Origin of the sequence: Mycobacterium sp., assembly GCF_032159765.1 — a bacterium.
Lineage (GTDB): Bacteria > Actinomycetota > Actinomycetes > Mycobacteriales > Mycobacteriaceae > Mycobacterium.
In genome coordinates this window covers 1-56,679 of record NZ_JAVHWM010000140.1, presented here as the reverse complement: position 1 = coordinate 56,679, position 56,679 = coordinate 1, and the positions used below count along the sequence as shown (strand labels likewise).

The window sequence follows — 56,679 nt, the reverse complement described above, 5'->3', positions numbered from 1 at the left end:
TCCGCCTTTCTCCGCAACGGCCGGAGTCCATTTCGCACACACGACCAATGTGTTGACCGGTTGCACGTCGGCATCGGGGAAGGCGGCAACTGGCAGGGTCTCGACGACCGGCGTGGCACCGACGGCGTCGGCAGTGACTGTGACGACGTCGCGCGTTCCGAGCGAGTTGCTGAACCGGATGATGTCGGCGGCCACCGGCCCGACCCGCTGCACACCCTCGACGAGTATCACGAACAGCTCGTCAGCGCCCGCGCGCGCGACCCGTACCACCGATCCGACGGGCATGCCGAGCGTGTCAGGGCCACGCGTCCCCGCGCCCGGAATGTCCGGAGCGGTGATCGGTGGCACTTCAGGGATCGCGTTGAGCAGAGCCGACGACAACTCTTGCGGCTCAATCGCATCGAGATGCAGCGCACGCGACACCGCTGGCTCGGCGAGGCTCACCCTAGCCCGGACGCCGGCGTAGAGCAGGTAGGTCATCGACTCGCCGCGTGGGCGCGCCAGCACCGTTCGTCCGCCGGTCAGTGGCGTCGCAGTGGAGCTGACAGAACCTGACCCCGCGGTCACGGTCGTCCCGGTGGCGTCGTCGCACACTGTCCATTGCGACTCGCCAGCAGGGATCGGCTCCGGAAGCACATCGGGAGCCCCCGGAATACCCAGCTGCGCACCACGTTTCGCCTTACCAAGCTCGGACTGTTTGACCACATCTGGCGACGCGGGACTGCCGACGATGAGACGGGCCGACGCGAGGTTCAGCGCGGGGTGCACAGTGTCGCCGATCCGAACGTACAGCGCACCGGACTCCTTGACCATGACAAGCGGGGAATCCCCGAGTGCGTCCCGAGGGCGCATGAAGCCAAGGATCGCGCAACCCACGACAGCGATCGCAGCGAGCGCGCAGCCTGCCAATAAGGACCGCGACTTCGCGCGCATCGGTTCGTCGGTCATGTGGACATCCCTGCGCAGGAGCGCATGCTCCATGCGTCGCACAAGAAAGCGATGCCCGCTCACCACAAGTCGAGTCGTCGGTTGCCGAGCCACTGATCCCCCCGAGGTCGCTCATCTCCACCGTAAACCCGGCTGGCAAGCGTGCATGTCACAAACTTCGGGGCCGGTCAGCCTGGCTGACGCTATAATTCTTCGAACACCGAAGGCGTCGTATGGGGGAAGTTCGTGAGTTCTGGCCAGCCTCCGCCGAGTCCGGACGCTGAGCAGCCTTCCGACGACGCGACTCCAAAGCTGCCACCGTCGCGTTTCCAGCGCGGCTACGTGCGCGCCGACTCGAAGAAGCGGCAAGACGCACCCGCCAGCCAGCCCCCGCAGGGAGCGCCATCCACCGCACCACAGTCCCCGCAGTCTCGGTTTCAGGCAGGCCATGTGCGCGCCGAGCCGTGGACGACACCGCCCGCACCCCAGCCACCGCCTGCCGCGGCACCAGTACCGTCTTCGTATGCGGCACCGACATACCCGGCCCCACAGCCACCGATCCCGGTTACCCGGTCCCAGCCGCATCTCGCCGGGCCCGGAAATGCTGCGCAGCAGCCTGTTCCGCCCGTGCAGCCGTCACCACCCAGCCGCGCCCTGGTCGAAGCTCGACACCTTGCAGCAACGCTGGGCTCGGCAGCGGTGCGGTACGCCAATCCGATTCGAGCCGCGTTCGCGGCGCTGACGATCGCCGGGTTGGTTCTGTTCTTCCCGAACTTCCTGGGCATCCGGTTGGATGATCGCTGGCCGTGGGAAGGCTGGCTGTGCCGCGGTGGTTGGCCGGTGGTGTGGTTGCTCGCCGGGGTGGTCCTCGTCGCAATCGGCGCGTTGGGTATCCGCATCTGGACGTACGACAAGTGGCAGAACTGGCGACAACAGCGCCGCGCGAAGAACTTCCAGCCGCCGGCGCCGCCACGCCAGCCCGCACAAGTCGGCTAGCGCCTCTTGCGCGAAGCCAGCATTCCCGCGGCACCGAACGCCGCGGCCGCCACACCGACCACGAGAAGCACAACCGCAATCAGGTAGTACCGCGGCACTACCCATATCGTGTTGGTTTCTCTGTGCAGGCGGCCATTTGGGTCGAACCCAATCGTGACCACCTCGTGGCTGCCGAGGGGTGTATCCGTCGGAAGCGCGACAGTTGCGTCGATATTGCCGCTGGCGTCTGCCGTCGCCGAGCCGAGAATGCGCGGCGTCGAGTGCACCCTCATCACGACGTTCGTGCCGGGTGCATAACCGCCCGCCGTGACACGGGTGACTCCGCCAGTGGGAGTGACAGGTCCCACCGAAGGAGCCAGCGCCGAGTTGGCCGACGGCCTGATGATTCGGCCTGACCACGTTGGCAGCTCTGGGTTCTCGACTTCACTTTGGTCTCTCGACCAGGCGGAAATCGCCCGCGCCATCGCTGCGTAACCCTCCTTGTTGGGATGCGCGTTCTCATGGATCCAGTCAGCCGGTGCCGTACCTCCGCCGCGCCAGCTCAGAGTATTCGCATAGCTCCGGTTGCCGTCGCAGATGGTGTGATCGGGTTGGAAAGCCTTGATCACGTCCTCGGCGTAGTACACAGGCGCGCCTTGTGACCTCAACACCCCGGCGGCCAACTTGATCTGCAAATTCAGCACGTCGAGGAACTTGTTCAGGAATTTGGCTTCGTCTGAGCTGATCCCGAAGAGACAGCCGTCTCGCATACTGGAGGCGTCGTTTTGCGGAAGAATCCGCGGGTACGGCACCACGACGATCGGTGCTACTTTGCCCCCGCGGAGGTCGCGTGCCTTCTGGTCGTTGACCGCCTCATTGACGTGCTTGTACGCCGCACGAAGGTCGTCTGCCAGCGAAAACACCTGCTCGTAGACCATCACGTCGTAGAAGTTGACCGTCCAGTCCTTGACCACGATGTCGTAGTTGCACCCCTGCGCCAAGACACAGTTCATGACCACGTCAACAAATTGGGCGTCGTTGCCGCCGATGCTGAGCAGCACCGCGTCGGGGGCGTTGCCCCTGTCCACCATTTGGCGCAGCGAAAACAGTTGCGGCGGCACGAGCTTCTTGTCTGAGGTCTGATATCCAGTGAAGTCCGAGGTCTTCGCATTCGAGCAGGCCAGATTGGTCGCTGAAGGGAAAAGCTTGGGCCCGTACGCGTCTGGCGACCGATGACACATGTTCCCGTCGCCGCCATCGGTACCTTTGTTGTAGTTATGAGTGCCTTCACCAGACGAGTAGGAATCGCCGAGGATCACGACATTCTTCTTGTCGCGAAGCAGTCCTGTCGCCTGGTCGAACGGCTCAACGACCCGCGTCTGCCCTGACTTCGTCACCGGCTCTGCGTTGTTCGCCGTTGCGGCTGCGATCCATGTAAAGTCCTCTAGCCGTTCAGAACTCGGTCTTACAACAAACTCTACCGAGAGCTTCTGCCCCGGGCTGATATTGCCCAAGAACCGGACCGGACGCGGTACGAGGATCGCACCCGGGATCTTGTTCTTATCGCGAAAATCCAGAGTGACACGCACATCCTTGGCGTCGCTATGGCCGGAATTTGTCACCGCGAAAACGACTTTGGAGCCCCCTGCGCCGGTTCCACTCACCGCGGCGATCGTCGGTGGCACACCGCCGTCGAGGGTAAGCCTCGCGCCCGTCAGGTCTTGCAACGAAAGTTTCAGATCGGTCGCGTTGCCCGCGTCGGCGTAACGCCCGCCCGTCGCGTTCGCGATGCATTGGAGTTCTTGCGCGCCCTTCGGGCTGATCTGCAGGCCGACGGTGTTGACCCTGACCCCGACGCCCTGGGCGGTCAGTTGCTTGGCGACCTCGCAAGGATTTGAGCCGCAGTTCGATTCGCCGTCACTAACCAGCATGATGCTGCCCCGCTGTCGCGGGCTCGACTTGATGATTTGCGCGGCATGCTTCAACGCGGGGCCGGTTGGCGTGTCGCCGTCGGGATTGAGCCGGCGCACCGCGGCCGACGCCGTGCTCTGGTCGAGTGGACCCAGCTTGATTTCCTCGTCGCCACCGGAGCAACCGTCAATGGTGGGGCCGTTGTGGCCCGGATAAGCGATCAATCCGAATTGCGAGTTCGGGCTCAACGCGTTCACGAGGTCGATGACGGAAGCCCTGGCAGCATCTATTTTTGTCTTGCTACCCGATGCCTCACTCATCGAGCTGGAGGTATCCAGCACCACGATCACCGGGTAGTAATCCTCCTGTGGCCCAGCGGGTTTCGGCGGATCGGCATACCCGCGCGGCACCGAGATCACGGTGAAAATCACCAGCGCGATGGCTGTCAGCAGGCAGAGCGCCTTCCGCGTCACTTGCCGCTCGCGATCGCGTCGAGCCCCTCTTTGAGACCGAGCAGTCGCGCGTCGCCGAGCACCACGTCCGGTGCGTGATCGGCATCGCCGGTTGTCGTCTCGATGCGCAATCGCAGCACGTCGCGCAGATCGACGCGAATCGGCTCCGAATGACCAAGTCCCACATTGACGGTCGCGAGCGGCCGGCCGTCACCGAACACGGTGACCGTCGCGCCGGCCGTGCCGCCGCGGTCGTTGGTGCCGACGATTGCCTCCAGAGCGGCCGCATTCCGCGAGACCGCGTACTCGACGAAGGCGGGATTCCTGCCCGGGGTACATTGCACGCTCTGGCCAACAGTCTTGCCATTCACCAACTCTCCGGCGTTGACATCACTGCAGTAGTCATCGTCCACGGACCGGACGGTTGCCAGCGTGAGCGCGTCGCCGGGGTCGGAGACGGCCAGCTGCACCACCGCCGGCATCACGTCACCGGGGGCCGGGGTGGAGTCCAGAACCTGCCCGTTGGGAACCGCGGGATCGAGGCGGCGGTCGACCTCGACGACCGCACCGAGCTGCTCGAGCGCCTTGCGGGCGTCGACGACGCTCTTTCCTTTCACGTCGGGCATCGGGGCGGGAGTGGACACCGCCAGCTGAATCTCTTTCACATCTCCGGTTCCCGGAGACGGCTTCTGCCCCAGCACAAGCCCCACCGGGCCGGCGGCCGATTGTTCGGTGAAGCTGAGCTTGACGCCGTCGAGGCCGGCGTCGGCGAGGACAGTCTGGGCGACGTCGCGGTTGAGTCCGAGAAGCGACGGCATCGGCTGCGCTGTGCGCTGCTGGGCCGCGATCAGATCGGCGGGATCGACCTTGATCGCAGTGTCACCGACGATCGTCGGCGGGATCAAGAGGTAGGTCAGGCTCGCGCCGACCAACAGCAGCCCAAGGACGAGGCTCGGCCACCGGCAACGCTTGGCGACGCGCCACTTGTCACGCGGTGGCGCAACGGCGGGCGCGGTTGGCGGCGGTGCGGGCGCGGTTGGCGGCGGTGCGGGCGCGCTGGCGCCGCCGGAAGATGAAGGGTCGGCCCCCCCGCCCGGCTGGGACATCAGCCCTCCTCGAGGCTTGCTCAGCAAAACAAGTTTGTACAGTCTGCAATATCACCTCGGCGGTGCGCCGGGCTTATCGAGGAATGCTTCTCAGGCGGTTCGCGTCACCCAATGCGCTGGAACGGATCCTCCGATGTGCCATCCAGCCCCACGTTGACGATGTCGGAATCGTCAACCCATCTGATGTTGAAATATATAGGCGCCGTCCGATACAGCAGGGTGTCCTGGATGGCGAGTATTCCGCCGACAGAGGCGCAAGCTTATTTGTCGCTGCGAACCGTTACACCCCTTCACAGCAACTCTCAGCGATGGCGCTTGCGGTATGCAGCGACGTGCTGCCGGTTGCCACAGTTGCGTGTGTCGCAGAAGATTCGGGACCGGTTGCGCGACAAATCCATCACCACCGCGGTGCAGTCCGGGGCCGCGCAGAGTTTCAGCCGTCGCAGTTCGCCGACACGGATGAGGTCGGCAAGCGCCATTGCCATTTCCGCACCCATCCGCTGGGCCAACGGATCGCGCACCGACGCCAGGTGCAGATGCCATTCCGGCATCTCGGGATGACGGGTCAGCCAGGGCGATGCCCCGGTATCGGCCAGCAATGCGTTCACCTGCTCGACGGCGCGCTCCTCATCGTCGGCGCATTCCCAGATCCGGCCCAGTCGCGTCCGCAACGCGTGCACCGCCACCAGCTCTGCGTCGTCGTGGTCGCGGCGCCCTGTCCATCCGTACCCGCCCAAGTACGTGTCCAGCGCCGCCTGATCACCCAGCTGTTCGCCGTCGATGCGGTCGCTGTTGATCAGCGCACCCGCGGCGCGCAACGTGAGCTCGGTGTCATGACTGAAAAGCATTTGACTCCTGACGAGGCCGACTTGTAGCGTCAGCACCAAAGCAGATTTTACTCATTACTGAAGGGGTAGACGTGGAGGCGACGGGCACTTTCCGGCTCGGCCTCGCGTTCGCGGTCGCGTCGGCATTGTCGTTCGGGATGTCCGGACCCCTCGGCAAGGCGCTGATGCACGCGGGATGGACGCCGACCGCCGCGGTGACGGCCCGCCTGGTCGGTGGAGCGCTCGTGCTCGCGATTGTCGCGACGGTGGTCCACCGCAACTGGCTGCGGGAGGCCTTCACATACCGCAGGACAGTGCTCTTCTACGGCGTGATTCCGATCGCCGGTGCACAGCTCTGCTATTACAACGCGGTCGCTCACATGTCGGTCGGCGTGGCGCTGCTCCTGGAGTACCTGTCGCCAGTGCTGGTGGTCGGTTGGCTGTGGGCGACGACCCGGCACCGTCCCGGCAACCTCACGCTCGCCGGCGTGGCCATGGCTATCGGCGGAATCATGTTGGTGCTCAACGTATTCGCGGGTTCTCACGTAGACGTGGTTGGCGTCTTCTGGGCCTTGGCGGCCGCCGTCTGCGCGGCCTGCTACTTCGTCGTGTCGGACCGGGCGGCAGCCGACGGGACCGGGCTGCACTCGATCACGCTCGCAGCGGGCGGGCTGGTGGTCGGCGCCATCGCAATCAGCATGCTGGGCGTGTCGGGGGTGTTGCCGCTGGCCTTCACCACGCATGACACCGTCGTCGCGGGGGCAACCACGTCGTGGCTGGTGCCGGCAATCGCGCTGGCCGTCGTGCCCACTGCCCTCGCCTACACGCTGGGCATCATGGGCATCGCGAGGCTGCGACCCCGGTTCGCGTCGCTCGTCGGCCTCACGGAGGTCATGGCCGCGGTGCTGTGGGCGTGGCTCCTGGTGGGTGAAGCCATCACGGCTTCCCAGGGGATCGGCGGCATGGTGGTGCTCCTCGGCCTTGCATTGGCGCGTCATGGCGACCGCACGCAAATACTCGATGAGCTGCCGGCGCTGCCGGTGCACCCCGAGCAAACGACGGCCGCTGACCGTTCTGTGTGAAGATGGGGTGCGTGACGTTCTCCAGGATCTCGGCGGCGGTCGCGACAGCCCTCGTATCTGCCGCGTCGCTACTGGTCGCCGGGCAGCTTCCGTCGGCGTCTGCTGCCGAATGCCCCAACGTCGAGGTCGTGTTCGCACGCGGCACCGGCGAGCCTGCCGGCATTGGTCGAGTGGGCCAGGCGTTCGTCGACGCACTTCAGGGACTGGTTCCCAGCAAAACCGTCACCAGCTTTGCGGTGGACTATCCCGCTGACTATGACTTCCTCAACGCTGCTTCTGGTGCACAAGCCGCTGAAGCGCACATCCGGGCGACGTCGCAACAATGCCCGTCGACGAAGTTCGTCCTCGGCGGGTATTCGCAGGGCGCGGCGGTGATGGACATGCTCATCGGGATCCCGCCGTTGGGCAGGAAGATCGGCGCCGTCGGGGACAAATTCGGCGACATCGGCTCGGCGGCCCCGCTGTCCCCCGACTTGGCCGGATCGATCGCGGCGATTGCGGTATTCGGCAATCCGTCGACCAAGTTCAGCATTCCGGCGACCGCGGCACCCGCACCTTACGGCGGCCGCGCCATCGACTCGTGCAAGGACGGCGATCCGATCTGCTCGCGCGGTCGCAACCCGTTCGCACACAGCGGTTACGAGAGCTCAGAGTTCATTCAGCAGTCCGCAGCGTTTGTCGCTAACTTCGTTTGACCGTTCCGCGGGTTATGATTCGGCGTGACTTTTGATCTTGTACGCCGCTCGACGGTAGCGGCCGGTGCGGTCGCCGTGATGGCCTCTGCGGTAGTTGTGATTCCCGGACTCGCTCCGCTGGCGAAGGCTGATTGTCCAGACATCGAGGTGGTGTTCGCCCGTGGCACTGGAGAACCGGGCGGCATCGGGAGGGTCGGTGCCGCGTTCGCCGACTCGCTGCGCGGCAAGGTCGGTGGCCGCTCGGTGGGCACCTACGGGGTGGTTTACCCCGCGGACTTCGACTTTCTCACCGCCGCCGCCGGAGCCAACGACGCCAGCGGACACATCCAATACATGATCGGCGCCTGCCCCGGCACGCGGCTGGTGCTCGGCGGCTTCTCGCAGGGCGCGGCCGTGATTGATGTCATCAGCGCGGTGCCGTTCCCCGTACTCGGATTCAACAACCCACTGCCGCCCGATGCGCCCGACCATGTCGCGGCGGTCGCCGTCTTCGGCAACCCGTCGGCAAAAGCGGGGTTCCCGTTGACCGTCAGCCCGGTCTGGGGCGCCCGGTCTATCGACCTGTGCAACGGCGGCGACCCAATCTGCCAGACAGACGGCCAGAACATGGCCGCGCACAGCGCGTACCCGGGCGGCCGGACCAATCAGGCAGCGGGGTTCGCGGCCGGCTTGCTGTAAGGGGAACTCAGCGAGCCGCCAGCCTGCACACTTTTGGATGGCTACCATCGAAGCTGTGAGTCTTTTACCTGCCCGTCAAAGGGTGCGCTTCGGCCTCGTCGCGGTCATTGCGGCTGCGACGTTGACCGTGGCACCTGCTGCGCTGCCGTCGGGGACATTAGGGTCGGCGCCGCTGGCTGCCGCTGCGAACTGTCCGGCCGTGGAAGTCGTGTTCGCACGCGGGCGCACCGAACCACCGGGGATGGGCAAGCTCGGCAATGCATTCGTCAGCGCGCTGCGCAGCAAGACCGGAAAGAACATCGGCACCTACGCGGTCAACTACCCCGCCGACACACAGGTGGACATCGGCGCCAACGATATGAGCGGGCACATCCAGTACATGGCGGCCAACTGCCCGAACACCCGGCTGGTCCTGGGCGGATACTCGCTCGGCGCGGCCGTCACCGACGTCGTGCTGGCCGCGCCGATCGCGGCGTTCGGCTTCAAGAATCCGTTGCCGGCGGATATGGATCAGCACATCGCCGCCGTCGCACTGTTCGGCAACGGGTCTCAATGGGCGGGTCCCCTCTCTATGCTCAGCCCGGCCTACGGTGAACGCACGATCGAGCTGTGCCATGGCGCCGACCCCATCTGCAACCCGGCCGATCCCAAGACCTGGGAGAACAACTGGTCCGATCATCTCGCGAACGCGTATATCAGCGCGGGCATGCCCAACCAGGCGGCCGACTTCGTCGCGGGCCGGATTTAGGTCAGCGCCAACGCGCCCACACATAGGGCACAAGCGACCGCAGGAAGTCGAGGTCCGGCCCTGGCGAAGCGTCAGCGAACGCTTGCTCGAAGTACTCCTCGGCGACCAGCAGAATCCCTTCGGCGAAATCCGTTGTGAACGAGATGCTTCCGTAGTCGTCCATCAACCTTCTCACGGTGTGGACAAGTTCGGGCGAGCGCTCTGCGCGGGTTCGCGTCAGATAATCGCTCACCAGCGCGCGGTCGGCATCCTTCGCGGTCGACAGGAGATGGACGAGGGGCAGTGTGCGCTTGCCCTCGTAAAGATCTCCCAGGATCTCCTTGCCGTAGAGCTTCTCCTCACCAACCAGGTTGAGGAGATCGTCACGGATTTGGAATGCGGCACCGAAGTGAAATCCGAAGCGCACCAGAGGCGTCAGCTCCGCCGTGCCGCGCGAACCGACGATCGCCCCCACTCGCAGCGGATGGATGGTGGTGTACCAACAGGTCTTGTGCATGATCAGGTCGAGGTAGTCCTCGGGCCCGATGTCCTCGATATTGTCTGTCTGCCAACCGACTTCGGTCGCCTGACCTTCGAGTGTGCGCAGAGCCATGGTGTCGAATTCGCCCCAGACCAGATCGGCGAGATCGCGGTCGAGCGGCCGGGTGGCCCGGCGAAGCACCTGGCTTGCCACGATGGCGACCGCGTCGCCGGCATTGAGGGCGGCCGCCATCCCATAGGTGGCCGCCAGCGTCGGCCGGCCGCGGCGCATCTCGCTGCCGTCGGCGATGTCGTCATGGACAAGAAAGGCGTTGTGCAGCAATTCAATTGCTACGGCAATGCCTAACAGATCGTTTCCCCTCGCGCCGAACGCCCTGCCGGCCGACAGGCACAGCGCCGGCCTCAGCGCCTTGCCGGGTCGCGACGGGTACTCGCGCATCGGTCCATAAAGCCACTGGACCGGCTCACCGTCGGGCATCGCGTCGAGCATCGAGTTCCGAACCACTCTGCCGACCTCGCGCAGGCGGTCTTCGACGGCCGAAATCAGTTCTGCCTCAACGCTTGTATCGCTCACAAGTCAGCGGGTAGCACGTTAAGAACGACCGGAAGCCACGCGTCGGGATGGCGTTCCGCGAGCATCGTCGCACGGTACTTGCCGGGCCGGGCAGCCTGTGTCACGTCGACACGTACGGTGACGCCGCGACTGCATCGAGCCGGCATCGGCATTGTCTGCGGATCCAGGCTGACCGCGCTCGCCTTGATCACCTCGCCGTCGTGCCCGAGCAGGTCGCTGCAGCGCAATGAGATCTCGCCCAGTTCGTCGGGGCCGCCATTATGCAACCAGAACTCCGTCGAAGCAGCCTCACCCGGCACGGCCTCGAGAAAGAGAAGGACACGCGAGTTCTCTTGGTGAAGATCAAGTTTCACCGCGCCGGCGGACGGCGTTGGGATGCCGCGAAGCGACTCTACGAGCTGTGTGGCAACCGATTGCCACGCGGAAACAGCGCGTCCTACCCCCAGCGGTGCCGGTTCGCCGTTGGTCTGCGGCTCCGGTATCTCCGGGTCCGCGTGGTCCACGCCAGCACCGTTCTGTCCGAGCAGTCCGATCAGGCGCTCGACGACATCGGTCGCCGCACGGAATCCGCGTGCCTGGATCGTGTTGAAGGCGCGGATGTTATGAGCCGGGTCGTAGACCGCCGCCCACGGAATGTCGGCGATACTGCCGTCGTCGGTCGCGCGATCGGTCACGTCCCTCCCTCACGATTCCGTTCCGCCCGCAGCGGCCGCTGGGTATGCTGAGGTCGCAAATTATATGCGCGAGGGGGACTCGATGTCCGAGATCGCTGAGATAATGGCCTTGTTCGGCCACATCGATGAAATTGTGGGTGAACATCCCGATGACCCGAGCGTGGTTGAGACGGTCGAGCGCATGCTGCCCGGCACAACCGGCGACCAGCAAGGGTGGTACTCCCAAATCCAACGACTGTTCAGGGAGATATCCGGCAGCGAGTCGTCGGGTTTACCTGAATATGACGCCGCGGTGAACCGTCTCGCGACGCGCACCGAATCGCCTTTGCCTATCACACAACAGGCAAAGGCGAGGTATGCCGGGGTGATCCTCGTCCAGCTGCCCGGCGCCGACGATTACCGTGAACAGTTGATCAACGTCCTCGGCCTCACGGGCGAGAACCAGACGATGATCAGCGCAGCCACCGGTACCCGCATGCTCGAGCTCATCCAGGAAAGGCCGCCCAGTCACAGCACCTGGACCGAGTTCCTGCAAGAGGCGAACACGAGAGGCCTCGTCACGGACGACGAGGTCCAGATCACGGCTCCGGCCAAAGGCGAGATCCGCGTCGTCGGGGACAAGATCGCTACCCAGCTGGACGTGACTTACCTGTCGGGAAAGGATCCTCTCGGCAAGGTCAAAGAGGTCCTAGACCCGCACAACTGGCCGCACTGTTGCGACGCCTGGCAGCAAGTCACGGACGCTACCCCGAAGACGAACCTCGACGGGTGGACACGCATCTACGAGGTAATTGGGCCCGATAAGTCGCTGGTCAACCTCCATCTCACGACCCCGCTGATCTTCCACAAAGACCGAGTCGCCGGCGGCTACCTGGTCAACTACGACCTCGACACCGACCACAGGGGCACCAATTTCGACAACTTCGTGCAGGTCGACAGCGGCTTTATCTGGGCGAGGCCCCTGCCGACGACCACGATCACCGGCTCTATAGTCCAGACCAGGAAGGTGGTAGCTATCCAGGGCCTTGGCGCCTCAGCGCTGGCGATGTTCGCCTACACCATGGGGTGGTCGACCTACGGCGAGGATCTGATCCTGGGATGTTCACGGCGCCTGCCGCCTGGCGGCAGTCCATACCCCTGGGATCCTGCGGCCGACGCCGAGGTGCTCGCCGATGAGGACACGCCGACACCAATCCCGAAGATCGATGGCGAGAACCGCAAGAAGATGATCAAGAAGGCGGTCGAGGTAGCCACCAAACAGGTCGACGAGCGGGCGGCGAGGACAACCAACATTCTCACGCGGTGGCTGTCGGGCGAGCTGAAACCAGATGACCTCATAGAGATCAGCCAGGACGCCGGACGCGCCGTGGCTGCTTCGCAGATCGACCTGCACAAAGCATTTGTCGAGACGCTCGTGTCGGCGGCCGATACTGAGCCGAATACCGTTGCAGCTCGCGGGGAAGGCGAGAAATGAGCGACGGCCCGGTCAAAGTTGACCCCACGAGATACATCGAGCAGTTCTCGGCGACCCTGAAGCGGATGATCGCGCAGTCTGGTGAAGTCGCCAAACAGGCCGCGCCCGCAATTTCGGAGGGCAAATACACGGCCGAGGCATGGATCAAATCGGCAACCCAGCTGATGGACATCACAGTGATCGGCGTGCTGGAGATCACCGAGAATCTGTTGGCCGGGCCGGCGGCGCCGGCGGCGCCCACCTTCGCGGTGTCGGAGGCTTTTCGGGTTCTGAACGGCGAGGGCAAGGACCGCAGAGTCGATATCCAGCTGTCGCGCCCCGGCACGCACAACTACATCGCGCAGAGTCGTATCACCGTCGTTTCGCCGGAGGGCGCGGAGCCGACGTCAGTCGCGCAGAACACGCTCCCGGCTTCGGCAACCCATCTCACGTTCAAGGTTGATTCTTCTAATTTGCCGGGCGGCGTATACACCGGTCAGGCTGTGGTCTCTCTGCTGACGGGTGGGGTCGTCGGAGACCCGGTGGACGTCTTCATCGCCCTGTGAAACGTCCCGGCGGGAAAGTCGCCATCCTCGGCGGCGGCATGGCTGGGTTGACTGCCGCCTGGAGGCTGAGCGAGCCGGGTTGGCGCGACCGTTTCGACTCCATCACCGTCTACCAGCGCGGTTGGCGCCTCGGCGGCAAGGGAGCGTCGAGCCGAGGGCAGAACGGGCGGATCGAGGAACACGGCCTGCACATCTGGTTCGGCTACTACGAGAACGCATTCGCTCTGCTGCGCGAAAGCTACGCTGAGCTGGACAGGGCCACCACCGATCCGCAAGCACCGATCCACACCTGGGATCAGGCGATGGTTCCCGCCGACGACCTGGGTCTGGCAGAGTCGTGGGGGCCGGACTGGCTCACCTGGCTGGGCACCTTCGCCCGTAAGGAGGGCCTGCCCGGCGACCCGCGCGGCAACGGCCGCGAGATGAGCGTCGTCACCTTCATCGAACGCGCGATACAGCTGGTCTTCGATTTCGCCGAGACGCAGCGCGGCACGAGTGCCACCGGGCTTACGATGTCGACCTCCACCGACGCGCCACAGGCGCCGTCGCAGACGATGGAGGTGGTGCAGCGCGCGTTGATCGCCGCGCTGGTGGCTGCTGCGAATCCTGATGTACCACAATCTAATCCGGTGGCACTCCTGGATGCTGCGCTCGAGGCAGCTCGCAGGACAATTGATTACGACCACCACCCGGGTCACAAGCGGTCGTGGTTGCTGATCTCGTTCGTGACCGCCTCGATACGCGGCATCCTCGCCGACAATCTGGTGACGGATCCGCGGGGAATGCGGGCCATCAACGAGGAGGACTTCGCGCAGTGGATCATGCGCCACGGCGGTCATTCCGACATCCCCGAGTTCCCGTTGGTCAAGGGCCTGTACGACCTGATGTTCGGCTACGAGGACGGCGATCCCGACCGGCCCGGCGTGGCGGCAGGCACGATGCTCTTCCTGATCGGGACCGTCCTGTTCGAGTACAAGGGCGCGATCTTCTGGAAGATGACCGCAGGCATGGGCGACATCGTCATCGCTCCGCTGTATCAAGCGCTCAAGCGGCGCGGCGTGGAGTTCGAGTTCTTCCACCGCGTCGACTCCCTGCACGTCGATAGTCGTGATCAGCACATCGAGGCCATCACGATGGGACGGCAAGTGCGCCTCGCCGAAGGGCTCACGCACTACGAGCCCCTGACGAAGGTGAGAGGTCTTCCCGTCTTCCCGGTCGAGCCTATGAGTGAGCAACTCGCCGAACAAGATCGGGACTGGAAGGCGATGGAGACGTATTGGAACGACGGTGACCCCGCGGAGACGCGCATGCTGCGCCGCGGTGCCGACTTCGACCACGTGGTGCTCGCGATCTCGGTGGGGATGCTGCCCCTGGTCGCCAAGGAGTTGATCGAGAACCGGGTCGAATGGCGCGAGATGACCACGCGAGTGAGGACGGTTGCCACCCAGGCGTTTCAGCTCTGGCTCGGTCCTAACGAACCGGAACTCGGATGGCCGCAGCCCGGCGTGACGATCACCGGGTACGAGCGCCCGTTCGAGACGTGGGCCTCGATGCCCCAGACGCTGTGGGCCGAGGACTGGCCGGCACACGACCGGCCCGGCACGGTCGCGTATTACTGCGGCAGCCTCAGCGCCGCCTGGCCAACGGACGAGCGCGGCAAGGAATACGCGCTTCGGCACGAAAACCTGGTCCGCACAACGGCTACCGACTATATCGATCGATATCTCGACCTCTACTTCCCAAAAGCGTTCACCGAAAACGGCTTCGATTGGCGTCTTCTGACCGGCGCCAATGGCTGCCAGGGGGTCGATGCACTCTCCACCCAGCACGTCAGCGTGAACGTCGATCCGTCGGACCGCTACGTCCAATCGATCCCGGGAACCGATCGATTTCGCCTGCGCCCGGACGAAAGTGGCTACGACAATATGGTCCTGGCCGGCGACTGGACGGACTCGGGAATGAACGCGGGCTGCATCGAATCGGCGGTGCTGTCGGGCCTCGTGGCGGCGAACGCGGTGCTCGGCAGAAGCCGTTTTCACCGCGTGCGGGGTTTCTACCTGCCTTAGCATCGAAGACACGATGAATTCGCAGTCGCATCCAGGCAAGGCCGTAGCGCCGCACACCCCCGTCGGCTCCAGTCAGCGGCGTGCGCTCGACGAATTGCTCGACGCCGCTGTCCTTGCCATGAATCGGGGCGACCGTGCCACTGCAGACGCACTAGCAGGCCGTGTGCTGGAGGTCGACAGCGGAAACACCGAGGCCGAGGAGTTGCTGGCTGCACCGGTCGGCGGCGGTGAGATCCGGCGGATGACAATCATGTTCGCCGACATGGTCGACTCGACGGAGTTGTCCACCCGAGTCGAACCGGAGGTCTATCGCACGGTCGTCGGCCGATACCGCGATCAGGTGCGCGAGATCGTCGAACGCTACGGCGGCCATATCCCCTCCACGAAGGGAGACGGGCTGCTGGCGCTGTTCGGCTATCCCAGCGCCCACGAAGACGACGTGATTCGTGCGGTACACACCGGCCTCGAGATCACCAGTGCGGTGTCCGAGCTCAGCGAACGCGTGCGGCGCCGCTTCGGGTTCGGCATCAGCGTGCGAGTGGGAATCCACCGCGGGGTGACGTATGTCGATACCCAGCAGAACGACGTCTACGGGGTGGGGGCGAACCTCGCGGCACGAATATGCAGTCTTGCCGAACCCGACACACTCGTCGTCTCCGAGGCCGTCGAACAACTCGTCGGGAGCGGTTTCGAACTCGTGGCCAGGGCCCCGAAACCAGTGAAAGGGATTGACGAGCCCGTGGTTCACTTCCGCGTCGTCGGGGAGCGCGACGCGAGCTGGGCCCCGCGCGGGCCTCTGGTCGGCCGGGAAGCTGAGGTCGCGTACATCAAAGAGAGCTGGGAACAGGCAAGGGCTGGAACACTTCTCGTACCGGGAGTAGCGTTCCAAGGTGACGCAGGTCTCGGCAAGAGCCGACTTGCGTGGGCGGCGATCGACGTGGCCGGCGATGCCGCTGTGCTCAATCTCAATGGAACACCACTTCACGCCGACGCCGGCCTGCACCCGATACGGCGCCTGATCGAGCGCCAAAGCGGCATCTCCCGCGACACTGACAACGCTGAACGGCTGCAACAGCTCAAGCGCGAAATAGCTCGGCGCGCACTCGACGAGCCGACGATGCTGCCGTTGCTCGCGCCGGTCCTGGGTATCGCGCCCGAGAGCGGCTACGAGGGGGTGCAGGCCGAAGGGCGCAAGCTGCACGGCCAGATCGCCGACGCAGTGCACAGCTACCTGCTCGCGTGCGTCAAGCGGGGTCCCACGGTGCTGGTCGTCGAAGACATGCACTGGTTCGACGAAGACAGCGTCGCCGTCGTCAAGGCACTCCTCGAAGAGGAACTCGGGTCGGTGCTGATAGTCATGACGGGCCGTGAACGCGTCTCGCTGCCGGACACGCCGCGAGCGAAAGTATTCGAGATCAAGCCGCTGACGGACGGCGAAGCGGACCAGTTGATCGTGGCACTCAATCCAGCCATGGACGCCGAGGCTCGTCGCGTTGTGCGCCAGCGCTGCGACGGCGTCCCGCTTTATATCGAAGAGGTGGTCGAGAAGCTCGAGCATCAGGCGCGCAGCACCTCGCCCGTCGAAGTGCCCGACACGTTGTACGAGGCGTTGTTTGCGCGACTGCGGACCAGCAGTGAGGCGGTGCTGCTACTCGAGGCAGCCGCCGTGATCGGCAGGACGTTCGAGCGAAATGTGTTGCGATCAGTGGTGGATCCGAGCGTGAAGGACACCATCGACGATATCGTCAGCGACCTTGTCGCCAGCCGCGTGCTCGAACCGGTAGACCACGACAGGTGGCGCTTCCGGCACGAGCTGCTTCGCGAGGTCGCTGCAGAACTATCGCCACCAACGCGGCGGCGGCTACTTCACAGCCGCGTCGCCGACGCGCTGGTGACTGCTGCCGCTGACGGTAATCCCGGCTGGTCGGCCGTCGCCGGCCACTACGAACAGGCGCGGAGGCACGCCGACGCGGCCAGTTCTTACGAACGGGCCTCCACTGATGCGCGCCAGCGCGGCGCCCTTGCGGAGGCGCGCGCCTATCTCGGACGAGCGGTGTCGCAGATCGAGCTGGCACCGGTGGAATCCGCGCGTGACCGGCTCGAGGTCCGACTCAGATTGAGCCGCGGCTTCCTCGTCTCGGCGGTCGAGGGCGTGTCGAGCCCTGACGCCGCAGCCGATTTCGAACGTTGTCTTCATCTTTCCGGTAGCAACCTGCACGAGAACGAGGCGCTCGCGACAGTCATCGCGCTCTACGCCTACTACGCCTTGCGCGCCGATCTTCGGCATGTCCAGCAGCTTCTCGGATATCTCGACGAACTTCGGACGCACATGAGCCCCGAGAGGCAATCCCGGTTCGTTCCGTTCAGCCATGCCGCACACGGGATGCTGGCTTGGTATCGAGGTGAATTCAGCTCTGCCAAAGACAGACTGGACGCCGCGACGTCGTCTCGAACCCAAGAAAGCGCCGACGAGATCGACGCTGTGTGGTACATGCCGAACGAAGCCACGGCGTCGATCTTCACCCACGTGGCGCTTGCCGACTACGTCATCGGCGACCTCGCCGGCGCAGAGGCCGAGCTTGCCAGAACTGCGCAGCGCTGCCAAACGCTGGACTTCCCCCAAGGCGCGTTCAGTCGGGCCTATGCGCGGCAGATGGAGGTGCTGATCCGCGCCGAGGCAGGACAGTTCGAACGCGCCAAGGAGATCGCCATCACCCTGGGCGCCGACGCAGAGCAACACGGTTTCGACTCGTGGTCGATGATTTCGGCTGCCCAGCAGGCCACCGTCGACGCGATGGCATTTCTCGCCACCGGCGAGGCCGCGGACGCGAGGAACGAGAAGAAGGTTGACGCGGCGACCGCACAGGCGCACCTGGCGACCGTCAAAGTCTTCGTGGACATCTGGCGCGCTCTCGAGGTCAAGTGCCTCATCACGTTCTACGACGCAGTGCTCGCGAGGCTTGCGATCGCGGCGGGTGATGCGGCGCAAGCGCGAGAACGCGTCGACACGGCCCTGGAGTTGGCGACGGACACCGAGATGTCGTTCTACGACACCGAACTTCTTCGCATCCGGGCGCAGACGCACGACGACGATGACCTACGTCGCGCCGACCTTCGCGCCGCGATCGAGTTGGCACGCACGCAAGGCGCGGTAATCTTCGAATTACGATCTGCTGCACAATATTTCGAGCTGACTGGCGAGCGCGATCCGTTGGTGGAGGCGATTGGCCGTTTTCCCGAGGACAGCAGGTGGCCCGAACTGGCGCGTGCGTCAGCTCTTCTTGATGCGTAGATCACGGGTGACCTCGACCCGCGCTGCGAGCTGGTCGTCCGGCGGGTAGTCGATACCGACCAGCGTGAGACCACGGGCAGGCGCGGCGGCGAACGCGCTCGACCGCTGCGTCGCATCGAGAAGCGCAGCGCACCATTGAGCGTCGCGACGACCGTCGCCGACCGCGAGCACCGCGCCGACGAGTGAGCGCACCATCGACCAGCAGAACGCGTCGGCACTCACGTGCGCGGTGATCAGATCGCCATCCCGATCCCACTCCATCCGCTGTAGGTCGCGGATCGTCGTACCGCCAGGGCGCTGCCGGCAGAAAGCCGCGAAGTCATGCAGTCCCACAAGGCTTTTCGATGCGGCCGTCATCGCATCGACGTCGAGCGGACGTGGCCAGGGCGTCACATATCGCGACGACATCGGATCGACGCCATACGGTGCCGTCGACAGCCGATATACGTAATGGCGGCGCAGTGCCGAGAATCTTGCGTCGAATCCCGTTGGCGCACGGACAACGTCGCGCACCCGGACATCGGCGGGCAGAAACCTCGCAAGCCGTCGGACGAGCGGCAGAAATTCCGGGGTGTCCGAGTGGGGCCGCGCATGAACCAACGTCGCCGCCGGCACGTCGACATGCGCGACCTGACCCGTCGCGTGCACACCCGTGTCGGTACGGCCCGCCGCGAACAACCGCACCGGCGTGCGAAACACCGTCGTCAGCGTCTCCTCGAGCACGCCGGCAACCGTCCGTTGGTCCTCCTGGAGCGCCCAGCCCGCGAATTCGGTTCCATCGTAAGCAATGTCGAGCCGCAGACGGACGGGGCGAGCGGAGCGACGGGAAGGATCAACGAGCCCGCCACCGTCTCCGATGGCGGGCTCGTCGTTCATGTCCTTAGGACTTGTCGGCTTCGTCGCTTTCCTCGGCCTCTTCGACCTCGTCGGCGGCTGTTGGCTCCTCGGTCAAGACCTCGTCGGCAGCCACCGCGGTCTGCGCGTCAGCGATGCCCTCGTCCTCGGCTTCGACCTCGGCGAGGGTTGTCCCGTCCTCGGCCAGCGCCTCGTCGGCCTCATCGACCGTCGGACCCTCGGCCGCCCCGGGCTCGACCGCCGCTTGTGGCGCAGCGGCCGCAGCCACCGGAGCCGCCTTCTTGGCCGCCGCCTTCGACGCCCCCGCTCGCCTGGCGCGGTTGGCCTCGTCGGTGACGGTCTTCTCCCGCACCAGCTCGATCACGGCCATCGGGGCGTTGTCGCCCTTGCGGGCTTCGACCTTGATGATCCGCGTGTAGCCGCCGTTGCGATCGGAGTAGAACGGGCCGATCTCCGCGAACAAGGTGTGCACCACGTCCTTGTCGCGGATCTTCTTGAGCACCTCACGCCGGTTGTGCAACGTGCCCTTCTTGGCGTGGGTGATCAGCTTCTCGGCGTACGGCCGCAGCGCCCGGGCCTTCGTCTCGGTGGTCTTGATCCTGCCGTGCTCGAACAGCGACGTGGCCAAGTTGGCCAGCAGCGCCTTCTGGTGCGAGGACGACCCGCCGAGGCGAGGGCCCTTTGTGGGCTTGGGCATTGCGACTATCTCCTAATTGGGGCCGGTCCCCGTATCAGGTAGGACCGGGACGGAATTCTTTACAGCTGTTCGGTTTCGGCGTAATCCTGGTCGTTGTCCATGTCGTACGACACATCCCCGTGCCAGGTGCCTGTGGCGGCGTCGTACCCGGCAACCTCGGACGGGTCGAACCCGGCCGGGCTGTCCTTGAGCGACAGGCCGAGCTGGTGAAGCTTCACCTTGACCTCGTCGATCGACTTCTGGCCGAAGTTGCGGATGTCCAACAGGTCGGACTCCGTACGGGCGACGAGCTCGCCGACCGTGTGGATCCCCTCGCGCTTGAGGCAGTTGTACGACCGCACCGTGAGGTCCAGGTCGTCGATCGGCAGAGCGAACGACGCGATGTGGTCGGCCTCGGCCGGCGACGGTCCGATCTCGATCGCATCTGCGTCGACATTGAGTTCGCGTGCCAGACCGAACAACTCGACGAGCGTCTTGCCCGCCGACGCCAGCGCGTCACGCGGACTGATCGAGTTCTTGGTCTCGACGTCCAGGATCAGCTTGTCGAAGTCGGTGCGCTGCTCGACGCGGGTGGCCTCGACCTTGTAGGTCACCTTTAGCACCGGCGAGTAGATCGAATCGACCGGAATACGGCCGATCTCGGCGCCGGACGCCTTGTTCTGCACCGCGGGCACGTAGCCGCGACCGCGCTCGACGACGAGTTCGACCTCGAGCTTGCCCTTGTCGTTCAGCGTCGCGATGTGCATCGACGGGTTGTGCACCGTGACCCCGGCAGGCGGCACGATGTCACCGGCGGTGACGGCACCTGGACCCTGCTTGCGCAGGTACATCGTCACGGGCTCGTCTTCCTCCGAAGAGACGACGAGGCCCTTCAGGTTGAGGATGATGTCGGTGACATCCTCTTTGACGCCCGGCACGGTGGTGAACTCGTGCAGCACGCCGTCGATGCGGATGCTGGTGACAGCCGCACCCGGGATCGACGAGAGCAACGTCCGGCGCAACGAATTGCCAAGGGTGTAACCGAATCCCGGCTCCAGCGGCTCGATGACGAACCGCGACCGATCGTCGGCGACGACCTCTTCGCCCAGTGTGGGTCGCTGAGAAATCAGCATGTGTTTCTTTCCTCCTTCACGGCATCCGCTATTTGATGCCGCGTGTCCCGGCCGTCATCCGGACGGCCGAGAAGTCTTTACTTCGAGTAGAACTCGACGATGAGCTGCTCGGAGAGCGGCACGTCGATCTGCGCGCGCTCGGGAAGCTGGTGCACCAGGATGCGTTGACGCTCCCCGACCACCTGCAGCCAGCTGGGCATCGGCCGCTCCCCCGCGGTCTCCCGCGCGATCTGGAACGGCACGGTGTTCAGCGAGGTGTCGCGGACGTCGATGATGTCGTACTGCGCCACCCGGTAGCTGGGCACGTTGACCTTCACGCCGTTGACCGTGAAATGGCCGTGGCTGACGAGCTGGCGCGCCATCCGCCGCGTGCGGGCCAGCCCGGCGCGGTATACGACGTTGTCGAGCCGGCTCTCCAGAATCTGGAGCAGGGCCTCGCCGGTCTTGCCTCCGGAGCGGTTCGCTTCCTCGTAGTACCTGCGGAACTGCTTCTCCATCACCCCGTAGGTGAAGCGTGCCTTCTGCTTCTCCTGCAGCTGCTGGCGGTATTCGCTCTCCTTGATCCGCGCGCGGCCGTGCTGGCCGGGCGGGTACGGACGCTTTTCGAACGACTGGTCACCACCGACGAGGTCGACGCCGAGGCGACGCGACTTGCGGGTGACGGGTCCGGTGTAACGAGCCATGAACGTTCTCCTCCTAGACCCTGCGGCGCTTCGGCGGACGGCAGCCGTTGTGCGGCTGCGGGGTGACGTCGGCGATCGCGCCGACCTCGAGGCCTGCGGCCTGAAGGGAGCGGATCGCGGTCTCCCGGCCCGAGCCGGGACCCTTGACGAACACGTCGACCTTGCGCACGCCGTGCTCCTGGGCCTTGCGAGCGGCGCTCTCGGCGGCCAGCTGCGCGGCGAACGGGGTGGACTTACGCGAGCCCTTGAACCCGACATTGCCCGACGACGCCCACGCGATCACGTTGCCCTGCGGGTCGGTGATCGACACGATCGTGTTGTTGAACGTGCTCTTGATGTGAGCAGCGCCGTGCGGGACGTTCTTCTTCTCCCGGCGACGGCCCTTCTGCTGCCCCTTCTTGGGGGCGGCGGCTGCCTTTTTTGCTGGTGGCATTCGGGGTTACCTGGCCTTCTTCTTGCCGGCGATGGTGCGCTTGGGGCCCTTGCGGGTACGCGCGTTGGTCTTGGTCCGCTGGCCGCGCACCGGGAGACCGCGGCGGTGCCTCAGGCCCTGGTAGCAGCCGATCTCGATCTTGCGACGGATGTCGGCCTGCACCTCGCGGCGCAGATCGCCCTCCACCTGCAGATTGCCCTCGATGTAGTCGCGCAGCTGGGTCACCTGATCGTCGGTGAGGTCCTTGGTGCGCATCTCCTTATCGATGCCGGTGGCGGCAAGGATTTCGTTGGAGCGCGTACGGCCGATGCCGTAGATATAGGTCAGCGCGACCTCCATGCGCTTATCGCGCGGCAGGTCGACGCCCACTAGTCGGGCCATGGGTGTGCCATTCCTCTTTTACTCTGCGGAGGTCTGATCCCAGCCCGTCCCGGTGAGCCTTGCGGTTCGTCGGGGTCCGGCCTCCGTTCCGGACGTATGTGAGCAGCCAATCTGCTCAGTGGTGCTGGGAGGTCTGCATTCAGTTGTGGGGTGCCTACCCCTGGCGCTGCTTATGGCGCGGATCGGAGCAGATCACCATGACCCGCCCATGCCGGCGGATCACCCTGCACTTGTCGCAGATCGGCTTCACGCTCGGGTTGACCTTCACGACTTTTCGATCCTGTTCTGTCTAGCTCTTTGCTTACTTGTACCGGTACACAATGCGACCGCGGGAAAGGTCGTACGGAGACAACTCCACGACCACGCGGTCCTCGGGCAGGATGCGGATGTAGTGCTGCCGCATCTTGCCGCTGATGTGGGCGAGCACCTTGTGACCGTTCTCCAGCTCAATGCGAAACATCGCATTGGGCAGGGGCTCGACCACCCGGCCCTCAACCTCTATGGCGCCGTCTTTCTTTGCCATTAACCTCTCGCGATTCGTTACTTTCTGCGATGAGCACTCATGCGAAGAGCCTCATCCTTGGCACAGCTTCGCCCGACTACAAAACGTGAGCGGAAAGGGAGAAATTCCAGGGCACGCAAGAGCCGGCGCGAGATGCCGCACCGATGCCCAACAATACCTGTTTATGCTGCCCAGGCCAAAATCACGGCGGTTGCGCGACGGGAGCATACTTAGCACCGATGAACGCGCCCGCGTCCCAGCCCCGTAAACCGGTAATCATCAGCGTCGACGACGATCCCGCGGTCTCCCGCGCGGTTGCCCGCGACCTCCGGCGACACTACGGGGAGAGATACCGCATCGTCCGCGCCGAATCAGGCCCCGATGCGCTCGAAACCCTCAACGAACTCAAGCTGCGCGGCGACACCGTCGCGGTGTTCGTGGCCGATTACCGCATGCCGGGAATGAGCGGCATCGAGTTCCTCGAAGAAGCGATGGACGTTTATCCCCTCGCCCGTCGCGTGCTGCTGACCGCCTATGCGGACACCACCGCCGCGATCGAGGCCATCAACGTCGTCGACCTCGACCACTACCTGCTCAAGCCCTGGGATCCGCCCGAGGAGAAGCTCTACCCGGTGATCGACGGGCTGCTGGAGGCGTGGCACGCGGCGGGTGACCGGGTCATCCCCCACACCAAGATCATCGGGCACCCGTGGAACGCCCGCTCGTCGGAGGTTCGCGAGTTCCTTGCCCGAAACCGGTTGTACTACACGTGGTTTCGTGCCGACGAGCCCAAAGGCACTCAGCTGTTGGAGGCGGCGGGACAGGACGGGCTGACGCTACCGGTGGTCATCACCGAGCAGGGCGAGACGCTCATCGACCCCACCGACACGGAGTTGGCCGCGACGCTGGGCCTGACGACCACTCCGTCGGAGGACTTCTACGACCTCGTGGTGATCGGCGGCGGCCCGGCGGGCCTCGCTGCCGCGGTCTACGGAGCGTCTGAGGGGCTCAAGACCGTCCTCATCGAGCGCACCGCGACAGGCGGGCAGGCTGGGCAGAGCTCCCGGATCGAGAACTACCTGGGCTTCCCCGACGGGCTGTCGGGCTCGCAGCTTGCCGAGCGCGCCCGCAGGCAGGCCGAGAAATTCGAGGCCGAACTCATCACAGCCGCCGAGGTGACGGGCCTCGACATCGACGGCTCGGCCCGGACGGTGCAGCTGTCCGACGGCCGGGCGATCGGCGCGCGAGCGGTAATCCTCGCGATGGGTGTCGAATACCGGCAGCTACCCGCCGACGGCTGCGACATCCTCACGGGTGCGGGCGTCTACTACGGCGCCGCCGCGTCGGTGGCCGGTGATTGCGACAACGACGAGGTCTACGTGATCGGCGGGGCCAACTCCGCCGGGCAGGCCGCGATGTTCCTGTCCCGGACGGCGAAATCGGTGAGCATCGTCTGCCGGCGCACACTCGAGGATTCGATGTCGTACTACTTGATCCAGCAGATCAGGGGGAACGAAAAGATCCGCGAGCTGCCGCACACGGGCGTGCACGCGGTCAAGGGCGACGGGCATCTCGAGAGCATCTGCCTGGAAAACCTGGAGACGGGCGAGCGCGAGGAGCACAACTGCGGGCGCATGTTCATCTTCATCGGCGCTGAGCCTCGCACCGATTGGCTCGACGGCATCGTGGTCCGCGACGACCATGGGTTCATCGTCGCTGGGCCCGACCTGCGCGACATCTCGGGTTGGGCGCTCGACAGGCCGCCGCACCACCTGGAAACAAGTGTGCCGGGTGTGTTTGTTGCAGGGGACGTGAGGTTTCAATCGGCGAAGCGGGTCGCCGCGGCCGTCGGCGAAGGGTCGATGGCCGTGATGCTCGTGCACCGCTATCTGGCCGAGTCCTAGGAAGAGGTGCTGCGATGGGGTCCAACGGCGAAACGTGCGTGCCCGACGAGTTGAGGACGCTGTTCCTGTTCGAGGCATTGTCCGAACGACAACTGCAGACTCTATGCGAGAACGGGCACATCGAGACGTTCGAACCCGGGCCGATCGTCACTGAGGGCGACCCCGCTACCTGCTTCTACGTGATGTTGGACGGCGAGTTGGTGATGTCCAAGCGCTCAGGCGGCGTCGACATCATCACCAACCGCACCTCACAGCGCGGCGTCTACTGCGGCGCGTGGTCGGCCTACATTCCCGATGAGGAACATATCTACGAGGCGTCGGTTCGCGTGACCAAGCCGTCGCGGTTCTTCGTCCTGGACGCCGACGCTTTCGCCGACTTCATGAAAACCCAGTTCCCGATGGCAGTCCACTTGCTGGAGGGACACAAGGTCGGCGGCCTGCGGCAGCGTCAGCTCATCGACCAGCGCGAGAAACTGCTGGCGCTGGGAACGATCACCGCCGGTCTCACTCATCAGCTCAACAATCCCGCCGCAGCGACCGCGCGGGCGGTGGCTGACTTGCGCGAGGGCGTCGGCAAGATGCGACACAAGCTCGGAATGCTCGCCGACGGCAAGTTCAGTCCGGAGGCACTGCGGGTTCTGATCAGCATCCAGGACGAGGTTGCCGAGCAGGTGGCCAAATCGAAGGCTCAGGAGCTCACCGCGCTCGAATCGTCAGACCGCGAGGACCAGCTCGGCGATTGGCTCGAGGACCACGGCATCAGCAGCGCCTGGGATTACGCGCCCACCTTCGTCGAGGCGGGTCTGGACATCGACTGGCTCGAGCGGGTCTCGGCGTCGGTCGACGAGGTCGATGCGACCGCGTCATTGCAGGGCGCCATCGGATGGCTGAAATACACGATCGACACCGAGCAGCGGATGAGCGAGATCGCAGAAGCCAGCAAGAGAATCTCGGCGCTGCTGGCAGGCGCCAAGCAGTACTCGCAGATGGATCGCGGGGAATACCAGGCGTCCGATGTTCACGACTTGCTGAAGAGCACGCTGATGATGTTCGGCGACCGAATCGGCAAGGACGGCAAGGGCATCAAAGTCGTGAAGGAGTTGGATCGGTCGTTGCCCAAAATCCTCTGCTACCCAGGCGATCTCAATCAGGTGTGGACGAATCTGATCGACAATGCATTGCAGGCGATGGGCGCCACCGGCACATTGACATTGCGCACCATGGCGGCCGGTGACGGCATGATCCGGGTCGAGATCGGCGACGACGGCCCCGGTATCTCCCAAGAGAACATCGACAGGATCTTCACACCGTTTTTCACCACCAAGCCTGTCGGTGAAGGCACCGGGTTGGGCCTCGACTTGGCGTGGCGCATCGTCGTCGTCAAACACCACGGCAATCTGCGCGTGGAGTCCAAACCCGGCGATACCCGATTCATCGTGACGCTGCCGCTGGAGGCTCCGGCGCCCGAAGCGTCCACACCGATTGAGATCTCCCCCGCCGCAGCGGAATAGTCACCGCCGACCACGAAGTTGGAGCAGACATGACGGATGCACCTGACTTGGGCAAGTTCGGATCGTTTGGCCGGGGCGTCACTCCCGACCAGGCGAAGGAAATCGAGGCGCTGGGTTACGGCGCCGTCTGGGTAGGCGGGTCTCCGCCTGCGGAATTGGAATGGGTCGAGCCGATCCTTGAAAAGACCACCACCCTGAAGGTCGCGACAGGCATCGTCAACATCTGGACAGCCGCCGCAGGTCCTGTCTCGGAGTCATTCCACCGCATCGAAAAGGCTTATCCCGGGCGGTTTCTGCTCGGCATCGGAGTGGGGCACCCCGAAGCGCATACCGAGTACCGCAAGCCGATCGACGCGCTGAACGATTACCTCGACAAGCTCGACGAATACGGGGTGCCCAAGAACCGCCGCGTGGTCGCCGCGCTCGGGCCCAAGGTGCTGAAGCTGTCCGCCAAGCGCAGCGCCGGCGCGCACCCGTACCTGACCACGCCGGAGCACACTGCTCAGGCCCGCGAGATCATGGGCCCGTCGGCGTTCCTCGCCCCCGAGCACAAGGCGATCCTGACCACCGACGCCGACAGAGCGCGGGAGGTCGGGCGCAAGGCGCTGGCCGTTTATCTGAATCTCACGAACTACGTCAGCAACTGGAAGCGGCTGGGCTTCACCGACGAGGACGTCAAGGCACCCGGCAGCGACAAGCTCGTCGACGCGACGGTCGCGTACGGTACTCCCGAGCAGATCGCGAAGCGCCTGAATGAGCACATCGCGGCCGGCGCGAATCACGTCCCGGTCCAGATTCTGGGTAATCAAGACCAGTTGATTCCCGCGCTCGCTGAGCTGGCAGGCCCACTGGGCTTGACCGGCTCCTGATCGAGAGGCATTCATGACCGACCCCTCGCTGCTCAAGCCAGACGTCGGCCGCTACGGCGTGTGGATAGGCGGTGCGCCGAAACCCGAGCAGGCGGCCGAGATCGAGAAGCTCGGCTACGGCGCGATCTGGGTGGGCGCGTCGCCGCCTGCCGACTTGGCGTTCGCCGAACCGATCCTCGACGCCACCGAGAGTCTGACGCTGGCTACAGGGATCGTGAACATCTGGTCCGCCAAGGCAGCCGAAGTCGCCGATTCCTATCACCGTATCGAAAACGATTATCCCGGAAGGTTTCTGCTCGGCGTCGGCGTGGGCCATCCCGAACATACCGACGATTACCGCAAGCCCTATGACGCTCTGGTGGAATACCTCGACGCTCTCGACAACTGCGGGGTACCCACGAGCCGGCGCGTGGTGGCCGCGCTCGGGCCCAAGGTGCTGAAGCTCGCCGCGCAGCGCAGCGCGGGTGCGCACCCGTATCTGACTACCCCCGAGCACACCGCGCAGGCCCACGAGCTGATCGGGCCGTCGGTGTTCCTTGCGCCTGAGCACAAGGTGGTGCTGAGCACGGACGCCCAGGACGCGCGCGAGATTGGACGCAAGGTGGTGGACTTCTACCTCGGGCTGAGCAATTACGTGAGCAACTGGAAGAGGCTTGGGTTCACCGACGATGACCTGGCGAAACCCGGCAGCGACAAGTTCATCGACGCCGTCGTGGCCTACGGAACACCCGAGGCGATCGCCGCGCGGCTGGGCGAGCATCTGCACGCAGGCGCCGACCACGTCGCGATCCAGGTTCTTGGCGGGTCCGACAAGCTGATTCCGGTGTTGACGGAGCTGGCCGGGCCATTGGGTCTGAAAGACGGCAACTGACACCGGATATTGTTTGCCGATGCGGCTGTTGGTGACGGGCGGCGCCGGGTTCATCGGCGCCAACTTCGTGCGGGCCACGCTGCGCGAGCGCGGTGACGCCGCGATCACTGTGCTGGACGCGTTCACCTACGCGGGAAGCAGTGAGTCGCTGGCCGACGTCGCCGGCTCCGTCCGCGTCGTCGAGGGTGACATCACCGACACCGGCCTGGTCTCAGAACTCGTCGGCGACGCGGACGTCGTCGTGCACTTCGCCGCCGAGACTCACGTCGACAACGCGCTCGACGATCCCGAGCCGTTCTTGCGCAGCAATGTTCTCGGCACGTTCTCGGTGCTGGAGGCGGTGCGACGGCACGGTGTCCGGCTGCATCACGTCTCCACCGACGAGGTGTACGGCGAGCTTGCGTTGGACGACCGGCGCAGGTTCACCGCCGATACCCCGTACAACCCGTCCAGCCCGTACTCGTCGACCAAAGCGGCCGCCGACATGCTGGTGAGGGCCTGGGTGCGGTCCTACGGAGTGGCCGCGACAATCTCCAACTGCTCCAACAACTACGGCCCGTATCAGCACGTCGAGAAGTTCATCCCCCGCCAGATCACCAACGTGCTGACCGGGCGCCGCCCGAAGCTGTACGGCACCGGGGCCAACGTCAGGGACTGGATTCACGTCGACGACCACAACGGCGCCGTCTGGCGCATCATCGAGGAGGGGAAGCCGGGTCGGACATACCTGATCGGTGCGAACGGCGAGCTGGACAACCTTTCGGTGCTGAGAATGATTCTTCGTGAGATGGGTCTCGAACCAGACGATTTCGACCATGTGACCGACCGCGCAGGCCATGATCTGCGGTACGCCATCGATCCGACGGCCATGCAGCACGAGTTGTCTTGGAAGCCGGTGCATTCCGACTTCGCCGCCGGCCTGCGCGCGACGATTCAGTGGTACCGCGAGAACGAGGACTGGTGGCGGCCAATGAAAGACACCGTGGAGGAACGATATTCCAGGCGGGGTCAATGACCGTTCGGGATCTCGGCATCTCCGGGGCATGGGAGATCACCCCCGATCAGCATCGCGACGATCGCGGGCTGTTCTACGAATGGTTCACCCAGCGCGAGTTCACCGCAGTCACGGGATACCGGCTGGACATCCACCAAGCCAACTGCTCGGTGTCGGATACCGGGGTCCTGCGCGGAATGCATTTCGTCCAGGTGCCGCCGGGGCAGGCGAAATACGTAACCTGTGTGCGCGGCGAGCTGTTCGATGTCGTGGTCGACGTCCGTGTGGGCTCACCGACGTACGGGCGCTGGGTATCCACGACGCTGGACGACCGCGACCGCCGATCGGTATACATCGCCGACGGCCTGGCGCACGGTTTCTATGCCCTGCAAGACAATACGACGGTCGCGTACCTGTGCTCGACGCCCTACACCCCGGACCGGGAGCACACCGTCAACGCATTGGATCTGCAGCTGGCCATCGACTGGCCGGTCACCGAGGACGTGGTGATGTCAGAACGCGACCGCGCCGCGCCGACGCTCGAGCAACTGCGTGAGGCTGGTGTCCTGCCGACCTGGGAGGAGAACCAGGCCTACGTCGCCGGGCTGCGCGAGGGGTGAACCGCGCCACCACACGCGCCGAGATCGGCGTTGATGCACACTTTTTCGTGGATCCCGTGCATTAACCCTGATCTCGCCGGACTACTGAGGTTGACCAACCCGCCGCAACCGCGGCGCCAGCCAGATCGCCCACAGCGCCACGGTCACTGCCTCCGCCGCCACGCTGATAGCCGCGTGCGGGGCGGGTTCCCATCCGACTTCTGTGAAGCCGAACAGGCCGACCGTCCGCGACAACGCAAAAGCCACAAGCGAACCCGCCGACAGCGCGGCTCCAGCCCACCGCAGCCACCCTGGACCGCCAACCGCGAGCAGCACCGCCACCGCTAGGCACGCGCTGGCCTGGACCAGGAACGCCGGGCCGATGTTCGGGATGAAGCGGTAGCCGTGGATGAACAGATACGCGTGGCTGACGCCGCTGACCGCAAGTGATGCGGCGATGCCCAGCCTCAATGCAGGATCGATGAGTTTCATTGCAGCGTCTCCTCTTTCAGCGCCAGGGCCTGATGGCCTTTGGTGTAGCTCACTTCGCGGATGCCAAGCGCGTCGTGCAGCTGTCCCGCGGGCAGTGTGAGCGGCTTCGGCGCGGGACCGTCGCCGGGATGCGGCAGTGGATACGCGGTGGTGGTGCCGCTGTAGAACGTCACGTTGCCCTCTGTCTTGGAAAACAGCTGATGCACATGACCGTTCAGACACGTCACTGATGCGAAGCGCTTGAGGTAGCTGAGCGCCTGCGCAGAGTCATCGGTGCCCCATCCCCAATCCGGGTACATCGCGAACAGCGGGATATGGCTGAACACAATGATCGGGGTGTCGCTGGACAACCCCGCGACGTCCTTTTCGATGAACTCGAGTTGGTCTGTGCCCAAGTGCCCCAGCTTCTTCAGGTTCAACGTGTTGACCAGTGCGATCACGTGCACGCTCGCGATGTCGAAGCTGTACCAGCCGTCGCCGCGGGTCCCCGCGCCGAACGCCTGCAGGTACTTCTGCCCTCCGTCGTCGACGGAGTCGTGCTCACCCGGGACGGTGAAGATGTGCGGAGTGCTCAGACCACTGAGCATCTGCTTCACCTGATCGAACTGGTCGGGAGTGGCCAGATGGGTGAGATCTCCGGTGTGGATCACGAAATCGGGTGTATAGCCGAGGCTGTTGACTTGATTGATCGCGTGGTTGAACGAGCCGGCGACGTCGGGGTTCGCCGTTCCTTTGAAGCCGATGTGGCTGTCGCTGACCTGAACGAAGCGAAGCGCAGGTTTTGCGGGATGGTTTGCTGCAGAAGCGCTTCCCGCGACATGCGAGATCACTTCGCCGCCCACCACCGCAAGGCCCACGGCCGCGCCGAACCAGGCGCTGTGACGGATCATCTGACGACGGGACATTCCCTGCTGCTCGGTCATGGCGTCACCACCACGGAGCCGCGCATGAACGGGTGGATCGAGCAGATGTAGTCGTAAGTGCCCGGCTTGGAGAACGTGAAGCTGTAGGTGCCTTGCGCATCGAGACCGGGCGAATGGAACGAGCCGTCGTTGGCCGCGACGGTGTGCGGCTCTTCGTCGTGGTTCGTCCACGTGACCGCACTGCCGATATGTACCGTCAGCGTGGCCGGGGTGAACGCGAAGTTGTCGATAGAGACCGCGTTACCGGCCACCGGTGCGGCCGGCCCGGTCGACGAACCGCTGGTGGGCATCGGCGGCATCGAACTCATCCCGGGCATGCCCGTCATCCCAGGTGTGACAGTGACGCCCGAGCCGAAGTTCACCGACGGACTGGCTTGGGGCGATGAGGAAGGCTGTGAAGAAGGCGAAGTGCATGCGGCGAGAACGAGGGCTGTCGCCGCCGTGAGCGCGGGTACGCGCCACGCGGACGCGAGGAGCGAAGAGTTCCATTTGGTAAGCACACCGATAGATACGGCGGCGGGTTACAGCCCTCAGGTTGACTGATCCGACTTGGGTGCTAGCACCTCGATCACCCCGTTGGCCTCGCGAACCTGCAACGCGGGCAACGGCTTCGGGGAAATCGGCAGCTGGTGGGTCAGCACCTGGCCGGTCGGCGAGAACGACGTCGAGTGGCACGGGCAGCGCAGCCGGTCGTCCGGGGCGTCGAACCACAGCCTGCAGCCCTGGTGCGTGCACACTCCCGACACTGCCTCCGGCTTGCCGTCGACGCGGCGGACGAAACCGACCACCGAGCCGAGGTCGAACGGGTGCATGCCGTGCTCGGTGACGTCAGCGCTGGCCGCCACTCGTTGCCAGATTCCGTCGGTGGGCGTCAGCTCGGCGTCGGCGACGTTATCCGTCTGGTTCTCGTCGCGCATGATGACCCGGTCCGCGGCCACTGCCACGACCGCCGCGGCCGCCGCCGCCGACGTGCCGACAATGACCTGCCGACGGGTAGCCGACGGCAGGCGCGTCACGTTCGGCGCGGGCTCGCCGGGCCCGTCGACTTGTTCGGAAAGTCGCTTCTGCAAATCGGCGAGGAACTCGGGGCGAGGCGCGTCAGCTCCGGGCTGGGCCGCCTGCAGGTCGATCGCCGTGCGGATCTGCGCGGCTTCGAAATCATCTGGACGAAACGATCGCGGCCGCCGGCCCCGCAGCAGGTCGTCGATGTACCTGCGCAACTCACCGTGGCTCTCTCGCTCCTCGCGTTCGCGGGCGTTCATGAGCCGTCCTTCTCGTTCAACTGTGCCGCCAATCGCAGCGCCCGGTGTTGCAACACCTTGGCGTTCGCGACGCTAACACCCATTTCGGCAGCGGACTCCTTGATCGAACTCCCCTGCAGGAATCGCAGTTCCAGAATCCGTCGGTACTGGTCCGGCAGCGCGTCGAGCAGTTCCGCGACGCGCTCGGGCGCATCGCTGATCGATTCTTCGCTCTCCGGCGGTGCCGCGATGTCGTCCTCAATCGTCGTGATTTCGCGTCCGAGCGTCGCGCGCCAGTGCGCGGCAAGCACCGTCCGTGCCGTCGCCCGCAGGTACGCGCGTACCTCACCCATGCTGACCGTCAGCCGCAGCGGCCGCAGCGCCGCGAGGAACACCTCCGCGGTCAGGTCCTCGGCATCGGCCTGGTTGCCCACCCGCGCGTAGATCGTCCGGTAAACCCACACGGCGTTGTCCTGGTAGACCGCCTCCCAGTTCGGGTAGCGATCACCAGACACCGCCCGCAAGGATCGCGGACGCTCCGGGTCGCTTTGTGCGATCACGTCAAGGCGCCTGCCTGTCGCATCGGGCGGCGGAAAGATCCCACCGCGTCTGCCTACCTATAGTCGGCCGGGTTACAGCGGCAGCAAAAGTCGATTAGTCGACTTCCCAGGAATCTCCCAGAAACATAATGCCGCGAATACATCGCGTCATCGGAAATTAGCGCTGCGCTGGCAGGGCCACTGTGTCGGCGTCGTCAGTCGCTGGCCGCGGACGACGGCGCATGTTGTCGATGCCGCGGGGATATACCACCAGTGGCCACCAGAACCACCGGCCCAACAGCGTCGCGATCGACGGCATCAGCAGCGAGCGCACAATCAACGTGTCGAGCAGCAGCCCGATCGCGATCGTCGAGCCCATCTGCGCGAGCACCACCAGATTGCTGCCGAGCATCGCCGCCATCGTGAACGCGAACACCATGCCGGCCGACGTCACCACGCCTCCGGTGCCCGCGATCGAGCGGATGATCCCGGTCTTCAGCCCGGCGTGGATCTCCTCTTTGAACCGCGATACCAGCAGCAGGTTGTAGTCGGAGCCGACGGCCAGCAGGATGATGACGGACATCAACATCACGAGCCATTGGATCTTGATGCCGAAAAGGTCCTGCCAGATCAGCACCGAGAGCCCGAAAGACGCGGCGATCGAGCTGGCCGCTGTGCCGACGATGACGAGTGCGGCGACCACACTGCGGATGAGGATCAGCATGATCATGAAAATCAGTGTGAGCGAGGCGATCACCGCGATCATCAAGTCGTACTTGGCGCCGTCGTGCATGTCCTTGTACGTGGCCGCCGTCCCGCCGAGAAAGACCTTGGCGTTGGACAGCGACGACATCTTGAGACCTTCCTGCGCGGCCTTGCGCTCGGAGTCGACGCGCGCGATCCCCTCCGGCGTCGCCGGGTCGCCTTCGTGGGTGATGAAGAACCGCGACGACTTGCCGTCGGGCGACAGGAACATCTTCAAGCCGGTCTGAAAGTCCGGATTCTGGAAGGCTTCTGGGGGTAGGTAGAACAGATCGCCGTTCTTGGCGGTGTCGAAACTCTGACCCATGACGATCGCGGTGTCGTTCATCGCCTCCATTTGATCGGTCGTGGCCTTCATGGTGCTGTACGACATCAGCGATAACGCCTTGGTGGACTTCATCGTCTGAATCATCGGGGGTATCAGCGCCAGCGTCTGGGGCATGAGCCTGTCGGTGGTGTCCAGATCGGCGGCCACCGCTTCCAGCGTGTCCGCCAACTTGTCGATGCCGTCCAGCGATTCGAACAGCGACCTCAGCGCCCAGCACATCGGGATGTCGAAGCAGTGCGGCTCCCAGTAGAAGTAGTTGCGCACCGGTCGAAACTGATCGTCGAAATCCGCTATGTGATCGCGCAATTCGTTCGTCGTGTCGATCATGTCGTGGGTCTTGGCCGTCATGTCGTGTGTGGTGTCGACGAGCTGCTTCATGATTTCGTACATCTGCTGCATGGTGTCGATCTGAAACTGCATCTCGTCGGCCATCTTCAGCATGTCGGCCTCGCGGTCCTTCATGAACGGAAGACCCTGATTCTGCACCTGGCCCGACACGCTGGTCTGGAACGGAATCGAGCTGTGCTGGATCGGGATTCCCAGAGGCCGGGTGATGTCCTGGGCCATCGCGATGCCTTCGACGTTCAGTATGTTTCTGGCCACTTTGTCCAGCACCAGCATGTCGGCGGGATTGCGCATGTCATGATCGGCTTCGACCATCAGGATGTCGGGGTTCATCCGGGCCTGGCTGAAGTGCCGGTCTGCGGCTGCGAAACCGATGTTGACGGGGGCCGACTCCGGTAGGTAGTACCGGTCGTTGTAGGCCGTGACGTAGCCCGGCAGTCCGAGCATACCGAGGAGAACGACCGCGAGGCTGGTCACGAAGATCGGTGCGGGCCAACGGACCACGGCAGTGCCGATGCGTCGCCAGAACCGCTCGCGTTTGGCCCGCTTGGACTCGTAGAGCCCGATCTTGCTGCCCATGACCAGAACCGCCGGCCCGAGAGTGACCGACGACAGAACCACCACGATCATGCCGATCGCTACCGGCGCACCCATGGTCGTGAAGTACGGTAAGCGGGCGAGGCTCAGGCAGTAGGTTGCGCCCGCGATCGTCAGACCCGAACCCACGATGACCGGAGCCACAGACCGAAATGTCGTGTAGTAAGCGCTGATCCGGTCTTCACCGATGCCGGCAGGGCCGCGCGCCTCTTTGTAGCGACCGAACAGGAAGATGCCGTAGTCGGTGGCGGCCGCGATCGCGAGCATCGTGAGGATGTTGCCCGCGAACGTCGTGAGCCCGAACGCGCCATGCTCCGCCAGCACGGAGATCACGCCCCTGGCCGCAAGCAATGCGATGAACGTCAGGAAGAGCTGAATGAGCGTCGTACGGATCGACCGGTAGACGATGAGCAGCATGAGGGCGATCGCACCGAGGGTGAAAAGTGTTATCTTTCCTAGGCTTTCATTGCCGATCACGTGCAAGTCGTTGGTGAGGGCGGCGGGACCGGTCACGTGGGCTTTCACGCCCGGCGGTGCCGGGGTGTTGTCCACGATCGTGCGGACTCTCTGTACCGATGTGTTGGCAAGCGTCTGCCCCTGCTCACCTGCGAGGTTCAGCATCACGTATGCGGCCTTGCCGTCGGCGCTTTGCGCGCCCGCGGCCGTCAACCGGTCACCCCAGAAGTTCTGGATGTGCTGAATGTGCTCGGGATCCCGCTCGAGCTGGCTGATGATGCTGTCGTAGTAGTGGTGCGCGTCATCGCCGAGCGGTTGCTGGCCCTCGACGACGATCATCACCGTGCTGTTGGTGTTGAACTCGCCGAAGTTGGCGCCCATGCGCTTCATCGCGACCATCGACGGCGCGTCTTCGGGGGCCATCGGCGCCGCGTGCTCCTCGCCGACCACTTCAAGCTGCGGGGCAACGAAATTCACCGCGACGGTGAACACGATCCAGAACACCAGGATCGGCAGCGCAAGTATTCGCATGGCGTGAGCGAAAAAGGGCCGCTTCTGCGCAACGGCCGGCGGTGACGGCGGCGGGGGTGGTGGCGGCGGCGCCGGTGGCGGCGGGGGCGGGGCGGCGGCGTGCGTCATGCGGACTTCACCAGGCAGTAGGTCTGCGCGCCGACGCTCTCGGCACGTCTTTCGTCTCGGACGGTGCCGTCCACGGTGATGCGGCAACCGATCTCGTCACTGTCCCCCTGCACCATGATGTTGGCGCTGACGGCGGGCAACGTCGTCGAGATCGTCGTGGACCACGGCAGCGGCGCGGCGTTTACATTGTGGAGGTTGGCGTCGGCGTCGAAATAGCTGATCTGCGCGGTGGTCCCGGCAGGACCGTACACGTCGTAGACCACGACCTTCGGGTTGAACTGAACGATCTCAATTCCCGCGCCCGCGTGGGCATTCAGATCTTCTGAAGCGAACACCTTGTGCAGCCGGGTGACCAGCAACGCCGAAACGGCGAACACCACCACGAGCACGAGGGGTATCCACACCCGTCTTGCCGTACGGCCGATCGAGAGTTTCATTGCGCCGCCTTTGCGACGTCACCAGTGGGGGCGCAATCACCCGCCGTCGAGTCGGCGTTCGCGATCATGCGACGGATGATGGGCAATGCCACTTCGGCCGAAAGCCACAGTGCGAGTTGATCTTCGGCCGACAGGGCGTCCAGTAACGATGTCAGCCGTTCTCGGCGCGCTCGTGTGCGTGATTGCAGCAGCGCCTGCCCGGCCTCGGTAATCGCAACGAGCGCGACTCGGCCATCGTCAGGATCGGCCAGCCTGGTCACTAGATCCTGGCGTTCCAGCCTCTGGATCAGCTGCGTCATCGACGGCTGGCTGAGCCCTTCTTGGGCGGCCAGCACAGTCAAGCGGGATGGGCCGCCGCGGTTGAGCCTGTTCAGCACGAATCCGGCCGATGCGCCCAGGCCCGTGCGCTCCATCAGGAAACGCAGCGTGAGGTCCGTCGCTTCATCCAGGCTTTCGCCGATGCGCTCATCGCCCTGATGCTCTGGCGCGCGCTGAACCACAAAGGAGATATATCACTCAGGCTATATAGATGCAATAAATAGTGGGCCCCTTGCGGACCCCAGCAGACATTTACTAGGATGTCCTAGTAATCTCCTTCCGCCGATTCACCGGGGCTCTCATGACCACACAGATTTCGCATTTCATCGACGGCCAGCGCACGAGCGGCCAGTCGCAGCGCACCGCCGACGTCTACAACCCCAGCACCGGGCAGGTGCAGGCACAGGTGCCCATGGCTTCGGCCGCCGACGTCGACGCCGCGGTGGCGGTGGCTGTCGAGGCGCAGAAAGAGTGGGCGGCGTGGAACCCACAGCGCCGCGCCCGCGTGATGATGAAGTTCATCGACCTCGTCAACGAGAACGTCGACGAGCTGGCTGAGCTGATGTCGCTCGAGCATGGAAAGACCGTCGCCGACGCCCGCGGCGACATCCAGCGCGGCATCGAGGTCATCGAGTTCGCGGTCGGCATTCCGCACTTGCTCAAGGGCGAGTACACCGAGGGCGCCGGTGGCGGCATCGACGTCTACTCCCTGCGCCAGCCGCTCGGTGTTGTCGCCGGCATCACCCCGTTCAACTTCCCCGCGATGATTCCCCTATGGAAGGCCGGCCCCGCCCTGGCGTGTGGAAATGCGTTCATACTCAAGCCTTCTGAGCGTGATCCGTCGGTACCGGTGCGGCTCGCGGAGCTCTTCATCGATGCCGGACTGCCCAAGGGCGTGTTCCAGGTGGTGCAGGGCGACAAGGAGGCCGTCGACGCGATCCTGGCTCATCCTCAGATCCAGGCGGTCGGGTTCGTCGGTAGCTCCGACATCGCGCACTACATCTACTCCACCGCCGCCGCCAACGGGAAACGCGCGCAGTGCTTTGGCGGCGCGAAGAACCACATGGTCGTGATGCCTGATGCCGATCTCGATCAGGCGGTCGACGCGCTCATTGGCGCCGGCTACGGCAGCGCCGGCGAGAGGTGCATGGCCATCTCCGTTGCCGTTCCCGTCGGCGAGCAGACCGCGGAACGCCTGCGCGCCAGGCTGATCGACAAGGTCAACAACCTGCGCGTCGGCCACAGCCTGGATCCGAAGGCCGACTACGGCCCGCTGGTCTCCGAGGCCGCGCTGGCACGGGTCAAGGATTACATCCAGCAGGGCATCGACGCGGGCGCCGAGGCGGTGATCGACGGTCGCGAACGCACCAGTGACGACCTGCAATTCGGCGACGCGAGCCTTGAAGAGGGCTACTTCATCGGCCCCACACTGTTCGACCACGTCACCCCGGACATGTCGATCTACACCGACGAGATATTCGGCCCAGTGCTGTGCATTGTGCGTGCCGAGGATTACGAAGAAGCGCTGCGGCTGCCGAGCGAACACGAATACGGCAACGGCGTGGCGGTGTTCACCCGCGACGGCGACACCGCGCGCGACTTCGTGTCCCGCGTGCAGGTCGGCATGGTCGGCGTCAACGTGCCGATCCCGGTGCCCGTCGCCTACCACACGTTCGGCGGCTGGAAGCGTTCCGGCTTCGGCGATCTCAACCAGCACGGGCCCGCGTCGATTCAGTTCTACACCAAGGTGAAGACGGTGACGCAGCGGTGGCCGGCGGGCACGCACGGGGCCGAATTCGTCATCCCGACGATGAAATAGGCACGGCGGACTGATGTTCCGGCTCGACGACGACGAGCGCGTCATCACGGAGACGGCCGCCGCGTTCGCTGCGAAGCGGCTTGCGCCGCATGCATTGGAGTGGGATGCCGCGCATCACTTCCCGGTCGATGCGCTGCGCGAGGCCGCCGAATTGGGCATCGCGGCCATCTACTGCAGCGAAGAGGTCGGCGGCAGCGGGCTGCGGCGGCTGGACGCGGTGCGGATCTTCGAGCAGCTGGCGATAGCGGATCCCACGACGGCGGCGTTCCTGTCGATCCACAACATGTGTGCGTGGATGGTGGACCGCTACGGCACCCTCGAGCAGCGCAAGGCGTGGATACCCCGGCTGGCGTCGATGGAGGCCGTAGCCAGCTATTGCCTCACCGAGCCGTCCGCCGGGTCCGATGCGGCGGCGCTGCGTACCAAAGCGGTGCGCGACGGCTCGGATTATGTGCTCGACGGGGTCAAGCAGTTCATCTCCGGGGCCGGGTCCTCGGACGTGTACGTCGTGATGGCCCGCACCGGTTCCGAGGGTCCACGGGGCATCTCGGCGTTCGTCGTCGAAGACGGTTCTCCCGGACTCAGTTTCGGGGCTCAGGAGGAGAAGATGGGCTGGCACGCCCAGCCGACCGCACAGGTGATCATGGAAGGCGTACGTGTCCCCGCGGACGCGATGCTCGGCGGCGCCGACGGCGAGGGCGCGGGCTTCGGCATTGCGATGAACGGGCTCAACGGCGGCCGGATCAACATTGCGGCGTGCTCGCTGGGCGGAGCGCAGGCCGCCTACGACAAAGCGGTCGAGTACGTCCGCGACCGCGAGGCGTTCGGCGGCAGCCTGCTCGACGAGCCGACGATCCGGTTCACCCTGGCCGATATGGCGACCGCGCTGGAATCGTCGCGAATGATGTTGTGGCGGGCGGCATCCGCACTCGACGATGACGATCCGGACAAGGTCGAGCTCTGCGCGATGGCCAAACTTCACGTCACGGACGCGTGCTATGACGTCGCCGACCGCGCATTGCAGCTGCACGGCGGCTACGGTTACCTGCGCGAGTACGGGCTCGAGAAGATCGTCCGCGACTTGCGTGTGCACCGGATCCTCGAGGGAACCAACGAGATCATGCGGGTGGTGATCGGTCGCGCGGAGGCCACTCGCGTCAAGGAGAAACAATGAGCACGATCGCGTTCCTTGGCCTCGGCAACATGGGCGGGCCGATGGCCGCGAACCTCGTCGCGGCCGGCCAGACGGTCCACGGCTTCGATCCAATGCCGGCGTTGAAGTCGGCGGCCGCCGACAAGGGCGCGACGATGTTCGACACCGGCGCCGAAGCCGCCTCGGATGCCGACGTGGTGATGACGTCGTTGCCCAATGGCGGCATCGTGAAAGCCTGCTACGCGGAGGTATTGGCTGCGGCGAAGCCGGGGACGCTGTTCATCGACACGTCAACGATCTCCGTCGACGACGCCCGCACGATCAACGCGCAGGCGGCCGAGCACGGATTCGCGCAGCTCGACGCCCCGGTGTCGGGCGGGGTCAAAGGGGCCACGGCGGGCACGCTCGCATTCATGGTCGGCGGCGAGGCCGACGCCGTCGAGCGGGCTCGGCCAGTACTGGAACCGTTGGCGGGCAAGATCATTCACTGCGGCGCGTCGGGCACCGGACAGGCAGCCAAGCTGTGCAACAACATGCTGCTCGCGGTAGAGCAGATCGCGGTCGGCGAAGCGTTCGTGCTGGCCGAGAAGTTGGGCCTGTCCGCGCAGTCGCTGTTCGACGTGGTCACCGGCGCCACCGGGAACTGCTGGTCGGTGCACACGAATTGCCCTGTGCCGGGCCCGGTTCCGACATCGCCTGCGAACAACGACTTCAAGCCGGGCTTCGCGACCGCGCTGATGAACAAGGACCTCGGGCTGGCGATGGACGCCGTGAAGTCCAGCGGTTCGACCGCCCCACTGGGCAGCCACGCCGCGGAGATCTACGCGAAGTTCGCCGCCGATCACGCGGACAAGGACTTCAGCGCGGTGATCGAGATGCTGCGCGGCAGCTGACGTTCGACGGCTATCTCCCGGTTACGCGCTCCCAGTGGCGCGGCCGATCTGGACCGTCTGGCCGTCGAACGGAGCGGTGCACGCCGACACCAACTGCCAGGACTGGCCCGGAACCGGGGCTGGGAAGGTCAACGTCGTACTTCCCTTGGCAGCAAGACTGAAATCGCGGTGAACCGGTAAGCCCAGCCCATTGGCTTCTGTCGCATCGTAGGTGCACTGAGCTGACAGGTCCGAAGTGTTCCCGACGGTGACGTTGACCTGCAACCCTGCCTTCTTGACGTTCATCGTCACAGCGTTCGCCGGCGCAACCTTCTTCACGGGGCAGGTCGAACCGGCCGGAAGGGTGGAACCGTCCGAGCACTTGACTGGCGGCGGCGGTGGCGGCGGTGGCGGTGGAGGCGGTGGCGGAGGCGGAGGTGGTGGCGGAGCAGCCTTTTTCGCCGGCGCCGTGTATTTATAGTCATTCCAGGGGCCGCACCAGTCGTGCTCCCCTAGACCCCTATTCTTGCGGCAGCCCTGAGCCGAGATGGTTTCCGTCTTACCGGGCGATGTACTGACCCCTTGCCTGGCAGTCTGCCCATTGATGCATTTGAAGTCGTACTCGTGTTGGCTCTCATTGTTAGTTATCTGGCCGGCGACTGTGACGTGCACGGCATCAACGACGTAGTCGCCGTTCACGCGCGGGCAGCCGCCGATGATGCATGTCGCGTGGATATCGCTGTCCTGGTTACAGGTAATCGTGAGCCCATTGGGCAGGTTGTCCGCGACCGCGACCGGCAGCGACACCGTCAACGCCGCGACAGCCCCGGTTATTGCGCCTGCGATACCGAACGAAACGGCCATCTGTTTGCGAATCATCACTCACTCCCATGTTCGCGGACTGAGTGCTCGCCTACACGCGAACGGCCCTGAGTACGCATCGTCCCCCGACGATCAAGAAAATCAGTCAAGCACACCTACAGCGCCTACACAGGGTTTTCACGCAACCTTTAAATTAAATTCACTGGCCAATTCGGGCGGTAGCTGGACGCTCGCTTCAGCGCGGTGATCGACATGCTGCGCGGCACCTGACGTTCGACCCGGACACCTTATCTGCCCGCAAGCGTTCTCCGTCATCGCCGAAATTCACGTTTTGCAGAGGAAGTGCGAGTGGACGCCTGCAAAACGTGAATCTCTGTGCGATGCGGGAAGTTAAGCGTTCCCAGTGGCGCGGCCGATCTCGACAGTCTGACCTTCGAACTGCGCGTTTATCTGCCGCTAACAAATGAATTACGCCGACAATTATTAATTCGGTCCGGCAATACTCGCGAACTATTTGCGAACGAAAAGAATTGGCAGGACCGCTGACCGTACGTTAGGCGGCGACGCGCTTACGCGCGGTCCACCAGCGACGGTGCCTGCGCTGGCAACCCGCCGCGGTGCTGACGTCGTCGTCTTCGATGTAGTCGGTCGTCACCATCACCGCCGCCAATCCGGTCGCGGTAGCGGCATGCAGAGCGGCCCTGGATCCCACCACTGCCAAAGCTTCCTCGGCCGCGATGCCGAATTCCCACAGCGCCAACTCGTACAGGTCGGTGCGGTTGGTCGATTCGGCGTCGTCAGCAGTCACGATTGTCTCGACGAGACCGTCGCCGATCAGCTCCCGAACCAGCGGCTCGACGTCTTCCCTCGGCCTGCTGCTCACGACGCCGACCCACGCGCCAGCGACGAACAGGCTCATCACGAGATCGATAAGACCTGCTCGTGGGGCCAGATCGCCGTCGTCGTCGATGGCTGCGACCGCATCCAGATCGAAGATCACAGCTTTCAGGGGGTCGACCTCGGCCTCGCCGGGCGAGGTTCGGTCCCACCAGAACCTGCGCTGTGTCAGAGTGTGCCCCCGCATGGTCAAAGCATCCGGTAGGTCGCGACCTGGGGTCATCCCCCGATTGGGGGATGCGACGGGCTATTGGGGTATGCGCACTGCGCCTGGTTCAGCGTCGATAACCGAGCGCGGTTCTATGGTGATCGCATGACCGGCGCGAACCCCGTACGCATCGTGCTAGTCGACGACCACGAGATGGTGATCGAGGGTCTGAAAGCCATGCTGGCCGCATTCTCCGACCGGGTCAGCGTGGTCGGGCAGGCAGTGGGCGCTGAGCGCGCGATCGATGTGATCGGCGAGCTCGATCCGGACATCGTGCTGACCGACGTGCGCATGCAGGGGTCGAGCGGCCTTGATCTCTGCCAGACGCTGCGTGAGCGCGATCCGAGCCGCAAGGTCGTGATGCTGTCGGTGTACGACGACGAGCAGTACCTCTTCCAGGCGCTGAGGGTCGGCGCCTCGGGTTACCTGTTGAAGAGCATCAGCAGCGACGAGCTCGTCCGTCAGCTCGAGTTCGTCCAGGCTGGCGAGACCGCGATCGACCCCGGAATGGCCGCACGCGCCGTCGACACCGCGGCGCGCATCCAGCGCGACGAGTTCTGGCCCGGCGCCCGGCACGGACTCACTCAGCGGGAAAGCGAGATCCTGTCCTTGGTGGTCAACGGCCTGTCCAACCGCGGTATCGCGGCCAAGCTCGTGATCGGCGACGAGACCGTCAAGAGTCATCTGCGCTCGATCTACCGCAAGCTCGGCGTCAGTGACCGCACCACAGCGGCAGCGACCGCGTTGCGGGAAGGCATTTTCCAATGACGAAGCCCTATGGACGGCACGCGGTCAGGGATCTCGTCGACGCCGACCGCGAGCTCGCGCTGCTGCGTGAACTGATCCAGGCCGCGTCCAGCGGTCCGGGCGTCGAGCCGCTCGCGGCGGCCGCGGCGCGGATGATCACCGCGGCGACTGGCACCGACGTGTGTTTCGTGCACGTGCTCGACGACACGAACCGCTCACTCACACTGACCGGCGCGACCCCCCCGTTCGACCTTGAAGTCGGAAAGATCCGGCTGCCACTGGGTTCGGGCATCTCGGGCTGGGTGGCCAGTCATCGCGAGCCGGTGGTGATCACCCACAACAAGGAGTCCGACAAGCGCTACATGCCCTTCGAGTCACTGCGCGGCAGGGACTTCACGTCCATGGTGTCGGTGCCAATGGAGACCGATCCGGGTGGCCTCGTCGGCGTGCTCAACGTGCACACAGTCGAGCGCCGCGAGTTCACCGACGGCGACGTCGAGCTGCTGAGGGTCATCGGCCAGCTCATCGCGGGAGCGTTGCACCAGGCGCGGCTGCACCGCCAGTTGGTGGCCCGCGAGCGCGCGCACGAGAACTTCGTCGAGCAGGTGATCCAGGCGCAGGAGCTCGAGCGCCGCCGGCTGGCCGGGGATATCCACGACGGGATCTCGCAGCGGCTGATCACGTTGTCCTACCGGCTGGACGCGGCGCGACGCGGCGCCGATCCGAGTGCCGTTGCCGAGCAGCTGGAGAAGGCCAGCGAGCTCGTCGAGCTGACGCTGCGGGAGGCCCGCGCCGCGATCGGCGGATTGCGGCCGCCCGTGCTTGACGATCTCGGCCTGGCCGGCGGGCTCGCCAGCCTGGCGCGGTCGATCCCGCAGGTCGACGTCGAGGTGGAACTTGAGGAGACGCGGCTCGCCGACCACATCGAGATCGCGCTGTACCGGATCGCGCAGGAGTGCCTGCAGAACGTCGTCAAGCACGCCAACGCCACCAAGGCGCGGCTGTCGTTCGCGGTGGACGGCGATAAGGCGATGCTCCAAATCATCGACGACGGAGTGGGTTTCGACACATTCGAGCATCCGCTCGGCAGCGACGAGATGGGCGGCTACGGCCTGCTGTCGATGGCCGAACGCGCGGAGATCGTCGGCGGCCGCCTGCACATCCGGTCGCGTCCGGGCACCGGAACCGCCGTGACGGCGACGATCCCGCTGACGAGCCATTAGCCCCGCGAAATGGAATTCCATGTAGTAGATCCGCCGAGATCACTACATGGAATTCCATTTCGCGGGATCGCTAGAAGTCGCCGGAGTGCCGCCGCAGGGTCTCGATCGACTGGGCCAGCGCACGCGACTCCTCGGCCGAGATGCCGATATCGGCGAACACCTTCGCATTCAGCGTGGTCGTGGCGTCCTCGACGGTCGATCGCCCGAGGTCGGTGATCCGCACCAGCGTCGTGCGCCCGTCTGTCGGATGCGGCACCCGCTCGACGAGGCCGGACGCCTCGAGACGACGGATCGCGTGCGTGACGCTGGTGACGTGCACCTGAAGCCGATCGGACGCCTTCGTGATCGGCAACGCTCCGGTCCGACTGAATGCCAGCAGGCGCAGCAGCTCGAAGCGGGAGAAGCTCAGGTCGTAGGGCCGCAGCGCGTTCTCTACACGGGCGAGCAGGATCTGGTGTGCGCGCATCACCGACGTGACCGCCACCATCCCGTCGGCGACGTCACCCCACCCCGAGCGCTGCCAGTTGGCGCGGGCCTGCGCGATCGGGTCAGAGGGCACGCCTCTTCATACCGCACTCAGCCGCGGCGGCCCGGCTGTTGCGCGAGTTGCAGGGGGGAACGCCACCCCGCGAATCTGGATCCCCTGCGATGCGGTTCGGCGTGTCGTCGCCGTAGCTTCAGTTTCGCGCGAAGCTACGTCAACGCGGCGAGCACGGCGCGCGTCGACGCCCGGCTGCCGATCGTCACCCGCACTCCCCCGTCGGCGTAGTGGCGGGCCCGCACGCCGGCCGCGTCGAATGCTTCACGCCAGCTCTGGCCGGCGCGTGCCGGCAGGTACACGAAGTTGGCATGCGAATCCGTGTGGTAGATGCCCATCGACCGCAGTCGCCGCTGCAGGAACCGCCGCTCGTTCGTGACAAAGCGAATACGTTGCTGCAGTTGGGCTTCCGCGTCGTATGACGCCGCGACGGCGACGGCGCTGGTGATCCCGATCCCGAACGGCAGCTGCATCGTCCACAACGACTTCGCCAACTCCGGTGCCCCGAACCCGTATCCGATGCGCATCCCCGCCAGCCCGTACGCCTTGGAGAATGTCCGCAGCACAACCACATTCGGGTACCGCTGCACCACATCGATCGCGTTGAGCCGATGTTCCGGTGCGACGAACTCGATGTAGGCCTCGTCCAGCAGCACCACGGTGTCCGACGGCACGCGGCTCAAGAAATACTCCACGTCCTCGGCGGGCTCCAGGGTTCCAGTCGGGTTGTGCGGCCGGCACAGCACCACGACCTTCGCCGTGGCGGCCGCATCAGCGAGCGCGTCGAGGTCGTGGTGTCCGTGTTCGTCGAGCGGCACGCTCACCGAGATCAGCCGGGCCATCTGCGCAAAGATCGGGTATCCGTCGAATGTCGGCGACGTCAGCACGATCCGGTCGCCGGGGCTCGTCACGGCCCGCAGGACTTGCAGCGCCACACCCGTCGCGCCCGCGCCGATCACCACTTGCTCCTCGCTCACCCCGATCCGGCTGGCGATGAGGCCGCGCAACCGGTGCGGCAAGAACTCGGGGTAACGGTTCGCCGCTGCGACCGCTGCGACGAGCGCCGACTGTACGGCGGGTAGCGGCGCGAAAGGATTCTCGTTGAGAGACAGCGCAAACGGGTCCACGGCATCGGGCAGCGCCGCGACGTGCTCGGGCGTCGAGGGCTCGTAGTCGGGGAAGACGCTCACTCGCGACCGCCCCACCGCAGTGCCGCGGCACCGGCGAAGTCACCCGCGTGCGCGAAGCCGGCCATCATCACCACGTCGCCGGGCTTGACGCGCCCATCGGTGACCGCCCGGTCGAAGTTGACCGGAATGCCCGCGGCGAACAGGTTTCCGCACTCCTCGAACGTGTCGACGTGGCGATCCTGGGGCAGCTCGAGCGCGTCCCGCCAGTTCCTCAGAAACGCCCGGTTAGGCTGATTCGTAACGAGGAGGTCAAGCTCCTTGGGCTTCATGCCAATTCGGTCACACACCGCGTAGGAGACCTCGGGGACGAGCCTATTCCCTCTGGCCATCACCTTGGTGATCTTGCCTTCGGTGAAACCGACCGATCCTTCGCCAGGCCCGGCTGCCCAGTACTTGCGCGGGGGGTCGAACTGCACGCTCATGTCGGCGGCGTACTCCCCGAAGTTGCGGCACTCGATGTCGAGAATCGGTGACCGGTCTGACAGCGTCAGCAGCCCGACCGCGGCGCCGTCACCCGGCACTGCGGCTTGAGCCTTGCGCCGCACCGTTTCCTGGTCGAACACCTGCCCGGCCGTGTTCGATGCGAGAGCGATAAGCGCCGAACTGGCCGCGCCCGTCGTCAGCAGTTGGCGCGCCAGCTTCATCATCAGCACGAACACGGCACATCCGCCGTTGTGCAGGTCGAACACCCACTCTGGGCGCATACCAAGCCGATCGGCCAACCCGGTGCCGCAGCCGAAGACCGGAACGTCGGGCAACTGCGTATGTGTGATCAACACGTCGGCGCCGCTCACCGCCTCCTCGCCGTGACGGTCGATCAACCCCGCGGCGGCGCGCTCGATCATGTCGATCGCGCTCTCGTCCTTGCCGACGTGATGGCGGAACTTCGGCGCACGGAACATCACGTTGTCGCGCAAGTCATCCGACTCTGCGAACTGGGCGTAGTACTCGGCAGGCAAGGCCTCTCCGGGCAGATAGGTCGAAACGTCGATCAGGCTGACATTCGGCGCGCTCATTGTGGTGCTCATTTCATCCATTCCGGCTTGACCGGTAACCCGTTGTGGTGGCGATATTCGGCAATTGCCTTGAGGTTCTTCATCTCCAGCAGATGGCCGGGACCGAACATGTCCCAGAAATCGCCCACCCACACGGGGCGTTTAGGCGGTGCTGTCTCCGGATAGGGATTCTTGTCATAGAACGGGTGGTGGCAGTTGGTCCACAGCACCACCGAGCCTGGCTTGTCGAAGACGACTTTTGCGTCGACGACCCGCATCAGGTAAATCATCCACAGGTGTGCGCCCTGATCCCAGGCGCAGTGGTAGTCGACGGTCCGGGCCTCCGGATTGGCGACAGTCCGCGTGAAAATCGGGCTGCCCCTGTGGTTTTCGTTCGGTGCGCCAAGCTTGTCGTAGGCAATCCACAAGTCTGGCTCGCTGGTGGGCTCGAAGTCTCTGAGGCTGTAGGTCCACTCCTCGAGACTTCGGGTGTCCGCCAGGTAGTCGAACAACTCGTCGGGCGGGCAGTCGATGTAGTCGTTGACTGTGCAGTACTCGCCGAACACCGTGTCGTGGGGATACACCGACCGGAGCCCGTCCATGATGATCGGGGTGGCGCGTTCCTTCGGGGTCGTCTCGACGCGAATCAGGCCCTCGATCGGCTCGCTCACGCCGTGTTCTGCGATTCGGTGTGAGGTGATGTCCTCAAGTGCGGGCAGCGACATCGTGCGACTTCTCCTTCATATCGTTAATCAGTTGAGGTTTTGATGCTGACTTGCCGAGAAATGCTGCGAACGGCGGGATTTCGTCGGCGGCACACTCGATGCTCACCACCGACGGCCCATCGGCCGCCAGCGCCGCACCGAGCCCGTCGGCCAGCTCACTGATGTCGAACACGTCAACGGACCGCAGACCCGGGAACATCGCGGCCAGCCCGGCGCCCAGACTGCTCGGACCAAATCGGTTGTAGCTGTACAGGTCGTCGTAGAACAGCTGTTCGCGGGTCACGCACATCGCGTGCGCGTTGTTGTTGAACAAGACGAAGGTCACCGGCAGCCGGTACTGCAGCGCGGTGTGAATCTCCATGCCGTGCATGAAGAATGCGCCGTCGCCGGCGATGACGATCGTGCGGGATCGCGGTGCTGGTTGGCTCTTCGCGCGAGCGCTCATCGCGCCAAACGCCATCCCGAGCCCGGCGCCAAAGCTGTAGCCCATGCCGCCCATCCCGAGCGCGACCACGAACCGGCCGTCCCGGCGCGCGGGCAGATAGTGGATCGCCGACGCGCCGGTGTTGCCGGCGTCGACAACAATGTCCGTCCCGTCCGGCAGCACCGCGTCCAGCACGGCCATCGCGTCCCGGTAGCGCACGCCCGGTCCGTCGAAGCGGGGCGGCGACAGCTCGGTGAGGGTCAGTCGGTCCGGCACCCGAAGCCCGGCGGGCCTGCCGTTGCCGGACAGCGCGACGGCGAGCAGGCGCAACGAGCCACGGAGGTCGTTCGTGTGGACATGCGTGCACGGAATGTATGGCGCGGCGGACCCCAGCGATACCACGGGCACCGACGCCAACGCCTCGTCGAGGCCCGCGCGCGCCGTGACCGACAACCGCGTGCCGACGATCAGGCAGACGCCGCTGCCCGCCACCGCGTCCGCCACGCCGGGATGACCCATAACACCGGTTACGCCCAGCGCAGACGACGAGCCGTAGCCCGGCGTGCCCGCTACGTCTTTGGCGTCCGGCACCGTGGCGATCCGGGCCCGCAGCTGCGCACGCAGCGCTTCGAGTTCGTCGCGCGCGTCGTCGCGGGCCACCTGCTCACCCGCGATGATCGTCACTGGCCCGACCGCGCGGCGCAGGGCACGCGCGATCGTATGCGGATCGCCGATCTGGTTGTGCGACACAATCGCATCGGGTGCTGCCGGGACGTCGATCTCGGCCTGCTGAATGTCCTTCGGCAGCAATAGAACTGCCGGGCCACCAGACCGAGCGGCTGCGCACGCCCGGGCAAGGGCCGGCACGATGTCGGCGGGCGCCGAAACCCGTTGGCAGAAAACCGATACCGCAGAGAACAGCGCCTCGGCGTCCAGGGCGCCGTTGATACCGCTCATGTCCTGGAAACTTCCGCGCCCGTCGATCGCCGTGGGCGGCTGGCCAATCAGCGCGAGCACCGGCACCCGGCTGGCGTAGGCCTCGCCGAGCCCCGGCACCACGTTCAGCGCCCCACCGCCGGAAGTGGCAACGACAACGCCTAATCCGGCGCCGCTGCGGCTGTGGCCGTCGGCCATCGTCGCGGCGGAGAACTCGTGCTTGGCCAGTACGGCGGTGATATCGGGCCTGAAATGTGCGGCGTCGTAAATATCTTCGATGTTCGCGCCGTCGACGCCGAAGATGTGGGTGATCCCCATCGCGGCAAGCTGCTCGACGATGTGGTCGACCACCCGGTATTGCCTCGCCATTCACCCACCTGCCTCAAGTGCCTTCTACTAAAGACACGACCGGCGAGCAAATTCGGTTCACCGCATGGTGATTCGAAAGCGTGAGGAAGATTACAGCGCGCGTTGAAGCAGAACGTTTCCGTTATCAAGGGAAACCACCTGCACTGCGGCGATCTGCTCGATCGGCATCGACGTGCTACCTGCAGGTGACGCCGTGACTCCAGTCAACGCCACCCAGGTGGCCACCTGGGTCTCGCTTCCGTCGTGGCCGACGACGACCATGGCGACCTTGTCACCCGTCTCGTCCTCGTCCTTGCCGTCCGCGGTCTCGGGCCACACTCCGTACGTGCACGTCATCTCGATTTGGGTACCCCACGGGTGAGGACTGAGCGTGACGGTCGCGTTGAACGAGTTGGGCGTGACCCGTGTCATCGTTAGCGCCGTCGAGCTTGCCTGCGCCGTCGGCGGCGGAGTCGGTGTCACCGGAGCTGACTGCAGCGCGATGAACACGCCCACGCTCAGTACGACGGCCGCGGCTGCCGCCACGCTCAACGTCCACACCCGGGTGCGCCGACGACGCCACTTCACCTTGGTCAACATCGACGTCAGCAGTTCCGGGCGCAGGGGCGGCGGTGCGTCGTCGGCCTGCCCGGCGTCGATCGCCTCGACATCCTTGCGGTCGAGGCGGGACAACAACGCGGGCATGCCGCTGATCTCGGCAACAGCCTGCCGGCACGACTTGCACGTGCGCATGTGTGATTCGAATTCGTGTCGCTCGGCCGAGGACAACGAGCCCAGCACATAGGCGGCGTCCCACGTCGCGTATTCGTGGGCGTCGCGGCCGAGGCCCGAGTCGCGGCCAAAGGGCGTCACGCCTGACGGATTGCTCATCGCGTCACCCCCATTTCTTGCAGTGTCAGTCGCAGCGCGCGGATCGCGTAGTGCAGTCGGGACTTCACCGTGCCCTCGGCGATGTCGAGATCCGCCGCTATCTGGGCGGTCGACCACCCGAGATAGTAGGACCGCCGAATCACCGCACGGTGGTCGGCCGACAGCTGTGCCATCGCGTCGCCGATCAGCAACTTGTCGAGCGCGGAGTCCACCTCGTTGGGCTTGGTGTCCTCGGGAGCAACCTCGCTGAGGTCCTCGGTCCCGACCTCGTTGCGCCATCGTGCGCTGCGCCGTTCGTCAATGATCATGTTACGGGCGACGGTGAAGAGCCACGCACGCGCCGAGCGTTCGCCGTCGTCGACCGCCTCAGGGTGCTGCCATGCCCGCAGCAGCGTCTCCTGCACGACGTCCTCCGCGCGGGCTCGGTCCTGAGTGAGCCGCATGGCATAACGCCACAGAGCCGCAGCGTGCTCATCGAACAGCACCTTCATGAGTGCTGTCTCCGAAGCTTCCATCACCGACCTCCCGGTGGTGACACGTATCCGCCGCCACTCCGGTTCAGTGCAGCGACTCTTTAGCCTGCTGTCAGGACGCGCGGTCCGTCGTCAGTGGCAGCCACCGTGTGCTCCCAGTGTGCCGCACGCGAGCCGTCCGTGGTGACGACTGTCCACTTGTCATCCAGTACGGCGGTCTTCGACGTCCCCAGGGTCAGCATCGGCTCGATGGCCAACACCGATCCCGCCGCCAGGTAGGGCCCCCGGCCGGGCGGCCCCTCGTTCGGCAGAAACGGGTCCATGTGCATGCGGCGGCCGATGCCGTGGCCGCCGTAGCCCTCGACGATGCCGAATGACCGGTTGTAGCGCTCCTCAGCGGCGTGCGTGCCCTGCTCGATCGCGTGGGAGACGTCGGTGAGCCGATTACCGGGAACCATCGCCGCTATTCCCGCTTCCATGGACTCCCTCGTCGCCGCCGACAGCGCCTCGTCGACCGGGATCAGCTCTCCGACGCCGAACGTGACGGCGGCGTCGCCATGCCAACCGTCGATGATCGCGCCGCAGTCGATGGACACCAGGTCACCCTGCGCGATGACCTCCGTCGCCGATGGAATGCCATGCACGACACGGTCATTGACTGACGAGCAGATGGTCGCCGGGAAGCCGTGGTAGCCGAGGAACGACGGTGTGCCGTGCCCGTCGCGAATCACCGACTCGGCGACCTCGTCGAGCTCCTTGGTGGACACTCCCGCCTTCGCGGCGGCTTGGACCGCTCGCAGTGCGGCCGCCACCAGAGCCCCTGCTGCGGCCATCGCATCGAGTTCGGACGCCGTGCGCTGCCCCACCACTTTGCGGGTGCGCAGCCCGGGTAGGGCGATCACCGGCCGAGCGCGCGCAGCGCCCGGGCGAACACCTCGTCGGTGCTGCCCACGGCGTCGACCGGCTTCACGGTTCCGTCGTAGTACTCCAGCAGCGGAGCGGTCTCGTCGCGGTAGACGTTCATCCGGTTGCGGATGACGTCTTCGGTGTCGTCGGCGCGGCCGCGCTCTTTCAGGCGCTTGAACAGCTCGTCCTCGGACACCCGGAACTCCAGTACCGCGTCCAGCGTGAGATTGCGGGTTTCGAGCATGTGGGTCAGTGCCTCGGCCTGGGCGACCGAGCGGGGGTAGCCGTCGAGGATGAACCCGGCTGCGGCGTCGGGCTCATCCAGCCGCTTGTCCACGAGCGCGTTGGTGAGCTCCGACGGCACCAGGTCGCCGGCGTCCAGATAGCGCTTGGCTTCCAGGCCGAGCTCGGTGCCATCGGCGATATTGCTGCGGAACAGATCCCCGGTGGAGATCTGCGGGATTCCGAGCTTCTCCGAGAGCTTTTCGGCTTGCGTTCCTTTACCGGCGCCTGGCGGGCCGAGCAATACGACTCTCACTTCAGGAACCCTTCATAGTTTCGCTGCATGAGCTGGCTTTCGATCTGTTTGACCGTATCCAATCCCACACCAATCATGATCAGAACCGCTGTTCCGCCGAACGGCAAGTTCTGGGCGCCGCCAGAGGCGCCGAGCTCGAGGAAGAGGTTCGGCAGGACCGCGATCAGGCCGAGGTAGATCGACCCCGGCAGGGTGATCCTGCTCAGCACGTAACGCAGGTAGTCGGCGGTGGGTTTGCCCGGCCGGATGCCGGGAATGAAGCCGCCGAACTTCTTCATCTCGTCGGCGCGCTCGTCGGGATTGAACGTGATCGACACGTAGAAGTACGTGAAGAAGATGATCAGCCCGAAGTAGATCCCGATGTACACCAAGCTGCTCGGGTCCGTGAGGTAGGTGCTGACGAACTTGTCCCACCAGGTGCTGCCGGCTGGTTTGCTGCCGCGCACCAGCTGAGTGATCAGGTGCGGGATGTAGATCAGCGACGAGGCGAAGATGACGGGGATGACGCCGGCCTGGTTGACCTTCAGCGGCAGGTAGGTCGACGTGCCGCCGTACATGCGCCGGCCCACCATGCGCTTGGCGTACTGCACGGGGATACGGCGCTGGCCCTGCTCGACGAACACGACGCCGATGATGATCAGCAAGGCTGCGACGCACACCGCGGCGAAGATGGCGGGGCCGCTGGTGTCGTAGATGGTCTTGCCCTCGGCGGGGATGCGGGCGGCGATGCCGGCGAAGATCAGCAGCGACATGCCGTTGCCGATGCCGCGCTCGGTGATCAGCTCGCCCATCCACATCACCAGTGCGGCGCCGGCGGCCATCACGAGCACGATGAGCCCGAGGGTGAAGATGTTCAGCCCGTCGCTTTGGCCCTGGATGACGTCGAGCTTGCAGCCCTGCAGGAGGTTGCCGGTGTTGGCCAGCGCAACGATGCTGGTGGCCTGCAGGATGGCCAGGGCGATCGCCAGGTACCGGGTGTACTGGGTCATCTTCGCTTGGCCCGCTTGACCCTCTTTGCGCAACTGCTCGAAGCGCGGGATGACGACGGTGAGCAGCTGGACGATGATGCTAGCGGTGATGTAGGGCATGACGCCGACCGCGAACACCGACAGCTGCAGCAGCGCACCCCCGGAGAACAGGTTGATCAGCGAGTAGATCTGCGCGTTGTCGCTGCTGATGTTCGAGATGCACTTGTCGACGTTCGCGTAGTTCACGCCGGGGGACGGCAGCGTCGCGCCGACGCGGTAGAGGATCACCATCCCTAGCGTGAACAGGATCTTGCTTCGCAGGTCGGCCGTCCGCAACGACGAGATGAAAGCCGAGAGCACTCTTCCTCCTGCGCAGCCGGACATCGACGGCATGCAATGGGGCTGGCGGGACCAGCGCGGGTTTAGTCTTAATTACGTCGTACCGACCCGCCCCAGACATGGTTTTGTCTAGCCGGAGGTCAGGCGACAAACAGTCTACGAGAGTAGCAGTTGGTGTCGACGCCACCTCCCGTTTGCGGGCCTCCGCAAGGCTTCGGGCGTCCAGTCTCACGGCGTACAGTTACATCAACTAAGTAATACATTCGCGACGATGCTTCGCCTAAGGAGCGACGATGGCCCGCACCGACAACGACACCTGGGATCTGGCGTCAAGCGTCGGCATCACCGCAACGATGGTCGCGGCCGCCAGGGCGGCGGCGACGCGCAAGGACGACGCGCTGATCAGCGACCCGTTCGCCGAGCCGCTGGTCGAGGCGGTGGGGGTCGAACCACTCACCAAGCTCGCCAGCGGGGAGATCGACTTCGCGACGCTGGCCGATGAAGCCGACTCCGACGACGACGACGCTGCAGGCGCAGCGCTGCGGTTCGCCGACGCCATGGCCGTGCGCACAAAATTCTTCGACGACTTCTTCGCCGACGCGACAGCCGCCGGCATCCGTCAGGCGGTGATCCTGGCGTCGGGTCTGGACGTCCGCGCGTATCGACTGCCGTGGCCGGACGGCACCGTTGTGTTCGAGATAGACCAGCCGGCCGTGATCGAGTTCAAGACCACGAAGATGGCGGAATTGGGCGCACATCCGGCAGCGGAGCACCGCAACGTCGCGGTCGATCTGCGTGAGGACTGGCCCGCTGCGCTGCGCGATGCCGGCTTTGACCCCGGCAAGCCGTCGGCGTGGATCGCCGAAGGCCTGCTGGGCTACCTGCCGCCGGAGGCTCAGGACCGGCTGCTCGACAACATCACCGCCCTGAGCGTGCCGGGCAGCCGCTTCGCTTGCGAAACCGCCAGCAACCCAGGCCAATTCAGTCCTGAGGAGATCAGGGAGCGGATGCAGACCGCATCGGATCGCTGGGCCCACCACGGCTTCGACATCGATTTTGTGAACCTGGTCTACATCGGCGAGCGCACCCCGGTTCCTGACTACCTCGCCGACCACGGCTGGCAGACGCACGGCTCGACGGCGCGGGAGCTGTTCGTCCGGTACGGATTGGAGCCACCGCCGGACAGCCCGTCGACCTGGGGCGAGATGCTGTATCTGACCGGAGTGCTGGGAAATGGGCGATGACGCGGACTGACGACGACAGCTGGGATCTCGCGTCCAGTGTCGGCGCGACGGCCACGATGGTGGCCTCAGCGCGCGCGATGGCGAGCAGCGAACAGGATCCGTTGATCAGCGATCCGTTCGCCGAGCCGCTGGTTCGGGCCGTCGGCATCGAGTTCTTCACCCGGCTCCTCGACGGCGAGATCCCTGTCAGTGGATCGGACAGCCCGCAATTCACCCCGGCGGGGGTGATCGCCATGATCGCCATACGAACAAAATTCTTCGACGACTTCTTCGTCACTGCTGCTGCGGCCGGCATCCGGCAGGCCGTCATTCTGGCCTCCGGTCTGGATTCGCGCGCGTACCGGCTGCCGTGGCCAGACGGCATGGTCGTCTTCGAGATCGACCAGCAGGCGGTCATCGACTTCAAGACCAGCACGCTGGCATCACTCGGGACCCAGCCCGGTGCCGAGCACCGGCCGATCGCGGTGGATCTGCGCGATGATTGGCCGGCGGCGTTGCGCGCCAACGGTTTCGACACAAACACGCCGACCGCCTGGAGCGCCGAGGGCCTGCTCGCGTATCTACCGCCCGAGGCGCAGGACCGCCTCTTCGACGAAATCACGGCGCTGTCCGCGCCCGGAAGCCGCATCGGCACCGAATATCACCCGGACGGTCCCACGGCGATTGCAGAGCGCCAACGAGAAATGGCCAAGCAGTGGAAAGAGCGCGGCTTCGACCTAGACCTCTCCGATCTGATGTACCACGGCGAACGCAATGCACCGACCGATTACCTGGCCGCGCGGGGCTGGCAGGTGTCAACGCAGACCAGAGCGGAGCTGTTCGCCGAACACGGCCTGGAGCTGCCCACCGACGACGACACCTCGGCACTGCGAAAGGCACTCGCCGTGACCGCTATCAAAGGCTGAGAAGGCATCATGCCCAGAACTGACAACGACACATGGGATTTGGCGTCCAGTGTCGGAGCCACTGCGACCATGGTCGCCGGCCAGCGGGTCCTCGCTAACCGTGAGGGGCTGATCGACGACCCCTACGCCGAACCTCTGGTGCGCGCGGTCGGCCTTGACTTCTTCAACCGGATCCTCGACGGAGAGATCGACCTGTCCAGCGTGGACCCGGCGTTCAATGTCCGCCGCGGAGCCGAAGGGTCAGCGGTCCGCGCACGGCACTTCGACCGGATGTTTACCGATGGAGCAGCCGCGGGTGTGCGTCAGGCCGTGATCCTGGCATCCGGGTTGGACGCCCGCGCGTACCGTCTGCCGTGGCCGGACGGCACTGTCGTATACGAACTCGATCAACCCGCGGTCATCGAGTTCAAGACGAAGACGCTCGCCGACCTGGGTCTCAAGCCCGCCGCAACGCGCCGGACTGTCGGCATCGACCTGCGCGAGTATTGGCCACAGGCGCTGCTGGACAACGGCTTTGACAAGAC

General features: G+C 65.1%; 57 protein-coding genes (1 of these 57 only partly in view). 23 read left to right on the top strand and 34 right to left on the bottom strand.

Going from position 1 to position 56,679, the window contains the following annotated elements; all coding sequences use genetic code 11:
- Positions 1–1,041 carry the 5' portion of a type VII secretion protein EccB gene (gene eccB, locus QOH60_RS16565; protein ID WP_526422261.1) on the bottom strand. It extends 333 nt beyond the left edge of the window, so only the first 1,041 of its 1,374 coding nucleotides appear in the window; its start codon is at positions 1,039–1,041; its stop codon lies beyond the left edge, outside the window.
- Positions 1,042–1,173: 132 nt separating this feature from the next.
- Here eccB and QOH60_RS16560 point away from each other — a divergent pair, with 132 nt between their 5' ends.
- Entirely contained in the window at positions 1,174–1,923 is a 750-nt protein-coding gene (locus tag QOH60_RS16560) for a hypothetical protein (protein WP_526422259.1), read from the top strand.
- Here QOH60_RS16560 and QOH60_RS16555 read toward each other — a convergent pair.
- The 3 genes from QOH60_RS16555 to QOH60_RS16545 form a co-directional block, all read right to left on the bottom strand.
- Positions 1,920–4,286 (bottom strand): VWA domain-containing protein, encoded by a 2,367-nt coding sequence (locus QOH60_RS16555; protein WP_526422257.1) that lies wholly within the window; start codon positions 4,284–4,286, stop codon positions 1,920–1,922. The two genes, QOH60_RS16560 and QOH60_RS16555, sit on opposite strands and share 4 nt — an antisense overlap.
- Positions 4,283–5,371: a PASTA domain-containing protein gene (locus QOH60_RS16550; RefSeq protein WP_526422255.1), complete on the bottom strand. Its 1,089-nt coding sequence runs from the start codon at positions 5,369–5,371 to the stop codon at positions 4,283–4,285. The genes QOH60_RS16555 and QOH60_RS16550 overlap by 4 nt, the downstream gene beginning before the upstream one ends.
- A gap of 302 nt (positions 5,372–5,673) precedes the next feature.
- Positions 5,674–6,219, bottom strand: a complete 546-nt coding sequence (locus QOH60_RS16545; protein WP_526422253.1) for a CGNR zinc finger domain-containing protein — start codon at positions 6,217–6,219, stop codon at positions 5,674–5,676.
- 71 nt (positions 6,220–6,290) lie between these two features.
- Between QOH60_RS16545 and QOH60_RS16540 the strand changes: the two genes are divergently transcribed.
- The 4 genes from QOH60_RS16540 to QOH60_RS16525 all read left to right on the top strand — a co-directional run bounded on the left by QOH60_RS16540 (position 6,291) and on the right by QOH60_RS16525 (position 9,401).
- Entirely contained in the window at positions 6,291–7,280 is a 990-nt protein-coding gene (locus QOH60_RS16540; protein WP_526422251.1) for an EamA family transporter, read from the top strand.
- A 2-nt stretch (positions 7,281–7,282) separates the two neighbouring features.
- The gene (locus QOH60_RS16535; protein ID WP_526422249.1) at positions 7,283–7,975 is read left to right on the top strand and encodes a cutinase family protein; all 693 of its coding nucleotides are present in this window, start codon (positions 7,283–7,285) and stop codon (positions 7,973–7,975) included.
- 78 nt (positions 7,976–8,053) lie between these two features.
- Positions 8,054–8,653, top strand: coding sequence for a cutinase family protein (locus tag QOH60_RS16530; RefSeq protein ID WP_526422293.1), 600 nt, complete (start codon positions 8,054–8,056; stop codon positions 8,651–8,653).
- Positions 8,654–8,690: 37 nt separating this feature from the next.
- A complete protein-coding gene (locus QOH60_RS16525; RefSeq protein ID WP_526422247.1) occupies positions 8,691–9,401 on the top strand; it encodes a cutinase family protein in 711 nt (236 codons plus the stop codon).
- A 1-nt stretch (position 9,402) separates the two neighbouring features.
- Here the strand turns inward: QOH60_RS16525 and QOH60_RS16520 are convergent, their stop codons facing one another.
- The gene (locus QOH60_RS16520; protein ID WP_526422245.1) at positions 9,403–10,455 is read right to left on the bottom strand and encodes a polyprenyl synthetase family protein; all 1,053 of its coding nucleotides are present in this window, start codon (positions 10,453–10,455) and stop codon (positions 9,403–9,405) included.
- On the bottom strand, positions 10,452–11,129 hold the full coding sequence (locus QOH60_RS16515; RefSeq protein ID WP_526422243.1) for a hypothetical protein: 678 nt from the start codon (positions 11,127–11,129) through the stop codon (positions 10,452–10,454). The genes QOH60_RS16520 and QOH60_RS16515 overlap by 4 nt, the downstream gene beginning before the upstream one ends.
- Positions 11,130–11,211: 82 nt before the next feature.
- On the opposite strand from QOH60_RS16515, the gene QOH60_RS16510 reads away from it, so the two are divergent.
- From QOH60_RS16510 to QOH60_RS16495, 4 genes are read left to right on the top strand one after another with little or no spacing between them, the layout of a single operon-like run.
- Entirely contained in the window at positions 11,212–12,603 is a 1,392-nt protein-coding gene (locus QOH60_RS16510; RefSeq protein WP_526422241.1) for a hypothetical protein, read from the top strand.
- Positions 12,600–13,148, top strand: a complete 549-nt coding sequence (locus QOH60_RS16505) for a hypothetical protein (protein ID WP_526422239.1) — start codon at positions 12,600–12,602, stop codon at positions 13,146–13,148. Before QOH60_RS16510 ends, QOH60_RS16505 begins: the two co-directional genes overlap by 4 nt.
- The gene (locus QOH60_RS16500; RefSeq protein ID WP_526422237.1) at positions 13,145–15,214 is read left to right on the top strand and encodes an FAD-dependent oxidoreductase; all 2,070 of its coding nucleotides are present in this window, start codon (positions 13,145–13,147) and stop codon (positions 15,212–15,214) included. Before QOH60_RS16505 ends, QOH60_RS16500 begins: the two co-directional genes overlap by 4 nt.
- 13 nt (positions 15,215–15,227) lie before the next feature.
- Positions 15,228–18,506: an adenylate/guanylate cyclase domain-containing protein gene (locus tag QOH60_RS16495; protein WP_526422235.1), complete on the top strand. Its 3,279-nt coding sequence runs from the start codon at positions 15,228–15,230 to the stop codon at positions 18,504–18,506.
- Here QOH60_RS16495 and truA read toward each other — a convergent pair.
- From truA to infA, 8 genes are all read right to left on the bottom strand, one after another.
- The gene (gene truA, locus QOH60_RS16490) at positions 18,486–19,382 is read right to left on the bottom strand and encodes a tRNA pseudouridine(38-40) synthase TruA (protein ID WP_526422233.1); all 897 of its coding nucleotides are present in this window, start codon (positions 19,380–19,382) and stop codon (positions 18,486–18,488) included. The genes QOH60_RS16495 and truA overlap by 21 nt on opposite strands.
- Positions 19,383–19,386: 4 nt before the next feature.
- A complete protein-coding gene (rplQ, locus tag QOH60_RS16485) occupies positions 19,387–20,058 on the bottom strand; it encodes a 50S ribosomal protein L17 (RefSeq protein WP_526422231.1) in 672 nt (223 codons plus the stop codon).
- A 59-nt stretch (positions 20,059–20,117) separates the two neighbouring features.
- Positions 20,118–21,170: a DNA-directed RNA polymerase subunit alpha gene (locus tag QOH60_RS16480; RefSeq protein WP_526422229.1), complete on the bottom strand. Its 1,053-nt coding sequence runs from the start codon at positions 21,168–21,170 to the stop codon at positions 20,118–20,120.
- A gap of 77 nt (positions 21,171–21,247) precedes the next feature.
- Positions 21,248–21,853, bottom strand: coding sequence for a 30S ribosomal protein S4 (rpsD, locus tag QOH60_RS16475; RefSeq protein WP_526422227.1), 606 nt, complete (start codon positions 21,851–21,853; stop codon positions 21,248–21,250).
- Between the two features lie 13 nt (positions 21,854–21,866).
- Positions 21,867–22,286, bottom strand: coding sequence for a 30S ribosomal protein S11 (rpsK, locus tag QOH60_RS16470; protein ID WP_526422225.1), 420 nt, complete (start codon positions 22,284–22,286; stop codon positions 21,867–21,869).
- A gap of 6 nt (positions 22,287–22,292) precedes the next feature.
- Positions 22,293–22,667, bottom strand: coding sequence for a 30S ribosomal protein S13 (gene rpsM / locus QOH60_RS16465; protein ID WP_526422223.1), 375 nt, complete (start codon positions 22,665–22,667; stop codon positions 22,293–22,295).
- A gap of 154 nt (positions 22,668–22,821) precedes the next feature.
- Positions 22,822–22,935: a 50S ribosomal protein L36 gene (gene rpmJ / locus QOH60_RS16460; RefSeq protein ID WP_003879483.1), complete on the bottom strand. Its 114-nt coding sequence runs from the start codon at positions 22,933–22,935 to the stop codon at positions 22,822–22,824.
- Positions 22,936–22,968: 33 nt separating this feature from the next.
- Complete coding sequence (gene infA, locus QOH60_RS16455) at positions 22,969–23,190, bottom strand: translation initiation factor IF-1 (RefSeq protein ID WP_003418601.1); 222 nt, start codon at positions 23,188–23,190, stop codon at positions 22,969–22,971.
- 218 nt (positions 23,191–23,408) lie between these two features.
- On the opposite strand from infA, the gene QOH60_RS16450 reads away from it, so the two are divergent.
- Genes QOH60_RS16450 through rfbC form a run of 6 tightly spaced genes read left to right on the top strand, consistent with a single transcriptional unit; the run spans position 23,409 to position 29,938 of the window.
- On the top strand, positions 23,409–25,073 hold the full coding sequence (locus QOH60_RS16450; protein ID WP_526422221.1) for an NAD(P)/FAD-dependent oxidoreductase: 1,665 nt from the start codon (positions 23,409–23,411) through the stop codon (positions 25,071–25,073).
- A gap of 14 nt (positions 25,074–25,087) precedes the next feature.
- Positions 25,088–26,584, top strand: a complete 1,497-nt coding sequence (locus tag QOH60_RS16445) for an ATP-binding protein (protein WP_526422219.1) — start codon at positions 25,088–25,090, stop codon at positions 26,582–26,584.
- 29 nt (positions 26,585–26,613) lie between these two features.
- On the top strand, positions 26,614–27,453 hold the full coding sequence (locus QOH60_RS16440) for an LLM class F420-dependent oxidoreductase (RefSeq protein WP_526422217.1): 840 nt from the start codon (positions 26,614–26,616) through the stop codon (positions 27,451–27,453).
- Positions 27,454–27,466: 13 nt separating this feature from the next.
- Positions 27,467–28,324: an LLM class F420-dependent oxidoreductase gene (locus tag QOH60_RS16435; protein WP_526422215.1), complete on the top strand. Its 858-nt coding sequence runs from the start codon at positions 27,467–27,469 to the stop codon at positions 28,322–28,324.
- Between the two features lie 19 nt (positions 28,325–28,343).
- Positions 28,344–29,339, top strand: coding sequence for a dTDP-glucose 4,6-dehydratase (gene rfbB, locus QOH60_RS16430; RefSeq protein ID WP_526422213.1), 996 nt, complete (start codon positions 28,344–28,346; stop codon positions 29,337–29,339).
- Positions 29,336–29,938, top strand: coding sequence for a dTDP-4-dehydrorhamnose 3,5-epimerase (gene rfbC, locus QOH60_RS16425; RefSeq protein ID WP_526422211.1), 603 nt, complete (start codon positions 29,336–29,338; stop codon positions 29,936–29,938). The genes rfbB and rfbC overlap by 4 nt, the downstream gene beginning before the upstream one ends.
- Before the next feature lie 81 nt (positions 29,939–30,019).
- Here rfbC and QOH60_RS16420 read toward each other — a convergent pair whose 3' ends face one another.
- From QOH60_RS16420 to QOH60_RS16385, 8 genes are all read right to left on the bottom strand, one after another.
- Positions 30,020–30,400, bottom strand: a complete 381-nt coding sequence (locus tag QOH60_RS16420) for a hypothetical protein (RefSeq protein WP_526422291.1) — start codon at positions 30,398–30,400, stop codon at positions 30,020–30,022.
- A gap of 5 nt (positions 30,401–30,405) precedes the next feature.
- Positions 30,406–31,332 carry a metallophosphoesterase family protein gene (locus tag QOH60_RS16415; RefSeq protein ID WP_526422209.1) on the bottom strand — a complete coding sequence of 309 codons (927 nt, stop codon included), beginning with the start codon at positions 31,330–31,332 and terminating at the stop codon, positions 30,406–30,408.
- Complete coding sequence (locus QOH60_RS16410) at positions 31,329–31,694, bottom strand: cupredoxin domain-containing protein (protein WP_526422207.1); 366 nt, start codon at positions 31,692–31,694, stop codon at positions 31,329–31,331. The genes QOH60_RS16415 and QOH60_RS16410 overlap by 4 nt, the downstream gene beginning before the upstream one ends.
- 168 nt (positions 31,695–31,862) lie before the next feature.
- Complete coding sequence (locus QOH60_RS16405; protein WP_526422205.1) at positions 31,863–32,594, bottom strand: Rieske (2Fe-2S) protein; 732 nt, start codon at positions 32,592–32,594, stop codon at positions 31,863–31,865.
- Entirely contained in the window at positions 32,591–33,130 is a 540-nt protein-coding gene (locus QOH60_RS16400) for an RNA polymerase sigma factor (protein WP_526422289.1), read from the bottom strand. The genes QOH60_RS16405 and QOH60_RS16400 overlap by 4 nt, the downstream gene beginning before the upstream one ends.
- 160 nt (positions 33,131–33,290) lie before the next feature.
- Positions 33,291–36,131 (bottom strand): MMPL/RND family transporter, encoded by a 2,841-nt coding sequence (locus QOH60_RS16395; RefSeq protein WP_526422287.1) that lies wholly within the window; start codon positions 36,129–36,131, stop codon positions 33,291–33,293.
- A gap of 104 nt (positions 36,132–36,235) precedes the next feature.
- Entirely contained in the window at positions 36,236–36,676 is a 441-nt protein-coding gene (locus QOH60_RS16390; RefSeq protein WP_526422203.1) for an MmpS family transport accessory protein, read from the bottom strand.
- The gene (locus tag QOH60_RS16385; protein WP_526422201.1) at positions 36,673–37,176 is read right to left on the bottom strand and encodes a MarR family winged helix-turn-helix transcriptional regulator; all 504 of its coding nucleotides are present in this window, start codon (positions 37,174–37,176) and stop codon (positions 36,673–36,675) included. Before QOH60_RS16385 ends, QOH60_RS16390 begins: the two co-directional genes overlap by 4 nt.
- A gap of 119 nt (positions 37,177–37,295) precedes the next feature.
- On the opposite strand from QOH60_RS16385, the gene QOH60_RS16380 reads away from it, so the two are divergent.
- From QOH60_RS16380 to mmsB, 3 genes are read left to right on the top strand one after another with little or no spacing between them, the layout of a single operon-like run.
- Positions 37,296–38,813 carry a CoA-acylating methylmalonate-semialdehyde dehydrogenase gene (locus tag QOH60_RS16380; RefSeq protein WP_526422199.1) on the top strand — a complete coding sequence of 506 codons (1,518 nt, stop codon included), beginning with the start codon at positions 37,296–37,298 and terminating at the stop codon, positions 38,811–38,813.
- A 13-nt stretch (positions 38,814–38,826) separates the two neighbouring features.
- Positions 38,827–39,987, top strand: a complete 1,161-nt coding sequence (locus tag QOH60_RS16375) for an acyl-CoA dehydrogenase family protein (protein ID WP_526422197.1) — start codon at positions 38,827–38,829, stop codon at positions 39,985–39,987.
- Positions 39,984–40,859: a 3-hydroxyisobutyrate dehydrogenase gene (gene mmsB, locus QOH60_RS16370; RefSeq protein WP_526422195.1), complete on the top strand. Its 876-nt coding sequence runs from the start codon at positions 39,984–39,986 to the stop codon at positions 40,857–40,859. Before QOH60_RS16375 ends, mmsB begins: the two co-directional genes overlap by 4 nt.
- 21 nt (positions 40,860–40,880) lie before the next feature.
- Here the strand turns inward: mmsB and QOH60_RS16365 are convergent, their stop codons facing one another.
- Positions 40,881–41,717 carry a hypothetical protein gene (locus QOH60_RS16365; RefSeq protein WP_526422193.1) on the bottom strand — a complete coding sequence of 279 codons (837 nt, stop codon included), beginning with the start codon at positions 41,715–41,717 and terminating at the stop codon, positions 40,881–40,883.
- Positions 41,718–42,213: 496 nt separating this feature from the next.
- The gene (locus tag QOH60_RS16360) at positions 42,214–42,744 is read right to left on the bottom strand and encodes an HAD family hydrolase (protein WP_526422191.1); all 531 of its coding nucleotides are present in this window, start codon (positions 42,742–42,744) and stop codon (positions 42,214–42,216) included.
- Between the two features lie 126 nt (positions 42,745–42,870).
- On the opposite strand from QOH60_RS16360, the gene QOH60_RS16355 reads away from it, so the two are divergent.
- On the top strand, positions 42,871–43,533 hold the full coding sequence (locus QOH60_RS16355) for a response regulator transcription factor (protein ID WP_526422189.1): 663 nt from the start codon (positions 42,871–42,873) through the stop codon (positions 43,531–43,533).
- The gene (locus QOH60_RS16350; RefSeq protein WP_526422187.1) at positions 43,530–44,735 is read left to right on the top strand and encodes a GAF domain-containing sensor histidine kinase; all 1,206 of its coding nucleotides are present in this window, start codon (positions 43,530–43,532) and stop codon (positions 44,733–44,735) included. Before QOH60_RS16355 ends, QOH60_RS16350 begins: the two co-directional genes overlap by 4 nt.
- Before the next feature lie 70 nt (positions 44,736–44,805).
- Here the strand turns inward: QOH60_RS16350 and QOH60_RS16345 are convergent, their stop codons facing one another.
- From QOH60_RS16345 to secY, 10 genes are all read right to left on the bottom strand, one after another.
- Entirely contained in the window at positions 44,806–45,294 is a 489-nt protein-coding gene (locus QOH60_RS16345) for a MarR family winged helix-turn-helix transcriptional regulator (protein WP_526422185.1), read from the bottom strand.
- A 134-nt stretch (positions 45,295–45,428) separates the two neighbouring features.
- Positions 45,429–46,463, bottom strand: a complete 1,035-nt coding sequence (locus QOH60_RS16340; protein ID WP_526422183.1) for a pyridoxal phosphate-dependent aminotransferase — start codon at positions 46,461–46,463, stop codon at positions 45,429–45,431.
- Positions 46,460–47,479: a 3-oxoacyl-ACP synthase III family protein gene (locus tag QOH60_RS16335; protein WP_526422181.1), complete on the bottom strand. Its 1,020-nt coding sequence runs from the start codon at positions 47,477–47,479 to the stop codon at positions 46,460–46,462. Before QOH60_RS16335 ends, QOH60_RS16340 begins: the two co-directional genes overlap by 4 nt.
- A gap of 8 nt (positions 47,480–47,487) precedes the next feature.
- On the bottom strand, positions 47,488–48,183 hold the full coding sequence (locus QOH60_RS16330; RefSeq protein WP_526422179.1) for a DUF8713 domain-containing protein: 696 nt from the start codon (positions 48,181–48,183) through the stop codon (positions 47,488–47,490).
- A complete protein-coding gene (locus QOH60_RS16325) occupies positions 48,164–49,912 on the bottom strand; it encodes a thiamine pyrophosphate-binding protein (protein ID WP_526422177.1) in 1,749 nt (582 codons plus the stop codon). The genes QOH60_RS16330 and QOH60_RS16325 overlap by 20 nt, the downstream gene beginning before the upstream one ends.
- A 90-nt stretch (positions 49,913–50,002) precedes the next feature.
- Positions 50,003–50,782 carry an anti-sigma factor family protein gene (locus QOH60_RS16320; RefSeq protein ID WP_526422175.1) on the bottom strand — a complete coding sequence of 260 codons (780 nt, stop codon included), beginning with the start codon at positions 50,780–50,782 and terminating at the stop codon, positions 50,003–50,005.
- Positions 50,779–51,297, bottom strand: coding sequence for an RNA polymerase sigma factor (locus QOH60_RS16315; RefSeq protein WP_526422173.1), 519 nt, complete (start codon positions 51,295–51,297; stop codon positions 50,779–50,781). The genes QOH60_RS16320 and QOH60_RS16315 overlap by 4 nt, the downstream gene beginning before the upstream one ends.
- Before the next feature lie 59 nt (positions 51,298–51,356).
- Positions 51,357–52,157, bottom strand: coding sequence for a type I methionyl aminopeptidase (gene map, locus QOH60_RS16310; RefSeq protein ID WP_526422171.1), 801 nt, complete (start codon positions 52,155–52,157; stop codon positions 51,357–51,359).
- Entirely contained in the window at positions 52,154–52,699 is a 546-nt protein-coding gene (locus tag QOH60_RS16305; RefSeq protein ID WP_526422169.1) for an adenylate kinase, read from the bottom strand. The genes map and QOH60_RS16305 overlap by 4 nt, the downstream gene beginning before the upstream one ends.
- Positions 52,696–54,027: a preprotein translocase subunit SecY gene (gene secY / locus QOH60_RS16300; protein ID WP_526422167.1), complete on the bottom strand. Its 1,332-nt coding sequence runs from the start codon at positions 54,025–54,027 to the stop codon at positions 52,696–52,698. Before secY ends, QOH60_RS16305 begins: the two co-directional genes overlap by 4 nt.
- Before the next feature lie 272 nt (positions 54,028–54,299).
- On the opposite strand from secY, the gene QOH60_RS16295 reads away from it, so the two are divergent.
- The 3 genes from QOH60_RS16295 to QOH60_RS16285 form a co-directional block, all read left to right on the top strand.
- Positions 54,300–55,250 carry an SAM-dependent methyltransferase gene (locus QOH60_RS16295; RefSeq protein ID WP_526422165.1) on the top strand — a complete coding sequence of 317 codons (951 nt, stop codon included), beginning with the start codon at positions 54,300–54,302 and terminating at the stop codon, positions 55,248–55,250.
- Positions 55,247–56,155 carry a class I SAM-dependent methyltransferase gene (locus tag QOH60_RS16290; protein ID WP_526422163.1) on the top strand — a complete coding sequence of 303 codons (909 nt, stop codon included), beginning with the start codon at positions 55,247–55,249 and terminating at the stop codon, positions 56,153–56,155. Before QOH60_RS16295 ends, QOH60_RS16290 begins: the two co-directional genes overlap by 4 nt.
- A gap of 9 nt (positions 56,156–56,164) precedes the next feature.
- A partial coding sequence (locus tag QOH60_RS16285) for an SAM-dependent methyltransferase (protein ID WP_526422161.1) occupies positions 56,165–56,679 on the top strand: 515 nt, incomplete at its 3' end.

Bases quoted from the DNA above. Each gene is read 5' to 3' on its own strand.
- QOH60_RS16360 (WP_526422191.1), bottom strand. From the start codon at position 42,744: ATGCGGGGGCACACTCTGACACAGCGCAGGTTCTGGTGGGACCGAACC.
- QOH60_RS16335 (WP_526422181.1), bottom strand. From the start codon at position 47,479: ATGAGCGCGCCGAATGTCAGCCTGATCGACGTTTCGACCTATCTGCCC.
- QOH60_RS16510 (WP_526422241.1), top strand. From the start codon at position 11,212: ATGTCCGAGATCGCTGAGATAATGGCCTTGTTCGGCCACATCGATGAA.
- QOH60_RS16495 (WP_526422235.1), top strand. From the start codon at position 15,228: ATGAATTCGCAGTCGCATCCAGGCAAGGCCGTAGCGCCGCACACCCCC.
- QOH60_RS16505 (WP_526422239.1), top strand. From the start codon at position 12,600: ATGAGCGACGGCCCGGTCAAAGTTGACCCCACGAGATACATCGAGCAG.
- truA (WP_526422233.1), bottom strand. From the start codon at position 19,382: ATGAACGACGAGCCCGCCATCGGAGACGGTGGCGGGCTCGTTGATCCT.
- QOH60_RS16445 (WP_526422219.1), top strand. From the start codon at position 25,088: ATGGGGTCCAACGGCGAAACGTGCGTGCCCGACGAGTTGAGGACGCTG.
- QOH60_RS16415 (WP_526422209.1), bottom strand. From the start codon at position 31,332: ATGACCGAGCAGCAGGGAATGTCCCGTCGTCAGATGATCCGTCACAGC.
- QOH60_RS16535 (WP_526422249.1), top strand. From the start codon at position 7,283: ATGGGGTGCGTGACGTTCTCCAGGATCTCGGCGGCGGTCGCGACAGCC.
- QOH60_RS16450 (WP_526422221.1), top strand. From the start codon at position 23,409: ATGAACGCGCCCGCGTCCCAGCCCCGTAAACCGGTAATCATCAGCGTC.
- rpsK (WP_526422225.1), bottom strand. From the start codon at position 22,286: ATGCCACCAGCAAAAAAGGCAGCCGCCGCCCCCAAGAAGGGGCAGCAG.
- QOH60_RS16290 (WP_526422163.1), top strand. From the start codon at position 55,247: ATGACGCGGACTGACGACGACAGCTGGGATCTCGCGTCCAGTGTCGGC.
- QOH60_RS16545 (WP_526422253.1), bottom strand. From the start codon at position 6,219: ATGCTTTTCAGTCATGACACCGAGCTCACGTTGCGCGCCGCGGGTGCG.
- rplQ (WP_526422231.1), bottom strand. From the start codon at position 20,058: ATGCCCAAGCCCACAAAGGGCCCTCGCCTCGGCGGGTCGTCCTCGCAC.
- QOH60_RS16330 (WP_526422179.1), bottom strand. From the start codon at position 48,183: ATGTCGCTGCCCGCACTTGAGGACATCACCTCACACCGAATCGCAGAA.
- QOH60_RS16390 (WP_526422203.1), bottom strand. From the start codon at position 36,676: ATGAAACTCTCGATCGGCCGTACGGCAAGACGGGTGTGGATACCCCTC.
- QOH60_RS16320 (WP_526422175.1), bottom strand. From the start codon at position 50,782: ATGAGCAATCCGTCAGGCGTGACGCCCTTTGGCCGCGACTCGGGCCTC.
- rfbB (WP_526422213.1), top strand. From the start codon at position 28,344: ATGCGGCTGTTGGTGACGGGCGGCGCCGGGTTCATCGGCGCCAACTTC.
- QOH60_RS16295 (WP_526422165.1), top strand. From the start codon at position 54,300: ATGGCCCGCACCGACAACGACACCTGGGATCTGGCGTCAAGCGTCGGC.
- QOH60_RS16550 (WP_526422255.1), bottom strand. From the start codon at position 5,371: ATGTCCCAGCCGGGCGGGGGGGCCGACCCTTCATCTTCCGGCGGCGCC.
- QOH60_RS16530 (WP_526422293.1), top strand. From the start codon at position 8,054: ATGGCCTCTGCGGTAGTTGTGATTCCCGGACTCGCTCCGCTGGCGAAG.
- rpsM (WP_526422223.1), bottom strand. From the start codon at position 22,667: ATGGCCCGACTAGTGGGCGTCGACCTGCCGCGCGATAAGCGCATGGAG.
- QOH60_RS16350 (WP_526422187.1), top strand. From the start codon at position 43,530: ATGACGAAGCCCTATGGACGGCACGCGGTCAGGGATCTCGTCGACGCC.
- infA (WP_003418601.1), bottom strand. From the start codon at position 23,190: ATGGCAAAGAAAGACGGCGCCATAGAGGTTGAGGGCCGGGTGGTCGAG.
- QOH60_RS16440 (WP_526422217.1), top strand. From the start codon at position 26,614: ATGACGGATGCACCTGACTTGGGCAAGTTCGGATCGTTTGGCCGGGGC.
- mmsB (WP_526422195.1), top strand. From the start codon at position 39,984: ATGAGCACGATCGCGTTCCTTGGCCTCGGCAACATGGGCGGGCCGATG.
- QOH60_RS16325 (WP_526422177.1), bottom strand. From the start codon at position 49,912: ATGGCGAGGCAATACCGGGTGGTCGACCACATCGTCGAGCAGCTTGCC.
- QOH60_RS16365 (WP_526422193.1), bottom strand. From the start codon at position 41,717: ATGATTCGCAAACAGATGGCCGTTTCGTTCGGTATCGCAGGCGCAATA.
- QOH60_RS16480 (WP_526422229.1), bottom strand. From the start codon at position 21,170: ATGCTGATTTCTCAGCGACCCACACTGGGCGAAGAGGTCGTCGCCGAC.
- QOH60_RS16380 (WP_526422199.1), top strand. From the start codon at position 37,296: ATGACCACACAGATTTCGCATTTCATCGACGGCCAGCGCACGAGCGGC.
- rpsD (WP_526422227.1), bottom strand. From the start codon at position 21,853: ATGGCTCGTTACACCGGACCCGTCACCCGCAAGTCGCGTCGCCTCGGC.
- QOH60_RS16405 (WP_526422205.1), bottom strand. From the start codon at position 32,594: ATGAACGCCCGCGAACGCGAGGAGCGAGAGAGCCACGGTGAGTTGCGC.
- QOH60_RS16525 (WP_526422247.1), top strand. From the start codon at position 8,691: ATGGCTACCATCGAAGCTGTGAGTCTTTTACCTGCCCGTCAAAGGGTG.
- QOH60_RS16375 (WP_526422197.1), top strand. From the start codon at position 38,827: ATGTTCCGGCTCGACGACGACGAGCGCGTCATCACGGAGACGGCCGCC.
- QOH60_RS16435 (WP_526422215.1), top strand. From the start codon at position 27,467: ATGACCGACCCCTCGCTGCTCAAGCCAGACGTCGGCCGCTACGGCGTG.
- QOH60_RS16395 (WP_526422287.1), bottom strand. From the start codon at position 36,131: ATGCGAATACTTGCGCTGCCGATCCTGGTGTTCTGGATCGTGTTCACC.
- QOH60_RS16355 (WP_526422189.1), top strand. From the start codon at position 42,871: ATGACCGGCGCGAACCCCGTACGCATCGTGCTAGTCGACGACCACGAG.
- QOH60_RS16315 (WP_526422173.1), bottom strand. From the start codon at position 51,297: ATGGAAGCTTCGGAGACAGCACTCATGAAGGTGCTGTTCGATGAGCAC.
- rfbC (WP_526422211.1), top strand. From the start codon at position 29,336: ATGACCGTTCGGGATCTCGGCATCTCCGGGGCATGGGAGATCACCCCC.